Origin of the sequence: Clostridium estertheticum (assembly GCF_011065935.2) — a bacterium.
Taxonomy (GTDB): domain Bacteria; phylum Bacillota; class Clostridia; order Clostridiales; family Clostridiaceae; genus Clostridium_AD; species Clostridium_AD estertheticum_A.
Map to the genome: position 1 here is coordinate 2,451,856 of NZ_JAAMNH020000001.1, position 57,671 is coordinate 2,509,526.

55 protein-coding genes and 2 pseudogenes (2 of these 57 only partly in view) are annotated in these 57,671 nt (G+C 31.8%); 31 read left to right on the top strand and 26 right to left on the bottom strand.

Annotated features, from left to right (window positions below; translation table 11 throughout):
• Together G9F72_RS11425 and G9F72_RS11430 are read left to right on the top strand one after the other, a co-directional pair.
• Window positions 1-226, top strand: partial view of an MBL fold metallo-hydrolase RNA specificity domain-containing protein gene (locus tag G9F72_RS11425; protein ID WP_164957568.1) — the 3' end only. It extends 1,376 nt beyond the left edge of the window; only the last 226 of its 1,602 coding nucleotides appear in the window; the start codon falls outside the window, past its left edge; the stop codon is at window positions 224-226.
• A gap of 226 nt (window positions 227-452) precedes the next feature.
• Complete coding sequence (locus G9F72_RS11430; RefSeq protein WP_164957567.1) at window positions 453-788, top strand: cupin domain-containing protein; 336 nt, start codon at window positions 453-455, stop codon at window positions 786-788.
• 139 nt (window positions 789-927) lie between these two features.
• Here the strand turns inward: G9F72_RS11430 and G9F72_RS11435 are convergent, their stop codons facing one another.
• From G9F72_RS11435 to G9F72_RS11460, 6 genes and pseudogenes are all read right to left on the bottom strand, one after another.
• Window positions 928-1,356, bottom strand: coding sequence for an Rrf2 family transcriptional regulator (locus G9F72_RS11435; RefSeq protein ID WP_164957566.1), 429 nt, complete (start codon window positions 1,354-1,356; stop codon window positions 928-930).
• A 109-nt stretch (window positions 1,357-1,465) separates the two neighbouring features.
• Window positions 1,466-1,720 carry a hypothetical protein gene (locus G9F72_RS11440; RefSeq protein WP_164957565.1) on the bottom strand — a complete coding sequence of 85 codons (255 nt, stop codon included), beginning with the start codon at window positions 1,718-1,720 and terminating at the stop codon, window positions 1,466-1,468.
• A 21-nt stretch (window positions 1,721-1,741) separates the two neighbouring features.
• Window positions 1,742-2,377: an NAD(P)-dependent oxidoreductase gene (locus G9F72_RS11445; protein WP_164957564.1), complete on the bottom strand. Its 636-nt coding sequence runs from the start codon at window positions 2,375-2,377 to the stop codon at window positions 1,742-1,744.
• A 263-nt stretch (window positions 2,378-2,640) separates the two neighbouring features.
• Complete coding sequence (locus G9F72_RS11450) at window positions 2,641-2,943, bottom strand: helix-turn-helix domain-containing protein (RefSeq protein WP_164957563.1); 303 nt, start codon at window positions 2,941-2,943, stop codon at window positions 2,641-2,643.
• 158 nt (window positions 2,944-3,101) lie between these two features.
• Entirely contained in the window at window positions 3,102-3,497 is a 396-nt protein-coding gene (locus G9F72_RS11455; protein WP_164957562.1) for a hypothetical protein, read from the bottom strand.
• A 105-nt stretch (window positions 3,498-3,602) separates the two neighbouring features.
• Window positions 3,603-3,851: pseudogene (locus G9F72_RS11460) on the bottom strand (IS1595 family transposase); the annotation flags it as partial.
• A gap of 205 nt (window positions 3,852-4,056) precedes the next feature.
• Between G9F72_RS11460 and G9F72_RS11465 the strand changes: the two are divergent.
• The 6 genes from G9F72_RS11465 (at window position 4,057) to G9F72_RS11490 (ending at window position 12,771) form a co-directional block, all read left to right on the top strand.
• Entirely contained in the window at window positions 4,057-4,953 is an 897-nt protein-coding gene (locus tag G9F72_RS11465) for a PHP domain-containing protein (RefSeq protein ID WP_164957561.1), read from the top strand.
• Window positions 4,954-5,223: 270 nt separating this feature from the next.
• A complete protein-coding gene (locus tag G9F72_RS11470; RefSeq protein ID WP_164957560.1) occupies window positions 5,224-7,935 on the top strand; it encodes a UPF0182 family protein in 2,712 nt (903 codons plus the stop codon).
• A 168-nt stretch (window positions 7,936-8,103) separates the two neighbouring features.
• Entirely contained in the window at window positions 8,104-8,304 is a 201-nt protein-coding gene (locus tag G9F72_RS11475) for a hypothetical protein (RefSeq protein WP_164957559.1), read from the top strand.
• Between the two features lie 291 nt (window positions 8,305-8,595).
• The gene (locus G9F72_RS11480; RefSeq protein WP_164957558.1) at window positions 8,596-11,178 is read left to right on the top strand and encodes a Ryanodine receptor Ryr; all 2,583 of its coding nucleotides are present in this window, start codon (window positions 8,596-8,598) and stop codon (window positions 11,176-11,178) included.
• A 345-nt stretch (window positions 11,179-11,523) separates the two neighbouring features.
• A complete protein-coding gene (locus G9F72_RS11485; protein WP_164957557.1) occupies window positions 11,524-12,081 on the top strand; it encodes a GNAT family N-acetyltransferase in 558 nt (185 codons plus the stop codon).
• A gap of 111 nt (window positions 12,082-12,192) precedes the next feature.
• A complete protein-coding gene (locus G9F72_RS11490) occupies window positions 12,193-12,771 on the top strand; it encodes a hypothetical protein (protein WP_164957556.1) in 579 nt (192 codons plus the stop codon).
• 201 nt (window positions 12,772-12,972) lie between these two features.
• Here the strand turns inward: G9F72_RS11490 and G9F72_RS11495 are convergent, their stop codons facing one another.
• From G9F72_RS11495 to G9F72_RS11515, 6 genes are all read right to left on the bottom strand, one after another.
• Window positions 12,973-13,908, bottom strand: a complete 936-nt coding sequence (locus G9F72_RS11495) for an RNA ligase family protein (RefSeq protein WP_164957555.1) — start codon at window positions 13,906-13,908, stop codon at window positions 12,973-12,975.
• Window positions 13,908-14,714, bottom strand: coding sequence for a Ku protein (locus G9F72_RS11500; protein WP_164957554.1), 807 nt, complete (start codon window positions 14,712-14,714; stop codon window positions 13,908-13,910). Before G9F72_RS11500 ends, G9F72_RS11495 begins: the two co-directional genes overlap by 1 nt.
• 193 nt (window positions 14,715-14,907) lie before the next feature.
• Window positions 14,908-15,042 (bottom strand): CPC_1213 family protein, encoded by a 135-nt coding sequence (locus G9F72_RS27070; RefSeq protein ID WP_263486885.1) that lies wholly within the window; start codon window positions 15,040-15,042, stop codon window positions 14,908-14,910.
• 173 nt (window positions 15,043-15,215) lie between these two features.
• On the bottom strand, window positions 15,216-16,466 hold the full coding sequence (locus G9F72_RS11505) for an MDR family MFS transporter (protein ID WP_164957553.1): 1,251 nt from the start codon (window positions 16,464-16,466) through the stop codon (window positions 15,216-15,218).
• A 51-nt stretch (window positions 16,467-16,517) separates the two neighbouring features.
• Window positions 16,518-17,366: a PHP domain-containing protein gene (locus tag G9F72_RS11510; protein WP_164957552.1), complete on the bottom strand. Its 849-nt coding sequence runs from the start codon at window positions 17,364-17,366 to the stop codon at window positions 16,518-16,520.
• Window positions 17,367-17,507: 141 nt separating this feature from the next.
• Complete coding sequence (locus G9F72_RS11515) at window positions 17,508-18,149, bottom strand: HD domain-containing protein (RefSeq protein ID WP_164957551.1); 642 nt, start codon at window positions 18,147-18,149, stop codon at window positions 17,508-17,510.
• Between the two features lie 206 nt (window positions 18,150-18,355).
• Here G9F72_RS11515 and G9F72_RS27605 point away from each other — a divergent pair.
• Window positions 18,356-18,580: pseudogene (locus G9F72_RS27605) on the top strand (tetratricopeptide repeat protein); the annotation flags it as partial.
• Window positions 18,581-18,637: 57 nt separating this feature from the next.
• On the top strand, window positions 18,638-19,039 hold the full coding sequence (locus tag G9F72_RS11525; RefSeq protein ID WP_224676091.1) for a tetratricopeptide repeat protein: 402 nt from the start codon (window positions 18,638-18,640) through the stop codon (window positions 19,037-19,039).
• 275 nt (window positions 19,040-19,314) lie between these two features.
• On the opposite strand, the gene G9F72_RS11530 is transcribed toward G9F72_RS11525, so the two are convergent.
• Window positions 19,315-19,929, bottom strand: a complete 615-nt coding sequence (locus G9F72_RS11530) for a superoxide dismutase (protein WP_164957550.1) — start codon at window positions 19,927-19,929, stop codon at window positions 19,315-19,317.
• A gap of 334 nt (window positions 19,930-20,263) precedes the next feature.
• On the opposite strand from G9F72_RS11530, the gene G9F72_RS11535 reads away from it, so the two are divergent.
• From G9F72_RS11535 to G9F72_RS11550, 4 genes are read left to right on the top strand one after another with little or no spacing between them, the layout of a single operon-like run.
• Window positions 20,264-21,169, top strand: a complete 906-nt coding sequence (locus tag G9F72_RS11535; protein WP_164957549.1) for an ABC transporter ATP-binding protein — start codon at window positions 20,264-20,266, stop codon at window positions 21,167-21,169.
• A complete protein-coding gene (locus G9F72_RS11540) occupies window positions 21,169-21,975 on the top strand; it encodes an ABC transporter permease (protein WP_164957548.1) in 807 nt (268 codons plus the stop codon). The genes G9F72_RS11535 and G9F72_RS11540 overlap by 1 nt, the downstream gene beginning before the upstream one ends.
• Window positions 21,959-22,102: a hypothetical protein gene (locus tag G9F72_RS11545; RefSeq protein WP_224676092.1), complete on the top strand. Its 144-nt coding sequence runs from the start codon at window positions 21,959-21,961 to the stop codon at window positions 22,100-22,102. Before G9F72_RS11540 ends, G9F72_RS11545 begins: the two co-directional genes overlap by 17 nt.
• Before the next feature lie 30 nt (window positions 22,103-22,132).
• The gene (locus tag G9F72_RS11550; protein WP_164957547.1) at window positions 22,133-22,537 is read left to right on the top strand and encodes a VOC family protein; all 405 of its coding nucleotides are present in this window, start codon (window positions 22,133-22,135) and stop codon (window positions 22,535-22,537) included.
• Between the two features lie 210 nt (window positions 22,538-22,747).
• On the opposite strand, the gene G9F72_RS11555 is transcribed toward G9F72_RS11550, so the two are convergent.
• Window positions 22,748-23,779: a DUF2804 domain-containing protein gene (locus G9F72_RS11555; RefSeq protein WP_224676093.1), complete on the bottom strand. Its 1,032-nt coding sequence runs from the start codon at window positions 23,777-23,779 to the stop codon at window positions 22,748-22,750.
• 307 nt (window positions 23,780-24,086) lie between these two features.
• Between G9F72_RS11555 and G9F72_RS11560 the strand changes: the two genes are divergently transcribed.
• The 4 genes from G9F72_RS11560 (at window position 24,087) to G9F72_RS11575 (ending at window position 27,273) form a co-directional block, all read left to right on the top strand.
• Complete coding sequence (locus G9F72_RS11560; RefSeq protein WP_164957546.1) at window positions 24,087-25,229, top strand: carbohydrate kinase family protein; 1,143 nt, start codon at window positions 24,087-24,089, stop codon at window positions 25,227-25,229.
• Window positions 25,230-25,440: 211 nt separating this feature from the next.
• The gene (locus tag G9F72_RS11565) at window positions 25,441-26,445 is read left to right on the top strand and encodes a DMT family transporter (RefSeq protein ID WP_164957545.1); all 1,005 of its coding nucleotides are present in this window, start codon (window positions 25,441-25,443) and stop codon (window positions 26,443-26,445) included.
• A 63-nt stretch (window positions 26,446-26,508) separates the two neighbouring features.
• A complete protein-coding gene (locus G9F72_RS11570; protein WP_164957544.1) occupies window positions 26,509-26,685 on the top strand; it encodes an H-type small acid-soluble spore protein in 177 nt (58 codons plus the stop codon).
• 183 nt (window positions 26,686-26,868) lie between these two features.
• Entirely contained in the window at window positions 26,869-27,273 is a 405-nt protein-coding gene (locus G9F72_RS11575) for a nuclear transport factor 2 family protein (RefSeq protein ID WP_164957543.1), read from the top strand.
• Window positions 27,274-27,545: 272 nt separating this feature from the next.
• On the opposite strand, the gene G9F72_RS11580 is transcribed toward G9F72_RS11575, so the two are convergent.
• The 3 genes from G9F72_RS11580 to G9F72_RS11590 form a co-directional block, all read right to left on the bottom strand.
• A complete protein-coding gene (locus G9F72_RS11580) occupies window positions 27,546-28,172 on the bottom strand; it encodes an ankyrin repeat domain-containing protein (protein WP_164957542.1) in 627 nt (208 codons plus the stop codon).
• A gap of 35 nt (window positions 28,173-28,207) precedes the next feature.
• Entirely contained in the window at window positions 28,208-29,356 is a 1,149-nt protein-coding gene (rodA, locus tag G9F72_RS11585; protein WP_164957541.1) for a rod shape-determining protein RodA, read from the bottom strand.
• 182 nt (window positions 29,357-29,538) lie between these two features.
• Window positions 29,539-30,474: a gamma-glutamylcyclotransferase gene (locus tag G9F72_RS11590; protein WP_164957540.1), complete on the bottom strand. Its 936-nt coding sequence runs from the start codon at window positions 30,472-30,474 to the stop codon at window positions 29,539-29,541.
• A 577-nt stretch (window positions 30,475-31,051) separates the two neighbouring features.
• Between G9F72_RS11590 and lysS the strand changes: the two genes are divergently transcribed.
• On the top strand, window positions 31,052-32,572 hold the full coding sequence (gene lysS / locus G9F72_RS11595; RefSeq protein ID WP_164957539.1) for a lysine--tRNA ligase: 1,521 nt from the start codon (window positions 31,052-31,054) through the stop codon (window positions 32,570-32,572).
• A gap of 73 nt (window positions 32,573-32,645) precedes the next feature.
• On the opposite strand, the gene brnQ is transcribed toward lysS, so the two are convergent.
• Entirely contained in the window at window positions 32,646-33,953 is a 1,308-nt protein-coding gene (gene brnQ / locus G9F72_RS11600; RefSeq protein ID WP_164957538.1) for a branched-chain amino acid transport system II carrier protein, read from the bottom strand.
• 475 nt (window positions 33,954-34,428) lie between these two features.
• On the opposite strand from brnQ, the gene G9F72_RS11605 reads away from it, so the two are divergent.
• Complete coding sequence (locus tag G9F72_RS11605) at window positions 34,429-35,418, top strand: lipoate--protein ligase (protein ID WP_164957537.1); 990 nt, start codon at window positions 34,429-34,431, stop codon at window positions 35,416-35,418.
• Window positions 35,419-35,494: 76 nt separating this feature from the next.
• Here G9F72_RS11605 and lpdA read toward each other — a convergent pair whose 3' ends face one another.
• The 6 genes from lpdA to G9F72_RS11635 form a co-directional block, all read right to left on the bottom strand.
• A complete protein-coding gene (gene lpdA, locus G9F72_RS11610) occupies window positions 35,495-36,880 on the bottom strand; it encodes a dihydrolipoyl dehydrogenase (protein WP_164957536.1) in 1,386 nt (461 codons plus the stop codon).
• A gap of 77 nt (window positions 36,881-36,957) precedes the next feature.
• A complete protein-coding gene (locus tag G9F72_RS11615) occupies window positions 36,958-38,280 on the bottom strand; it encodes a dihydrolipoamide acetyltransferase family protein (protein ID WP_164957535.1) in 1,323 nt (440 codons plus the stop codon).
• Between the two features lie 13 nt (window positions 38,281-38,293).
• A complete protein-coding gene (locus G9F72_RS11620; RefSeq protein WP_164957534.1) occupies window positions 38,294-39,271 on the bottom strand; it encodes an alpha-ketoacid dehydrogenase subunit beta in 978 nt (325 codons plus the stop codon).
• A gap of 1 nt (window position 39,272) precedes the next feature.
• Window positions 39,273-40,358, bottom strand: coding sequence for a pyruvate dehydrogenase (acetyl-transferring) E1 component subunit alpha (pdhA, locus tag G9F72_RS11625; RefSeq protein WP_164957533.1), 1,086 nt, complete (start codon window positions 40,356-40,358; stop codon window positions 39,273-39,275).
• A 201-nt stretch (window positions 40,359-40,559) separates the two neighbouring features.
• Window positions 40,560-41,903: a sigma-54-dependent transcriptional regulator gene (locus G9F72_RS11630; RefSeq protein ID WP_164957532.1), complete on the bottom strand. Its 1,344-nt coding sequence runs from the start codon at window positions 41,901-41,903 to the stop codon at window positions 40,560-40,562.
• Window positions 41,904-41,913: 10 nt separating this feature from the next.
• The gene (locus tag G9F72_RS11635; protein ID WP_164957531.1) at window positions 41,914-43,941 is read right to left on the bottom strand and encodes a transporter substrate-binding domain-containing protein; all 2,028 of its coding nucleotides are present in this window, start codon (window positions 43,939-43,941) and stop codon (window positions 41,914-41,916) included.
• A 119-nt stretch (window positions 43,942-44,060) separates the two neighbouring features.
• Here G9F72_RS11635 and G9F72_RS11640 point away from each other — a divergent pair, with 119 nt between their 5' ends.
• Window positions 44,061-44,522 carry a hypothetical protein gene (locus tag G9F72_RS11640; protein WP_164957530.1) on the top strand — a complete coding sequence of 154 codons (462 nt, stop codon included), beginning with the start codon at window positions 44,061-44,063 and terminating at the stop codon, window positions 44,520-44,522.
• A 20-nt stretch (window positions 44,523-44,542) separates the two neighbouring features.
• Here the strand turns inward: G9F72_RS11640 and G9F72_RS11645 are convergent, their stop codons facing one another.
• A complete protein-coding gene (locus G9F72_RS11645; protein ID WP_164957529.1) occupies window positions 44,543-46,183 on the bottom strand; it encodes a sigma-54 interaction domain-containing protein in 1,641 nt (546 codons plus the stop codon).
• 370 nt (window positions 46,184-46,553) lie between these two features.
• On the opposite strand from G9F72_RS11645, the gene G9F72_RS11650 reads away from it, so the two are divergent.
• From G9F72_RS11650 to G9F72_RS11690, 9 genes are all read left to right on the top strand, one after another.
• On the top strand, window positions 46,554-47,765 hold the full coding sequence (locus G9F72_RS11650) for a CaiB/BaiF CoA transferase family protein (RefSeq protein ID WP_164957528.1): 1,212 nt from the start codon (window positions 46,554-46,556) through the stop codon (window positions 47,763-47,765).
• A 97-nt stretch (window positions 47,766-47,862) separates the two neighbouring features.
• Complete coding sequence (locus G9F72_RS11655) at window positions 47,863-48,684, top strand: acyl-CoA dehydratase activase (protein WP_164957527.1); 822 nt, start codon at window positions 47,863-47,865, stop codon at window positions 48,682-48,684.
• A gap of 23 nt (window positions 48,685-48,707) precedes the next feature.
• On the top strand, window positions 48,708-49,928 hold the full coding sequence (locus G9F72_RS11660) for a 2-hydroxyacyl-CoA dehydratase subunit D (RefSeq protein ID WP_164957526.1): 1,221 nt from the start codon (window positions 48,708-48,710) through the stop codon (window positions 49,926-49,928).
• Window positions 49,928-51,058 (top strand): 2-hydroxyacyl-CoA dehydratase subunit D, encoded by a 1,131-nt coding sequence (locus G9F72_RS11665; RefSeq protein WP_164957525.1) that lies wholly within the window; start codon window positions 49,928-49,930, stop codon window positions 51,056-51,058. The genes G9F72_RS11660 and G9F72_RS11665 overlap by 1 nt, the downstream gene beginning before the upstream one ends.
• Window positions 51,059-51,116: 58 nt before the next feature.
• The gene (acdB, locus tag G9F72_RS11670) at window positions 51,117-52,250 is read left to right on the top strand and encodes a putative isocaproyl-CoA dehydrogenase AcdB (protein WP_164957524.1); all 1,134 of its coding nucleotides are present in this window, start codon (window positions 51,117-51,119) and stop codon (window positions 52,248-52,250) included.
• Between the two features lie 38 nt (window positions 52,251-52,288).
• Window positions 52,289-53,074 (top strand): electron transfer flavoprotein subunit beta, encoded by a 786-nt coding sequence (gene etfB, locus G9F72_RS11675; RefSeq protein ID WP_164957523.1) that lies wholly within the window; start codon window positions 52,289-52,291, stop codon window positions 53,072-53,074.
• Window positions 53,075-53,151: 77 nt separating this feature from the next.
• Window positions 53,152-54,183, top strand: coding sequence for an electron transfer flavoprotein subunit alpha/FixB family protein (locus G9F72_RS11680; protein WP_164957522.1), 1,032 nt, complete (start codon window positions 53,152-53,154; stop codon window positions 54,181-54,183).
• Window positions 54,184-54,257: 74 nt separating this feature from the next.
• Entirely contained in the window at window positions 54,258-54,488 is a 231-nt protein-coding gene (locus G9F72_RS11685; protein WP_164957521.1) for a hypothetical protein, read from the top strand.
• Window positions 54,489-54,578: 90 nt separating this feature from the next.
• Entirely contained in the window at window positions 54,579-55,571 is a 993-nt protein-coding gene (locus G9F72_RS11690) for a D-2-hydroxyacid dehydrogenase (protein WP_164957520.1), read from the top strand.
• A gap of 157 nt (window positions 55,572-55,728) precedes the next feature.
• Here G9F72_RS11690 and G9F72_RS11695 read toward each other — a convergent pair whose 3' ends face one another.
• Window positions 55,729-57,351: an N-acyl-D-amino-acid deacylase family protein gene (locus G9F72_RS11695; protein WP_164957519.1), complete on the bottom strand. Its 1,623-nt coding sequence runs from the start codon at window positions 57,349-57,351 to the stop codon at window positions 55,729-55,731.
• Between the two features lie 217 nt (window positions 57,352-57,568).
• Between G9F72_RS11695 and G9F72_RS11700 the strand changes: the two genes are divergently transcribed.
• Window positions 57,569-57,671 carry the 5' end (the start) of an SRPBCC family protein gene (locus tag G9F72_RS11700; protein WP_164957518.1) on the top strand. It continues 338 nt past the right edge of the window, so the window shows 103 of its 441 coding nt (coding positions 1-103); its start codon is at window positions 57,569-57,571; its stop codon lies beyond the right edge, outside the window.

The window sequence follows — 57,671 nt, forward strand, 5'->3', positions numbered from 1 at the left end:
ATTCTATATTAACGAAAAAGCTGATAAAATCGACAAAACTAATAAAACTAAAACTTATAGAGCAGATAAAGCTTATAGGGCTGATAAAGTTTATAAAGCTGATGAAAATCTAAGGAACAAATTGATAAAAGACATTAAATCAATAACTAATATTGAAAGACTAGATAAGGAAAAATTGCTTGATATTATAAAAGATTTTATTTACGATGAAAAGGAATTTAAATAATATTTTAAAATAAAAATCATTCCATAAAAAAATAATAGATATAAACCCAACCCCACCCAGGGGTTGGGTTTATCGTAGTCGTTGAAAATATTGGTAATGGTCCATTTGTAAAAAATAGAACGCTAATTTTTGGTGAGAATTATTATAAAATGTAACGTAAGTTACGGATTTTTAACTCTAATAGAGATATACTATAATTAATAAAAAAATTTAAGGAGGCAACAACGTGAAAAACTTAATTAAAAATATAGAATTCTCAAAAGTGATTAATTTAAAGGATTTAATATCTTATCAAGAGGGCCAGGTTGTAAGTAGAACTATTTCGCAGACAGCGACTGTGAGTATTTCATTATTCTCACTGGATAAAGGAGAAGGTATCAGCACTCACGTAACTCCTGGAGACGCTATGGTTCAAGTATTAGATGGCGAAGCGGAAATTACTATAGATAATAATATTTACAATGTTAAAGCAGGAGAAACAATAATAATGCCATCAAATGTTCCTCATGGACTTGAAGCTCGTGAAAGATTCCAAATGCTTTTGACGGTTATAAAAGGCTAAATAAGAGCGGGATTAAACCAGTTTATGGTACACCTCGAGGACGTAACAAGAACTGGTAGTTATTTTTTGCTAAAAGTATGAAAACAACTAAAAAATCTCAACTTTAAAAATTCATTTTAAAGTTGAGATTTTTATGGTCTTATTGAATCTTCTTATTGATGTCGCCAACAACATCAAGCATAGTAACCTTTCCTAGAGCATTTTCCATTGCCTCTTGTGCACTGAGCAGAGTGACCTCAATAACAGATTGAATGTTTGCACCTATTGGACAATCGGGATTTGGATTTGGATGAATTTGAAACAAACCACCATCTTCAACTACGTTCACCGCGTTGTATACTTCTAATAAACTTATATCTTCAATATGCTTAGTGAGATACGAACCGCCAGTTCCGCGTTTCATATCAACAAGACCTGCGTTCTTAAGCATTCCAAGTATTCTTCTAATTACCACTGCGTTGGTATTCACACTTCCAGCAATCATATCTGAGGTGGGCAATGGATTTGCATAAATGGATAGTATAGATAATATATGGACTGCTACTGGGAATCGACTACTTATTTTCATGACCAAAACCCCTTTTTATCTATTTACTGCTTATGAATCCTAATTAAAATCATTTCAACATTTTCTTAGTTTCATAAGGTATCTACAAATAATACTATCACATAGACAATTATCCTTCCAATAGAATTTTATCAAGCTCCTCAAAATTGCTGTAGCCTTGTGCTATGATTGTTCTTATATTATCTTTTTCAAGAATAACCGTTGGAAAACTCTGTGCTTCCATATCACCCATCCACATACCTCCAGGTATGATTTCAAAGTCATATTTATCCTTATGCTTTTCATGGATTTTAGTAATAACATCACTAAAACCATAGCACCATCCACACATTGTATCCATTACGTAATATATTTTATTTTTCATATGTTTCTATCTCCTAAAATGTTAGTACCCAATAGTAAATCTTTCGCGAGAAAATTTTGGATTTGCAGCTTCGTCAAGAAGAGCCATTGAATAGTCCTCAAAAGAAATTTTGCTTGCGCCTTTGTCATCTACAATTAAATCGTCTTTGCCAAGCTTATATTTTCCAGTTCTGCTGCCAGATTCAAATAGGGCTGAAGGACTTAAAACTGTCCAGTCTAGTTCACTTTCATTTTTATAAATTTCTAAGGCACTAGTGTGTGCTGAGCTAATTGGTTTCCAGTCAGCGGGGAAGCTTTCTGAATCACCTAATTTCAGGCCAGGAGCCACATATAGACTTCCTGCACCACCGATAGCGATAAGTCGAGGTACCAAAGCTTTTTTTGTTGCATTTATTAAATTTTTTGTAACAAGCAATAAACTATCTTCTTCTCCGAGCTTTGGACCAAAGGCACTAATAACAAGGTCATTTCCTTTTATTGCATTTACTAAACTTTTTTCATCAAATGCATCTGCCTCAGTTATTTTTAAGCTGTCATGTTCATTTAAATATTTCGCTTGATTATGAACAATGGCTGTAACCTCATAATTTCTTGCTATGGCCTCTTTTAGAAGCACCTTACCTACATTTCCATTTGCACCTATAATTGCTATTTTCATATATATCATCCTCCATTTTTAATTTTAATCATTAAAATTATATTTAATGATGTAACTGACTTGATTACAATTGTCGTTGTACTCATTATAGTTACAACGAAAAAAATTGTCAAGTGTTTTTTTAGATAAAAAAAACACCCTAGTAGGATTTTTGAAGGGCACTTGCTAATCTGAATGCCATACCTGACTCATTATTCTCTACAAGTGAATAAGTATTGATAAAATAATTCCGATTATTCCACAGGCTACCCATTCAATGATTTTTATATAGCCAGTACTTTTTCATCTATTTCAATAAATTCTATTGAAACAATAGGACATGGTATCAATTTTTCTTTAGATTTATTAAAGGTTTCCATTACATCATCTTTTTTACAGCCAACGATTCTACCCTTATTGTTTACCCCCAAAATCAATCTGCCACCTGATGCATTTGCAAAAGAGGAGATAATTTTACCTAATAAATTTGGTCCGCCGCTATGATGCCTAAATTCTACTCTATCATTATCTCCTTGATTAATAAGATTAACTATTTCCTCTTTTAGATTATCACCTTTATTTGACAAAAACCGCACCCCATTTTAAAATTAGGCTATGTTAGACAATATTGAGGATAAAAGAATATAAAATTGGCTTGTCGTAAATAGACAAGCCAATAAACTTTTCCCTAACTATTAAAGTATCGCAAATTTATGATTGATGAACTATATATGAAAATTATAAACTACATTACATTCACTTTTTTATATTTTTTGTAACTATATATAATAGAAATTATGAGTATTACATTAGATATCAAACTATAAATACCTACTTTTATAACATCACCATGCCATGGATTTAAACTACCGTATGCTGGATTTAGCCATAATACAAAAAATATACTTGATAACATCATTAGTATAAAACATACAGTATATCTATGATTTGTTTTCGATATAAATATAGATGTAATTATACTTATTATAAATAGTGTATTTAAAAGAGTTGATACATTTTTATAGTAAAGTGGTGAACTTGGTCCGTCTGTCATATAAAAAAATGAAGTTATCCATGTTCCTAATAAATAAACTACTATACCAATCCTACCTATAAATTTAAATTTATTCTCATATTTCATATAATCCTCCCCTTTATTACATTCATAATATATTACAAGTGTTTACTAAATTATAGTTTATTTATACACTAATAATAACATAAATTTCAAATATAAGGGATTAAATTATCTAAAAATTGCTTCTCTACCTTTATAAGTAGTAATTCTGGTATCTACAAAGTTAGTTGTACTATGAACTATAATATTTTTGCTTTTTATTATGTCTTTATCATCTTTGAAGCATTGTAACCACTTGAACCAATGGAGATAATTCGCCAAAAATTTAGTCGATACTCCATTAAATTTACCCATCCATTTTTTAAACTGGCTGTGTAAACTATTTACATGATTAATATGATAAATACCATTTTTATAACTGACTTCGCTTAACTAACTCTGTTATACGGAACTCAAAATTAAAAAGGAAACTGGTATCTCAGAGTTTTTTATTTTTTTATACAAGTTTTAAAGGAAAAAAAAGATACTTGTTGAATTAGGTTATTAGAATATTGAAAAATCGTAAGGATACTGGATATTTTACTATAAGTAATTTATTTACTGGATATTGGAGGGCGATAAAATGATAGATTTACATATTCATACAACATCTTCAGATGGTTCAGATGAACCAAAAGTAATACTTACTAAAGCAGAGGAAGCAGGACTAAGCTACATATCAATTACTGATCATGACTCCATTGGTGCATATAAAAAACTTGAAGAAGCAAAAATAGATAACTACTTCAGTGGCAAAATCATCCCTGGATGTGAATTTTCTGTTGCGTATAATGGCACTCCCATTGAAATACTAGCATATGATATAGATCTTAAAACCATTGAGGAAACAGGAATAGTCTCAGAAGAGAAATTTCTTCAAAGAGAAAACCAGTACTTAAATACAATGATGAGTATCTGCAAAAATCTAGGCATTAAATATGACAATACTCTATCTATAGCAGGGGGTAAATACTTTGCAACACAAGTATTATATTTTGATTTAAAGAAATATCCTGAAAATGAAAAACACTTTTCTACTGAAGTATGGAAAGGGGTTAATGGATTTTACAGAACCTGTGTTAATAATGAAAGCAGTCCATTTTACCTAAACCAATTAAAGAATTATCCATCAATACAAGAAATTACTAAAATAATAAAAAAAGCAGGAGGAAAGTCATTTCTTGCTCATCTTTATGTTTATTATGCAGAGGATTATGAAGAATTTCTAAACTCAATGGTATCATTAAATGTTATTGATGGTATTGAATGTTATCATTCCCTTCACACAATGGATAAAACAAACTTCCTTCTTAACTTTTGCAAAAATCACAATCTTTATGTTTCAGGTGGAAGTGACTATCATGGTAAAATCAAACCTAAAGTTATATTGGGTGAGAGTATGCCTGGAGTAAGGATACCCTATGAAATATCAGAAAAATGGCTTTCAACTTGTAGGACATTTGAAGGTGAGATATTTTAATTAAATTTAATAGGTTGTTAAATACAAGAAATACGATATATACAACTTTTTTAAATAAGGTTCAAGAACAGGGGTGTTTATTTTTACATTAATAGAAGGAGAAAATTGTTTTGTGTGGAATTGATTAGAATAGTGTTTAAATATCATTAATATCGAACCTGTATATAAATCTAATAGATTTTAAGTAGAGATTTACTGCTACCATACATCTGGCGTTAAATAATACAAAACACTTAGAAAATTATAAAAAAATAGAAAAGAGGTGGGTTTATGAAAAAAAAGTTTGTTATATCTAGTGTATTTATAATTCTTATTTTATGTTTACTTTTTACGGGTAACATAGTTCAATTTGTTATTAATATTGAGTGGTTTAATCAAGTGGGTTACCTTTCAATATACTTAACAAAGATACTTACTGTGTCTAAGTTTATGATACCTGTTTTTATCATTAGTTATCTTGGTATATGGTTATACTATAGGAGCCTGAGGAAGAGTATCATGCACTTAAAAATAGTGGTAGAGGTAAATGTCAAGAAAAGAGCTATTGAAAATAAAATTTTTATAGCTTGTAATTTAATTATTTCATTTGTATTTTCTTTTACTTTTGCATCTGCATATTGGTTTAAGCTTCTTCAATTCCTAAATGCAGTTAGTTTTAATGTGAAGGACCCTATTTTCAATAAGGATGTATCTTTTTATACTTTCAAACTTCCTTTAATTAAATCACTATATACAGTTATAATGACACTACTAGTATTACTAGTTATTATTAAAGTAGCAGTTTTCTTTGTAATAAAAGCAAAGGATCTTTCGTATGTAGGGAGAATACCAAATCCTTTTGAAGACCTTCGAAAACTAGGCAGGGAACTCATTATATTTTTAGGAAGACAAATTGCAATAATAGCATCACTAATATCACTTTTTCTTTCACTTGGATTTTTGATAAATTCATATTATTTAGTGTATAGCCCTAGGGGTGTTGCATATGGGGCAAGCTATACGGATGTTCACGTAACACTACTATTCTATAAAATATCAATTGTGGCATGTATTATTGCTGCAGTAGTAATATTTATAAGCGTTTTAAGAACAAAGGTTAAGCCTATAATAATTTCAGTTGTCACTTTAGTTTTAATAAGCTTTATAGAAGTAATATCAGCAGTTATAATTCAAAATAGTATTGTAATGCCAAATGAAAAGGAATTTGAAAAACCATATATCCAGAACAATATTGATTTTACTAGGAAAGCCTTTAATTTAGAGAATATCACCACAACATCTACTAATGTAAAAAATGATTTAAAACAAGAGGATATTTCAAATAATAAGGAGACAATAGATAATATTAGAATAAATTCAGCAGCACAGTCACTTGAATTCTATAATCAAGTTCAAATAATAAGATATTACTATAATTTTAGTGATATAGACGTAGATAGATATAAAATAAATGATAAATATAGTCAGGTATTTCTTGCATCAAGAGAAATAGACTCAACGTCCCTTGCTCCAAGTACTTGGCAGAATACTCATATGATTTATACTCATGGTTTTGGTGTTGTAATGAGTAAGGTAAATGAGGTTACAGCAGAAGGGCAGCCTGCTTTTGTAATTAAAGATATGCCTATTGCAAACAGTACAAATATCAAATTAATTAATCCGAGAATCTATTTTGGTGAAAAAACAAATGAGTATGCATTAGTAAATACTAATGTGAGTGAATTTGACTATCCTCAAGGTGGAACAAATAAAGTAACAAATTATGATGGAAAAGCCGGAATTAAAATGGGTTTAGGTAATAAGCTTTTGTTTGCACTAAATAAGGGAGATTTGAATTTCCTACTATCTAGGGATATTAAGAGCACAAGTAAAATCCTTATTAATAGAAATATAGTTGAAAGGTCAAAGCTTATAGCTCCATTTTTAACTTATGACAAAGATCCATATGTTGTTATAAGTGAAGGGAAACTATACTATATACTTGATGCTTACACTACATCCTCTAAGTATCCATACTCACAGCCACAAGATGGAATAAACTATATTAGAAATTCAGTTAAGGTTGTAATTGATGCTTATGATGGAACCACAAATTTCTATGTGGCAGATTCAACTGATCCAATTGTACAAAGCTATGCAAAAATTTTCCCTAAGCTTTTTAAGAATATATCAGAGGTTCCTGCTGACTTAAAAGCACATTTTAGATATCCAGCTGATATATTTAATATTCAAAGTGCAGTGCTGGGAAGATACCATGTAACTGATCCTGGAGTGTTCTATAATGGGGAGGATATTTGGGATGTTTCCAAAAATGCAAACGCTGTTGGTGGTGAGGCTAAAACAACTATTCCACCATATATTGTAGAGAAATTACCGGGCTCAAATAATGAAGAAATGGTTTTGCAACAATATTTCAATATAAAGGGAAAATATAACATGACAGCAATTTTAGGCGCTAGAATGGACGAGGGAAACTACGGTAAATTGTTTCTAAATAAATTTCCAGCAGAAACAACAGTTTACAGTCCATTCCTATTTAAACAAAGGATAAGTCAGGATACTACAATTTCGGCACAACTATCACTATGGAATACTGGTGGATCTGAGGTACAGTATGGAGACACTGTAATTTTACCAGTAAAGAATTCCTTGCTTTATATTGAACCTCTTTATTTAAGGGCTAGTGGAAAAAATAGTATTCCTGAAATGAAAAAAATAATAATCTCTTATGACAATAAGTTACTTATGGTTGATAATATTGAAAGCGGACTCGAACAGATATTTAATTATCAGCCACCAAATACAGTGGTTCCAGGTAAAGCGGAAACTACTGCTCCTTTAAGCCAAGCTAAAGTAAAGCTAATTAAGGAGGCAAATGATTTATATACAAAAGCACTTGATGCTCAAAAAAATTTAGATTGGACAAAATATGGAGAGTATATTAAGCAGCTTGGAAATATACTAAAAGAATTAGATAAATAAAAAAGGAAAAACAGATGCGGTATAGCATCTGTTTTTATTACTTATTCTCAAAAATATTATTTATAATTAAGCCTTTAAAAAAATCATAAGCAATTTGTTAGGCCACTCTTATTTTTTCACTTTACAATAGAACGTACGTTCTGTATAATAATCTTAGAGGTGGTATTTATGTTCGACTATGTGCTAAAAAACTCATTTCAGGATCATAGGATTGTAACTATAATGTACCAAGGACGAAAAGAAATAACGCAGAGAGATATAAGAATAATAAAAGTAATGGATAAAGACATAGAAGCGTACTGCTATTTAAGGCATCAGGTTAGGCATTTTAAGAAAGAAAATATATTAGCTGCTAGATATACAATTTAGAAGGGAATTATTATGAAAGTTATTCTGTATAAAAATAGATAAAGTGATTTGCATAGATAGATAAAAGCTGGCGGGTAATAATATGGTATTGACCTTTAAAAGTCTATGTATTTTTGCATAGGCTTTTATTTTAGAACTATTAAGGGTACTATATAATAAATGTATTCATGAAAATAAATTATTATAATGGAGTTGCTTAAACAACTGGGAAAATTTTAAAACTTGTAGCTTTGAATAGAAAAAAAACAGTATTCATATAGTAAAATAAATACAAATACAGGGGTGATAAACTTGAAAAACGAAAATATTAATATAGTTGTAACAGGCGATATAGCAATAAATTTGTTGCAATGGACAACTGATGACAATAATACAAGAGTGTACGGCTGGCAATCCTATCCACAGGTTCACAGTACAATAAGGCTAGGAGAAGACTTTCTTTTATCAAAACTTGTAGCTTTATCAACAGGGGCGAACATACTTTCACCAAAAATAAAAAAAACAGGTAATAATTCACTTGAAAAAGGCCTTGTTTCTACAGTAGAGTTAGGGCTTTTTCCAGTAACCAATGATGTAAATGATAAAAATAAAGTCTACCGTATAAAGCAGTTTCTTGGATTCACATCACCAGCTTCTGGAATGCCAAAACTATTTTCAGTTATTAAAGATGATGTTAATGCTGATATAGTTATATTAGATGACGAAAATAACGGATTTAACTCTAATGAAGAAGTTTGGCCTTTAGCTTTGAAGTCTCATGAAAAATCACCAATAATTATTTATAAAACAAATAATCTTGGAGATTCCAATAATCTTTGGAATGATCTGGAGAAATACCATCTTGAAAATACTATAGTAGTTATAAATGCAGATGATTTACGTTCAAAAGGAGTTAATATAAGTAAAAGCATCTCATGGGAAAGGACTGCATTGGATTTTGTTTGGCAAATGAATAATAATGTTAATCTTGGCGCTCTTGCTAAATGTAAGCACTTGATAATACCTTTTGGAGTTGAAGGTGCTATTCATTATAAAAATGGAGGAAGATCTGAATCTGAATTGTATTTTCTGACTTATGAATTCGAAGGTGGGTTTATCAAAGGGGATCAAGGTAAAATGTATGGACTTACCTCTTGTTTTGTTGCTGGTCTTGCAAGAACTATTGTTTCAGGAATTCAAAATCATGAAGAGCTTGATAGCTCCATTCGTGAAGGCATTCGTGAAGGGATTGTTGCGGCGCAAAAGTATTTTATGCATGGGTTTGGTTATAATGTTTTTGATAGTCTTTACCCTGATCCAGTAATATTTACTGAAAGTGAAAATGACTTTATTTATAAAGAGCATATACAGGATGTAAATATACGAAATACAAAAAATCCAAACTGCCAGGCCTGCTGGTATATTATTAAAGATAAAAATTCAGTTAATTTAGGAGACACAGCTTATGACATAGTTAAAAACGGTGAAAAAAGTGCGCTTAATTTTATGCCTATAGCACATTTTGCTAATTTAAAAACCGTAGATAGAGCAGAAATCGAAGGATACAGAAGTATTAAAAATCTTATTTCCGAGTATCTTTCTTCTAAAAATACAGTTAGGCCGCTTTCTATTGCTGTATTTGGAACTCCAGGATCTGGGAAATCTTTCGGTGTAACAGAGGTAGCAGCAAGTATTGCTCCAAAGATTATTGAGAAGTTAGATTTTAATTTATCTCAATTTCAGACTCTCACAGATTTGATTGCTGCATTTCATAAAGTAAGGGATCTTTCATTAGAAGGAAAAATGCCTTTAGTATTTTTCGATGAATTTGACAGTGCATTTGAAAAAAAATTAGGTTGGCTGAAATACTTCCTTGCACCAATGCAGGATGGCAAATTCAGAGAAGGAGATGCAATTCATCCAATTGGAAAAGCTATCTTTGTTTTTGCTGGGGGCACAAGCAATACTTTTAATAAATTTTGTGGGGAAGACATAGAGGATGAAAATGAAAAAAAACAATTTACAAGAGAATTTCAGGGCTCTAAAGGCCCGGATTTTGTAAGCCGTTTAAGGGGATATGTCAATATACTTGGACCAAATCAGACAGATAATGAATGGGACCAATTGTTTATTATCCGTAGGGCAATGCTGCTTCGTTCACTTCTGGAACGTAAAGTGCCTCATCTAATAAATGGGCTTGGTGAAGCTCAAATAGATAATGGGGTGTTAAGGGCTCTACTCAAAGTTCCAAGATATAAACACGAATCAAGATCTATGGAAGCAATATTGGAGATGAGCATGTTAAATGATGCTAAAAAATGGGAGCAATCTCATTTGCCGTCAAAAGAACAGCTAAAATTGCATGTAGATGAAGATCAATTTTCACGTCTTTTAATGCAGGAAGAATTTTTTAGTGAAAAAATTGAAAAGCTTGCTAAAGAGCTTCTAGCTAAACATATATACGTTTATGAAAATGCTGATGGCAGAAATACAAAAACCTGTGAATTTCTCACTGAAGAGGAAAAGACTTATATTCGTCATCAAGTAAGGCATATTCCTATAGCTTTGCATAAAGTTAATTATGAGGTTATTTCTGTTAAAGAAAAACCTGAAGTTGTAAAGTTTACAGAAAAGGAACTGAATATTCTAGGTGAATATGAGCATAAACGTAGCTCCCTTGAAAAAAAGGAATTAGGATGGGTATATGGGACTACATTAGATAAAAATAAAAAAACATATCCTTATCTTGTATATTGGGAAAAATTACCTTATGAGTATAGGAGCAAAATCATTGAAAATGTTAAATCCTGGCCGGAAATTTTAGCAAATTCCAATTTTAAAATAGAACGGTTAAAGTTTCTATGCAATTGTGAGACTCTGCTTTTACTTGAATAAAATACATTATTAAAGATAAGTGCAATTGAAGTGCTTTTACTGAAATATCATTAAAATTAGCATATAAAATCACACTAATATATTAAGCTACTAATCTAATATTTAAGTAAAAAAACACAGGTATTTCACCTGTGTTTTCTTAATCACCTCTGGATTTATTTTAATATGAGCCGATGTTAGATGTAAGCAATTATGTTGCAAATAAATTAAATGAATTATGTTATAATTTCTAATAATTGAAATTTATGTTATAATTAGTATAAAATTATTACAACATAATTGTATTATATGATAAACAAAAGTAAAATTATGCTAAGCAAAAATTAAGTATTAGGAGGGGATAAAATGTTAGTTCATAAAGGTACAACAATAATTGAAACCAACAGGTTAATTCTTCGTCCTTATGTCATGGACGATGCAACAGATATGTTTATTAATTGGGCGAATGATTCTGAAGTTACAAAGCATCTATCTTGGCAAGCCCATTCTAATATAGATGTTACTAAATATCTTATGGGAATGTGGGTAGATAAGTACTCCTCAAATGAAACATACCATTGGGGTGTTGTATGTAAAGAGAATGGAAATCAAGTTATTGGGACTATTGGTGCTGTTAGAATAAAAGAAGATTTAGAACAAGCGGAAATAGGCTATTGCATTTCAAAAAAATATTGGAATAAGGGTATTGCGCCAGAAGCATTAGTAGCAGTAATTGATTATTTGTTTAGTTGTGGTTTTATGAGGATATCTGGTTATCATGATGTACTCAATCCGGCTTCTGGAAAAGTGATGCAAAAATGCGGCATGCAATTTGAAGGTGTTTTTAGAAATGCAGAAAAAAACAATCTAGGTGAATTTTGCAGTATTGCTCAATATGCAATTTTAAAATCAGACCCAAGATAATTAGTATATAATTGTAAAATATTGTTCAATATCAAATAAAGTTTATATATTAAAGAATGAAAAAATATTTTCTTAACTATAACTACATAAAATAAAGGGGGGGGGATAATCATGAAAAAAATAATAAAATTATTTAGTATTCTGTTTTTAATTACATTAATTTTAGTTGGATGTAGTGGGTCTGATGAAAGTAACTCAAAAAAAGTTGCCGAAAAATTTGTTAGAAATCTGTATACAGTAGATGCAAAAAAAGTTGCTGAGTTTAATAAGCTTCTTGCAACACCAATAGGCGGTATGATTGGTGAAGGTGTTCCCAAAGGAAGTAAAATAGGACCTAGTGAGGAATATATCAAAATCATGCAATCCTTTGACAAAAATATACAACCTTTAATGACCAAAGAAGGGTATGAAGGTATTGTGGCGAACAAATTCAACCTTTTAATTGCGCATATCTGTGATAAGGGTAATTATACCTCACAGGTTACAGAGTTTATTTTAGGTAAAAATGTGTATGGAGAAAAAGAAGATAAAGTAAGATATTATTATGAGGTTAAATTGAAGTTTATCTCTTCTGATGGGAAGAGCGAACAAGCGGATGTATCAAAAGGAGCTATAGAACTTTTAAAAGAAAATGGTCAATGGAAAGTAGGGCTGTATACTATAACTCAATTCCCCAAATTATATCATTAGCTTATTATTAAAAATTTTTTAAATAAATGATTTTCTTAAAATGTGAATTAATATAATATTGTAAAATGAAGGACGGGTAAATTTACCTCCTTCATTTTTTTACGTATTATTCCTCACATACCTAATATAAGCATCTTATATGAAATATATTATATCTTTATAATCAAAAACTTTATCCATAATACCAAACCTTTGTGCAGATTATTTTACAATGCAATCTTTAGGTGTTTTATCATCCCTCAGACCTTTAAATACAGGTTGTCGCAAGGAACCATTTGCTGTTTTCATCATATATTTTACAACGCATACAAGGCTAGGTTCTATCCATACTGCATTATCGTTTCCAGAGGGGAAATCATTAAAAGGGTGTGTATTTATTTCAGGTGTGGATTTTATTAATTGAAAGTCTCCGGTGGATATTCCCAGCGTAACATGCCCTTTATATACCAATTCTTTACTTGAATATTGACCAAGGATAACGCTTACGATGCCTCCACCCTTTAGAATATATCCACATACTACAAAGTCATCATCCTTAAGGTTTTTAATTTTAATCCAGTCTTTGGTGCGTTTGTCTAAATAATATTTACTATCTTTTCTCTTTGCCACGATGCCTTCTAATTCGTTTTGCTTTGCCAGCTCATAAAATTCAATCCCTCGATCTTCAATATAACGTGAAATAGAAATGCGATTGTTTTCCTTAATGTTTTTTTCAAGCAACTTTCGCCGCTGCATCAAGGGTAAATCTTTAACAGCATGATCATCATAGTATAAAATATCAAATGCGGTAAAACTAGCTGGTAATTTAGCTGCTGCAAGTTGGATTTTAAAGGTGTTTGACATCAGAGATCTCCGCTGAATTTCAAAAAAGTCTGGCTTGCCATCCTTAGTAACTATCAATTCACCATCTAAAATGCAACGGTGTTTAACCTGTTTGTGTATGTTTGACAGTTCTGGTACTTTTACAAGCATTTTAATATTTCGCTTATTGCGAAGTTCTGTGGAATTTTTATCTAAATAAGCGATGCAGCGCTCGCCATCAAGCTTTAACTCATAGATATAATCATTACTATCAAATGCTTCTTGCATTTCCCCTATCAACATAGGTTTAATATTTTTACTATCAAATAAATCCATTATGCACCTTTTGATGTTCTTTTGCGTTTAGGGTTTGAAGTATCCTTGACTTTATTTTGATCTATACTAGCCTTTAATGCATCCATAAGATTAATTATATTGCTTGGAGCTTCAGTCTTTGAAGCAACAATTTCCTTGCCAGCTATTTTAGTTTCCAGTAACTCACGTAGCTTCATTTGATACTCATCCTTATATTCGGAGGGGTTAAATGGAGTAACCATTGAGTTAATCAGTGCATTTGCCATGGTAAGTTCAGCTTCGGACAATTCTGGCTTATTGTATGATTTGGGAAGATCTTTAATTTCATCTTCATAAAACATCTTTGAAATTAATATTCCATCTGCGCGTGGTATTATAGCAAGTAAAGTCTCTCTTGTACCCATGACAGTTTTGCCAATTGCAATCTTTTGCTCAGACATAAGTGCTGCGCGCAGAAGTTCAAAAGCTTTATCACCACCAGCCTCGGGGATTGCTTGATATGTTTTATCATAAAAAATAGGTGATATTTGATTCAACTGCGCAAAGTGTAGTATCTGTATGGATTTTTCTTTTTCAGTCTTGATTTTTTCCAACTCATCATCGGTTACAACAACGTAATGATCTTTGTCGTATTCATATCCTTTAATAAGATCTTTTGTTATAATTTCCTTGCCGCAATGACCGCAAGTTTTCTTGTATTTTATTCTCGCATTATCCTCTTTATGGAGTTGATTAAAATGTATGTCATTATCTTGAGTAGCAGTATACATAGATATTGGAATAGCAACAAGGCCAAAGGAAATAACTGTTTTATGGGCTATAGCCATTTATAACACCTCACTTTTTAATAGTATAACCAAAACGTAATCCTTTTATAAATTTTAAGATTTTAACTTTCTTTGTGCGGAATTAGTAGCAAAATAAGTATATTTGCTAGTATTGTAAGTTGATGGAAATACAAAACAAAAGGTTCTGAGTGCTCAGAACCTTTTGTTTTTGTAGCTTAAAACTCTCTTTTATTTATTCTAGTCCTTTTTTCTCCATATGTTCAAAAACTATTTTTGCACTTTCTTCATGCCCATGCTTAATATTTTTTTTCTTGAAGTTGTTATCTTCCTTTTTATTATTTTTAGTTGTCTTCATTTTATTATCCATTTACATTTCTCCTATCGTCAATATTTTATTTATTATATATTTCATATTTTATTATTTTCTATTAATGCTTGTGTTTTTATACCTTTTTTTTTATATTACAAGTACAATTTGTTTTGCTAATAGATAAGATTTATATTAGCAATTACTATTTTATTTCTTAATTTTCCATTTAATTATGATGTTTTATTTTGGACTACTTCAATTTCTATCTTATCTACAGTATATAATCTATACATCATTAAAGAAGCAATTAAAGCCAAAATAGCCACTAGAATCCATAAATTTCTGATATTAGTGTGCTTTACGTAAAAACCTGCCATCATAGGTCCAATCATAAATCCTAGCTTTCTTATTATAGGGAATACGGAATTAAATCGTCCTCTATGGGTAATAGGGGTCTGACTAGCAATATATACGCTTGTATTAGTTGCTACAAGTATTTCTCCTACAGTCCATGTAGCCGCTGATATAATAAACAAATAATATGCATCTATAAAAAACATCATTCCAAATCCAACCGCATACAATAACCCTCCGATAGCTATGCATAATGATGCTTTAATATTTTTAGTTGCAGATGTAATAAATATTGTTAGTATGCTGCACATTACTGCATTTACTGTCATAAGACTTCCAAATATTGTGGGTCCGTTTTTTTTGAAAATATCACCAATTTGTATTGACAGTCCAAAGGTGAACTGTGAAAATACTATAAAATATATAACTATGATAAAGGAAAACATTAACAAGGTAGGTCTTTTTAAAAGAGCTCTTACTAAGCTACCATTTTCAGCACTTTCATTGGTCTTAACTTTTGACTTTTCAATTTCTTCTTTAGTTGGTTTACTCTCAGGTACAAATATCCATACCAGTGCTATAGACATGAAAGTTGTAATAGCATCGCCTAAAAAGAACCACATTAAATAATTTTCATATAGAAACCCAGCTAAAAGGGGGCCTATTGAAAATCCAATATTCATTGCCATGTAATTCAGAGAAAATGCTGCATTTCTCTGATCTCCCTCAGTTAGATCCGTAGTTATTGTACTGTATACTGGATGTGAAAATCCTCCAACAAAACTTGACACCATTAAGATGCTGGTAATAATAATGGGATTATTTATAAATGCACAAATCCCATAGCCTATTCCTGCTGCAATTCCAAACACTACAAGTACCTTTTTTCTTCCTATGCTATCTATAAGCTTGCCACCTATCATGGTACCTATCATGCCGAGTCCAGCATTTACTGCAACTATAACTCCAACGAGGCTAACACTAATTCCAATTCTATAGGTCAAAAACATTGTTAAAAATGGTCCTACGAAATTCCCCATATTGTTAACTATAGAAGCGATAAATATTACATATATGCTCATCGGTAACCCTTTGTATGGCTTAAAACAATTACTTATTCTTTTCATTTTTACCCCTACCTATCTTGTTGAATTATTTATTTACAAGCGCAACTCACTTTACTTATTAAGCATGTACATAAACTTACAATAATCATTTTGGTTTATACCACAGTCACCAATACTAGCACCATATATACCTAATTGTCCATGCCAATCTGTTCCACCAGTAACAACAAGGTTAAAGTAATTTGCCATTTCTTTATACTTCATGATATCGTTAACATCTTGAGTAGGATGATATAATTCAATACCCTTCAAACCTACTTCAACTAACTTTAAGATATGAGAATCATCATTAATTAACTTTGGATGTGCTAGAACTGGTATTCCTTTTGATTCTAGAATAATATCTATAGCTGATTCAGGAGTAAATCCTTCTATATCTTCGTATACACCACTATTAATTCCAAAATTAGCTAAATAAAAATCTCTATACTTGCTCCAGTCATTATAAATACCATCAAGCATCATTGCTTCATAGACGTGATTACAATTAATCCACGCATACTCACCAAAATACTTTAGTACTTCATTCCAATTGTAATCAATACTTCCTCTAACAATATTGTTTTCTAAAATAGATTTTGTATTCTCAGTTCTAGCCAGTGATATCTTATTTGAGTAATTAGTCAACTTACTATTATTAATATCTATACCATAACCTAAAATATGAATTCTGGTTCTATTTATTGATGTTGAAATCTCTATGCCATTTATAACCTCTATTTCATATCCTTTTGAAGCTTCTTGAAGTGCAGCAACGCCTTCAATAGTATCATGGTCTACAAGAGATATACATTGTACCTTATTTAATTTCGATAATTTCAAAATTTCTTCTACTGTATTCGTACCATCCGAAAAACACGAATGAATATGTAAATCAGAATAAATATTAATCCCCTCCAATCATAGCATCTCCAGTAAAAACTTAGTGTAGTATTTAAAAGATGTATAATATATTAAGACTACTACAGATTTCCTAAATTTAGTTCCTACGATAAGAATATTTCGAATTAAAATTATATCTTCTTGATAGAAAATTTATTTTCATAATTCAAAAGTATTCTCAATAACGCCTGGTAATATGCTGTATATAGATTTGCCTATTTTTTCATTAAAATATTGTTTAAGTTCCATGAAGGCTTTCCATTTGGGAACATTATATTCATTTACTCCATGTCGCAGTGCAACATCAATCAATCTTTTTTCTATAAGTGAGAAACCATTATGTAATGCTAAAGCATCACACAACTGTATTAATTTATCATAATCATTATATTCCACTTTATTAAAATAGTCTTCAACAAACTTATATTCTTGAACGTTGCAGGTTTTATTTACAACTTCTTCAATATCATAAATACTTTTAGTTGGGCAAGAATGAGTTATACAAATTTTTGCTAATAAATCATATCCAAGTTTTTTAGAATAGTTATAGCCACCCAACAGGTGTCCTATAGTTGTTATTCCGTTTGGTAGACCACCTCTCCTCCCAATATCATGAAGCAAACCTAATACATATGCCACTTCAGAATTTAACTCTTTGCAATTTTCAGCTATTAGCTTAGCTGCCTCCGCAGTAAAAACTGAATGTTGTACCCAGGGTCCTGGAAATAAAATCTCTGCTTCATTTAATAATAGTTTGGCTTCTTTTATGGTTGGTACTCTTTGGTCATAACATTTTTTCATATATGTACATCTCCTTTTTGTTGAAATTGTTACGTAATTATCTATAATTTCCACTTAACTAATGATAATTGCAGTATGTGTTCGTTACTTCTCTTACTAGTGGAATATGTTTATTTTTCATGAAATACCCATATTTAGTTATCTATTATAAGTTTATAGAATTTACATGAAAATATCAAATCATTTATATTGAAAAAAATTTATTAATATACTATAAACTAAACGAAACTCCTTGGCTTAATTATAATTTAGGATTTTCATACTGTTTTAACAATGAACCATTAAAGGGAACATATTATCTAGAAAAAGCACTAGATAGCTATGAAAGAAACGGAAGGTACATTAATGCACTATGGTGCCATAATTATATAGGAATATGTTATACAGAATTAAAAATATATGAAAAAGCAGAGAGGCATTTTAAAGCAGCATTAACAGGAGCCACGCATTTCAATATCAATAAAATTTTAGGACATTTATATATCAGTTTGTCTTATTTATATTTTTGCAAAGAAAAGTATGAAGAAAGCATAGTTTGGACTAAAAAGGCTTTAGAAACAGATGGTGATCCTCTTTTATCTGCGTCTAATTATGTAGAGGCATGTATTAAGTTAAAGAGAATTGAGGAATGTAAAGAGGTATTTAATAAGTATTTAACCAAAGAATATGAATGCTCGATTTACTATAATTTACTACAATTTTTCTACTTAAGTATTTATCACTTAGAAGAAATTGTGTTTTACGAAGAGGTTACAAAAAAAATATTACCTTACTATGAAAGCATAAATTACTTTAACCTTTGTAAACCTATAAAACTAAAATTAATAGAGCACCTTGAGAATAAAAGAAAATACAAGGAAGCTAATAAAATCTATAAAGAACTTGTATGATAGAATAGCTACCACAGGTGAATGTAAAGCAGCAACATATGATAAGCCAAAGGGATTCAGAACAACTCTTGCATCATTATATGTGGCTACGCACATAATTTACTTGGAGAGGTAACTAATGATTATAAGATGATTACAGGAGAAGAAAGAGAAGATTTATGCAGCTATATAAAAGGAGAATACATCCAACATTATAGTACAAACTAGTAATTCATGTTTCATAATAAAAAACAAGGCTGCGTGACATTCAATCACTTACAGCCTTGTTTTTGGTTTTACTTTATGGCATTTAGATATAGATCTGATACATAGTCCCAATTAACTACGTTCCACCACTCAGAAATATAGTCAGGACGTCTGTTTTGAAATTTCAAATAATATGCATGTTCCCAAACATCTAATCCTAAGATAGGTATCAATCCGTCGCTAATTGGATTATCTTGATTTGCAGTTGAAATAACTTCAAGTTCTTTATTTTTATTTATTGCAAGCCAAGCCCAACCACTTCCGAATCTAGTTGTTGCTGCTTTTGCAAATTCACCTTTAAAAGCTTCGAAGTTTCCAAATTTTTCATCAATAGCTTTGATTAATTCTAATTTTGGGGTGCCCGCTTTAACTGGTGACATAACACTCCAAAACATACTGTGATTAAGGTGACCTCCACCATTATTTCTAACAGCCACTCTTATATCTAATGGAATCTCCTCTAGATTTTTTATTAACCATTCTAAGCCTTTATCATAAAGCTCTGGATATTTATCTAAAGCAGCATTTAAGTTATTCACATAAGCTTGATGATGCTTACTGTGATGTATTTCCATTGTTTTAGCATCTATATAAGGCTCAAGTGAACCGTATTCATAAGATAGTTTTGGTAATTCAAATTTCATAATTAATTCCTCCTAATAGTAAAGTTTATTATGATATTATAATAATACAAATGATATCTATTGTCAAGTGATATTAATTATTAATAATGCTTTAGAACTTGAAAATGTAATACTAAGGGTAAGTGGGCCATTTTTTAACAATAACAACTGTGATTAAAAAGGTAATTATGCTAAAATATAGTAAATGGTTTTTATGTTTATTGATTTTTTAAATGATTCTAATAAAAAGATTAAGACATTGCTGTTTATTGTGATAAATCATACTAAATGATTTAAATAATTACTGTATGAATAGCATATTATTTATTAAGTAAGTGTGAAAAGGGGGATAAAAATGAAACCAATTTTGTTAGTAGATAAGTTTTCAAAAAGCTATGGGAAATTTAAGGCTATAGATAATATAAGCTTTGAAGTATCCTCTGGTGAGATATTTGCGTTACTCGGACCTAATGGAGCAGGTAAAACAAGCACCTTGGAATGTATTGAAGGAATTAGAAAAATTAGTGATGGTAAAATCTTAATTAACGGAATAAATCCAGAAAAAGAATATAAGAAAATAGCTAAAATATTAGGAGTTCAATTACAATCATCGGCGTTACCTGAAATCATAACGGTTGAAGAAGCAATTAAAATGTTTTCATTATATCTTGGAAATAAGATAAGGTTTGATTTAATTGAAAGATTTGATTTAATTAGTAAACGTAAAACCCAATTCAGAAACCTTTCTACAGGACAACAAAGGAAATTGGTACTTGCAATTGCTTTATCAAATAATCCTAAACTCCTAATTCTTGATGAACCTACGGCTGGGCTTGATGTACATACAAGGGTTGAACTTCACAATGTTATGAGGGAAGAAAAAGAAAAAGGAACAGCCATATTACTTGCTTCACATGATATGAATGAAGTTGAAGAGTTAGCTGACAGGGTATCAATCTTATCTAAAGGCAGGATAGTTGCAGAAGGTACGCCTAATGACATTATTACCTCAGGTAATAAAGATGTAAAAATTCTTGTAAAAACAAGAGATAATTCATTAATAAAACTAAACTTAACACAAGTTATAGTAAAAAAAGAAAATGAGGACTATGTAATTTTTAAATGTCAGGATATTGAGAAAGCTCTAACAGATATTTTAACTTATATCAAAACTAACAATGATAAGTTGGTGGATATTATCGTTGAAAAGGCTACTTTAGAGGAGAGATTTATGGATATTACAAGACTGGAGGGGAAATAATGAGGGCGGTATTAAATCATTTAGAATTTGAATTTAAAAGTGTAATAAGAGATAAATCTTTACTGCTGATGAATTATTTATTTCCATTGGCATTTTATTTTATGATGTCAATAATTATGCCAAGCATTAACAAGAGTTTTAATAAGACTATGATACCTGGAATGATAGTGTTTACCATAATGGTTAGTACTCTATTAGGGATGCCTAACCCAATAGTTTCATCCAGGGAAAAAGGGATTTACAGGAGCTATAAGATATATGGAGTAGGCTCTAAAGCGGCATTACTAATACCCATTATTACAACTGCTATTCATATTACAATAGTTTCAATTATTATAATCTTAACAAGTGCAAACATATTTCATGCGTCAATGCCACAAAATTATTTAGGCTTTGTTCTATCATATCTGATTATATTATTTTCATTTTTAGGTTTAGGAACATTATTGGGTGTATGCTCACCAAATAGCAGAATAACAGTGCTTTTAGCTCAATTTGTATTTTTACCTTCAATGATGCTTGGGGGTATTATGATGCCTACAGATATACTTTCTAAAAACATACAAAAAATATCAAATATTTTTCCGTCAACACATTCAATGAATTTATTTAATACTATGGCATTTAACGCAAATAATTTTGGTATCCCAACTGTTTCAATGTTGACACTAATTTGTGGAGGTACATTGTCTTTTATTCTTGCAACTTATTTATTTACATGGGATGACACAAATGAAAAAGCAAGTAAAAAAATCATTGGGATTATAGCAATATTACCATATTTAATTAGTGCTTTTTTCTTATAAAATAGGAATGCAAAGAGCTGCAATGATTAATATAGATAAAGTTCTAATTACCTGTGATGATGACAATATTGCCTCCAAAAAAAATATTGAAAATAACGGAGGAATATTTGAATCTAAGATATTTTAGGAAGAAAATAAAAAGCAAGGAGGATTTATTATGAGCATAAAAATGATGCACCATGTCTGTATTCAAACAGAAAAATATGAAGAATCACTTCAATTTTACACTGGAATTTTAGGATTTGAATTAGTTACAGAAACAGCAAATTTCCATGAACGAGATTTTAATACATGGTTAAGACTGGGAACATTTATGATTGAATTACAGACAGGTAAAAATGGCGATAAATTAAAGAATTGGAGTTCATTAAATGAAGGAATAGTCCATATATGTTTTTTAGTGGATAATGTTAAAGAAGAATTTGATAGGATAAAAAAATTAGGTTATATTAATTTCAAGATTAAAAATGGAGAAGAAATATATAAGGTAGAGGACGGATATTTATTTAAAATTAAAGCACCCGAAGGTACTGAAATTGAAATAAGAGATACGCAAATATAAAAACATATAAGTCAATGTAAAAATAAAGGCTAAGCTCTTGTTTTTAAAAAAAACTTCCTGTTAATTTAATTGGTGGATTTCTTATCTTTATATCTATTAGGCTAAGGGGGAGATATGATTACAGTACTTTATGAAAAAAACAGTAGAATCAAAAGGTAAACTTAGATTCTACTGTTTAACCAATCTTATTTTTGTAAGACTAGTCTGTAATCACCACTGGCCATAATGTTCTTCAGAACATCCTAGAATAGAATCTATAAGGATACATTCCCCTGTATCTGTTTCAATACTACCTGAAAAATGGCCAATCATTTGATGTACTTCTGATTTTAAAATAATAAGATTTGATTTTGCAATTCTTTCATAAAATGGTACAAATTTAAGGTTTATTTTGTTAGTAATAGATGTTTTAATACTCCAGGGCTTCATAAAATCCTTGTTATCATATTCAAAGATTATATCCTCACTGAGTTTTGTTATTTTACCATCAACAACAATACAATTCTCTGTCATGCCGGTTCCATCTGTCCACTTCGCACCTAAATTTAGCCCTATGCTTCTATCTTTTATGATTCCTGATGCATTGGCCCAGTTCCAGGTTACTTTATAAGGCCATATGCCCCTTCCAAAATCAAGACAAGCAAATGTATTTTCAGGATTAAAAGAATATATTCTATCTCCAACCTTCAGCATTCCGTCCACAGGAAGACATTCATGTTTAGAAGTAAATTGGAATGATTTTTTATTCCATGGGACTACAACATTCAATGTTTCATGACCTTCAGGGTAAATTACTTTGAAATTAGCTTCCATTGAACTCCCCATAAAATCACTACATTTTGCAACAATTAGAGTGCTTTTTTCGCCACTTATAAAATGCAATTCTAATTTAGAATTCTTAAATGACACAGTTTCATGTACTGTTTTAGGCATTGAATAACCTCTACCAAAAGGAGTCATAATTGTTTTTTCGATAAACTTGTGGGTTTTAAAGTCTAAAAAGTATACAAAAGCCATACCCACATAATCAATATTTGATATGGTAACTGAGAAAAGACATTCATTATTTGTTATACACCAATAATTCCACTTCTTCTTTCGAAGCCATTTACCTTTAAGATTGCAGTTAAATACTGGGTTTCTAGACCAACCAATGCTCTTGTTATCTAAGTTTCCATCATTACTACACAAATTTACAGCTTCAAGAATTTCCTTCTCCTTGTAAAGTGCTATATTTGCCAAATCTCATCACTCCTTTTGAATAATTTAACATATATATATATAATTGTAACACTTATCAGGACAACTTAATAGTTAAAGTATGATTAAACCTAAAATCATATATTAGGTGATAATATACAATACCTGTTTATTTTTGGGAGCACTAGCGGTGGAATTAACCGCACTTGGCCCGCCACGTGGAATGCTATAAAAATTTAAAAGTAGATTAAATAGAATGTGATATCGTTGGGATAAAAAGGGTTTAGTGGACAACTTCTCTTTGTTATTGTATGATTAAAGAAAAATGACATATATTGGAGGAAAATTTATGATAATGGAATTTAAAAATAAGATTAATGAGCTATTGCTTGATTTAGAGAGTAAAAGGCCGGATAATGAAAAAGTCTTAATTGGTTTGGATGGTTTTGTTGATAAAATTGTTCATGTGGTAGGAAAAAGAAAAAGTGTAACAGAATTTGATAGAATAAAAACGATTAAAGAATTTGGAGAAAGAATAGTAAAAGCTGCTGGACTTAGTACTAATTTTGAAATGGTAGTATTGCAGGAAAAACTTGGTGGTAACGGCCCAATATTAAGCAATGCGTTCTTAACCTATGGACTCGGCCTAACTTATATTGGAGCCCTTGGATATCCTCAAGTAGACAATGTGTTTCAACATATGAAAGAAAATGGTGAGGTATATTCCATAGCGAGTCCAGGTACTACTGATGCTCTAGAATTTGAAGATGGAAAACTAATGATTGGTAAACTTGATTCCCTTAATGATGTAAATTGGGAAAATATAAAAAAAATTATTGGTATACCTAAGCTTAGGGAGCTTATAAATGATTCAAGCCTTTTTGGACTTGAAAACTGGACTATGCTTCCACATATGAGTAATATATGGAGGGGCATAATAGAGGAGGTTCTCCCTAATATTAATAATAGTAAAGGAAAAAGATTCATGTTCTTTGATTTGGCGGATCCAGAGAAAAGAACTAACGAGGATATTATTGAAGCACTGCAGCTTATAGAAAGATTTAATGTATACTTCAATGTAATACTTGGACTTAATTTAAAAGAAGCTGTTGAAATAGCAGATGTTTTAGGAGTACAAGGATATAAATGCGATAATACTGATAAGATTGACTTAAAAACATTAACTGAGCAAATATCAAAAAAAATAAATATATATTGTCTTGTTATACACCCAACAATAGAAGCAACAGCAGTAGTTGGAGAGAACTACTATCATGTTGATGGCCCTTATACAGCAAGTCCAATACTAACAACAGGTGCTGGGGATAACTTCAATGCAGGCTTTTGCCTTGGACAAATTCTTAATCTAAGTCCAGAACAATCCTTAATTTTAGGAGTTGCAACATCAGGTTATTATGTTAGAAATGCGAAAAGTCCAAGCTTCGATGTTGTAAAAGAATTCTTAAATAACTGGCGTGATGATAATATATAATAAAATCCATGGACAAAACTGAAACTAAGAGTAACACACTGGTCAGTGCTTTAGAATTGACAGTAAAGAAGATTAATAAATTTAGAGGATGCCCCAAAACTAAAATTTATGGGCACCCTCTTCTTTTTAATGTATGCATAAGATTGTAACAGTTTGTTAGTGCAGAAGGTAAGATAAAAGCATATAATAAAGTAAGATGGGGGGATTTAATATGCAGCAAATAAAAGGATATTTAATGATTGCGCTAGCAGGAAGTTTATGGGGCACTGTAGGATTGTTTGGAAAGATATTTTTTGGTTATAGTTTTGATCCAAAACTTGTGGTGTTCTGTAGACTATTTGTAGGATTTCTTATAATGTTTATCTTTATTTCTTTTAAAGATAAAAAATTATTAAAATTTGATAAAAGGGGATTAAAGTATACTGCTTTAATTGGTTTTTTTTCACAAGCACTTTTCAATGTGCTATATTTTGAAACAATTAAAAGGACTACTATAGCTACAGCCGTTATTTTATTATATACAGCACCTGTTTTTTTAATCATTATGGGAAGGATATTCTATAAAGAATTACTAACCCCTATTAAAATTTCTGCACTTTTTTTATGTATTATTGGTTCATTTTTAACTGTTACCGGAGGATCGCTGGATACTTTAAACATCAACTCATTAGGTGTTCTAACTGGAATAGGAGCAGGTTTCACTTATGCTTTAGTTACTATTATAAGTAAAGCAATCATAGATGATTATCACCCATTGACCATTATTTTATATAGCTTTCTATTTGGTTGGATATTCTTAGTGCCATTTTCTCACCCCTTAAATTTGTTGTATGTAAAATACAGTTTACCTATAGTGGTAAGTATCCTAGGTTTAGGATTAATCCCAACAGTACTTGCATATATTTTGTATATCACTGGATTGTCTTATGGAGTTGAAGCATCAAAAGCAGGTATCATATGTTCCATTGAAATAGTGGTTTCTGTTATTATTTCATATTTATTTTTTAAAGAAGTGATTTTAGGGGTTAAACTATTGGGGATTATAATGGCCTTAGGCTCTATTTTTATCATTAAGTTAGATAAGAATGCAATACCTATTATTAATAAACAGCAAAATGTAAATGAAAAGTTAAACTATATAGGTGAAGAGCTGGAAGATTTAATTGTACTAAATAATACTACATTATTATATTCAGGTGATGAAAAGTGTGAATAATGTATTTTAGTAGTATAAAATATTAATAATTTCTAATGCTATAGTTATAAGGAGTTGATAAGTTTGGACAAAAAAAGATTAGCGGAAATACTTGAATCTCATGGTATTATAAATGTCACATATAAAGATAATCCTGTATGGCTCGAAAGTATTGGTACTGATAAAGATGAAGTTATTCAAGTAAAGGATTTAAAAACAGATAGACTTATACAAGTAGATATTAAGGACTTAAAAGAATAATTTAAAGCTTGAGCTTAGTAAACCATCGTTTTAACTACTGGAATATATTTCGGTGGTTTTTTTTGTAGTTAATTGCAACATCATATGAAATAGTGGCTCCACATTTATTATTCAATTATTCTTGTGTTATAATAATTTTAATTTAGTATAAAAAATAGATTAAGAAATAGAGGAGAAAAAAGCATGGAGCATATAAATGTAAATATTATTGATAAATTCTTCCTGGCATATAGTAGAAATGATTTAAATGGTATTAAACAAGTATTATCTGAAAACGTAAAATGGGTATTTCCGGGGCAAAACCCCTTAAGTGGGACAAAAGTAGGCATTGAAGAGGTTATTTCATTTTTTGATAAGATGGGAGGCATCATGGGAAAATCTAATGTTAAAGTCGAAAAGATGGTTATTGGAGCAAACGATAATTATGTTTTGGAGTGTCAGCACATTCGGACTAATAGAGAGGAAGGAACTAATTTTGACCAGGATATGTGTGTACTTTGGATATTTAAAGATGATAAAATAATAGAGGGTAAGCACTTCATATCAGAGCAGTTTGAAGCAGACTCCTTTTTCAACAAAGTATTTTAACAATATTAATTCTATTGTTAATAATTTATTTTGCCAAAGAAGAATTGATAAAGAACACCTTACAGGTAAAGATAATTTGACATTAAGTTTTATTCAGCTTATGAGTAGTAAAGAAAGCCCCAGAAAGATATCTTTGGGGCTTTTTTTACCTGTTTTTAAAGAAAGTTATTGTTTCGGTGTAAAAGGGTGACCAGATGCCAACGAAAGGAAAATCTTTGAAAGAAACTTAGTTTTCCTCATAAGATTAAACTTTTTTAATAAATATGTGAATATTATCTAGTAGCATTGTATTTTATTAAAATAGCTTTAATTTTTTTATTTTCACAATAATCCAAGGGAGTCATTCCTGTAGAATTTGTTGAATTTATGTTAAAGCCTAGACTTATGAGAACTTTTAAAAAATCTTCAAAATGTTCATCAAAACAGTTAATATAATCATCGTGAAGAAGTGTATTTTTATATTTATCCTTTATATTGATATCCGCTCCAAATTTTACAAGAAGATTCAGAAGCTCAACAGAATAATTAAAGCTGCAGTAAAATACTGGGGTCTTACCGGATATATTGATTGCATTAACTTCAGCTCCTTTATCCAGTATCATAGTTATTACGTCTATCTGAGGTTTTATCCTTGAACAAAGTTTATGAAGAGGAGTTTCTAAGAATTCACTGTGATGACTGTTAATATCAGCACCATTATTTATTAAAAGCTCAATTGTTTTAAAATAGTTATTTTTACTATTATTAATAGCATAATGAAGTATACTTTCCACTTTAAAGTCAGAATTTAAATCCTTAGCCACCTTCAAATAATTTTTTATTTCATCTATGTTGCCCTCTTCAATAAATCTATAAATTGATTTAGGTTCTGCAGAGAATATATTACTGAATATTTTCATGTTTGTTACCTCCTGTTAATTAAAAAATTAATCACCTAAAAGTTGAATTTCTTTCTCCTCATGCCTACGTTTAAAACAAGACCAATGCATATGAAAGTTGTAATTATTGAACTTCCTCCATAACTCATAAAAGGAAGAGTAAGTCCTGTAATAGGCATAATGCCTATATTCATACCTATATTCTGCAAAATAGAAAACAAAAACATAGATATAATACCTGCAGTTAACATTGTACCAAATATATCCTTAGAATCTTTAGCAATTTTAACCAACTTATAAATTAATAATCCATACAAAGTTAGAAGAAAAATTGCACCGACTAAACCCCACTCTTCTCCCACAACTGAAAAAATGCAATCTGTGCTGGATTCAGGGGTGCTTCCAACAGCCGCCCAGGAGCCTTTTAAAAACCCAGTACCCAAAATTCCACCCTTGCCTATCCCAATTTGAGACATGGTCAGTTGAAGACCAGTACCTAGAGGATCTAAATCTGGATATAAAAAAGATATCAATCTATTCTTTTGATAAATTCTAATTAGCCCTGAATTCCAAACTAATGCTATAGTAGCAGACACTCCTATTAAGCCACCAACAATAGTCTTGGAATTTAGCCCCGCAATAAAAAACATGCCTAGAAGGATAAAGAAAAAAAACATAGTCATTCCCATATCAGGCTGCTTTAATAAAAAAACAACTGGGATAATAGCATAAACGCAAAGCTTAAGAAAGTTTTTTATATTATTTATATTTCCGTCCATTTCATCTAATTGTTTAGCAATCATAATTATTAATGCAATCTTTACAAATTCCGAGGGTTGAAATTGAGGTAATGGTCCTATTTTTAGCCAAGACTCTGCTCCATTAACTTTGACTGGCATTATTGCATTAAGTATAAGTAGGAATATGCCGAACCAATATATTATACTTGCATAACTTTGGATAACTTTGTAATCTATAAGAAGTATTAAATACATTACAGACAACCCTATCATAAGCCATAACAAATGCATCTTAAGAAAATGAAAATTTATAGTGGTAGTAACAATATTATTTCCTCTATAAAGATATTGCGTAGCACTTAAAATATTTAACGAACCAAATAACATAATAATTATGCAAATAATTATTATGCCAAAATCTAGTTGTTTAAATAACTTTTTATTAATTCTAAATTTCTTAATCATGTTAGCCTCCATTTATCTCTTGTACTTAGCAGTATATCATATAATTTGAGATTTAAGGCAGATATTTCATGTAATTTGTATTAATATGCAAGTAAAATCATTAAAGGATTTACATTATATGATTAAAAAAAGCTGTTTAAATAGCAAAGAGGTGACTACCCCCGTCACCTCTTTGTTGAAATCTATTTCTTTTCTAATCCACATTCAACTAAATACTTCATTACCTCAAAGTCACTCATATCAGGATATGTTTCTTTTATACCCATTCTGATTACTCCAAGATAATTGTCAGAAGGGTCGTGATATGGTCTTTTATTTTTATTAGTAATGGTAACAATTTCAATACCATTGTACTCTCCTAATGAAATAGTCTGATTATACCAATTTTCTTCATGTCCCTCTTGCTTTGAAATATCTTCAAATTGTTCTTCAGTAACAAGGTACATTCTACCTAAGGCGCTTCCACTACCCTGAGTATCTAAAAATGAAATTCCACCAATTCCCCAAGGAGAACTTTCATTACCATAATACATTTTATAAGGAATAGTTACTGGCCTTGTATCCTTTGGTAGTGATTTATTTCTACAACCGCCATAAGTCACTCCGTTAAATTTACACTTTCCACCTTTAATATAAATTATCAATCTTTCATAAATCAGGTTAGATCCATAGCTTGCATACCAGACATAATCGTTTCTTTTTAAAGCTCCCCTAGGTTGGTTGTCAGAGCTAACTTTAATATTTTTTGAAACATCCTTATTATACACATAGACATAAGCTTCTTGAACCTCTTCATTATCATTAATTACTCTAATTAATTTTCTCGTAAATAAATTAGCTTTTTCCTCAGATATATCTAGTTTTTCTAATATATCATTATCGACAATGTACATCTCGCCTCTAATCTTATCAATCTCATTTTGAATTATTAGTGGATAACTACCGAAATCATATAATTGAAAGCCATCAGCTGTAAAATACCCTGCAAATCTGGCTCCGGATAGGAACTTTTCATGCTTGCTATTTCCCTTCAAAAGCGTACCATAAACAAAAAGCCTTATTATTTTATTACCTTCATATTGAACATTTTCTTCTGGGGTTTGAATTTTATCTACCATAATAGTATCCCTCCTTAAATTATTGTCTTCTACGTGTTAATAAAAGTATAACACGTTAATTGACTAAATTGCTAGAAAAGTCTAAAATTATTACTATAAATAATAGTGCTTATAAAAACAACAGAGGGACGTAATCAAAAACGGTATACTAAGACATTATCATAAACGAATCATATAAGCGAAGTAACGGTAATTGATGTAGGTGATTTTTTTACAGAGAACTCCTATTAGCTGAGAAGGAGGAAGAATTATTTGTCGAAAAAGGCCTCTGAGTTTCACATTGAGCCTAATTTTTAGGGGTAGACTGTGCCGGGAGCTCCCGTTATAGAGCTATAGTATAAGCATTATTAACGATATTTTTAAAGTCGTTAATGAAGCCACTTCAGTGGTTTTTTATGCCGTACTTTATAAGTTCAATATGGTGACATGTTGATAAACTGGGGTGGTACCACGAAATTATGTACTCTCGTCCCCAAGACTATATAGTCTTGGGGGTGAGGGTTTTTTTATTTTGTCTAGATTTTATTATGTTAGGCTTGGAGTGAATTAAATATTAATAAAAAAAGGTGGTATTATTATGTTTAGAGATTATGTTAATATTGAAAATTTAAAAACTATTATGTCAGATGCAAATGAATTTGTTGTTGAGAGAGTTAAAAAATTAAATGATCTGATGGAACAAGGTGTAAATCCATATCCATACAGTTTCAAAAATATAACACATTCGAAATTTATCATAGATAATTTTGGAAATATAAATGAAGAGCAATCATTTACTGTAGCGGGAAGAGTAATGCTTATGCGGAGGATGGGGAAAGTAATATTTTTAACCCTAAGAGACCAAGGTGGAGACATTCAAGCATATTTTAATAAAAAAGCTTTAGGCGAGGAAAAATTCGAATTTTTAAAACTAATTGATATTGGAGATATAATTGGAGTAGAGGGTACTATTTTTAGGACAAAAACAGGAGAAATCACAATAAGATCCAATAATGTGACAATGCTTTCAAAATCCATAAGACCACTACCAGAGAAATTTCATGGTATTCAAGATGTTGACTTAAAACAAAGACACCGTTCACTGGATATGATTATGAATAATGATGTAAAAGAAAGATTTATTAAACGTTCAAGGGCAATGTCAGCTATTCGTGAATTTCTAGATCAGCAAGAGTTTATTGAAGTAGAAACGCCAATTTTAGATACTAAATATGGCGGTGGAGAAGCAAAGCCTTTTGTTACCTTTGTAAATGCAATAGATTCTGAAGTATATATGAATGTATCTCCAGAGCTTTATTTAAAAAGACTTATGGTTGGGGGAATTGAAAGAGTTTATACACTTGGGAGGTCCTTTAGAAATGAAGGAATTGACAGAACACATTATCCAGAGTTTACGCTATTTGAATGTTATATGGCTTATGCAGATTATAAGGATATGATGGAACTTATGGAAAACCTTTATGATTATGTTTTCAATAAAATAAACGGCTGCACAAAGGTTTGTTGTGATGGTGTGGAAATAGATTTTAAGGCACCTTGGAGAAGAGCTACTATGTGTGATTTAGTAAAAGAAGAAACAGGAATAGACGTAGAGCACATGTCAAGAGAAGAAATCGCTAAAAGTATAAATGAAAAAGGCTTATTAGTAGAAAAGGAGCAGGAAGGTCTAGATTTAGAAGAAGTATCTAAAGGAGAACTTATTATAGAGTTATTCGAAGGATACATTGAAGGCAATCTCATACAACCTACCTTTGTAATTGACTATCCTGCTGAATCTTCACCACTTTGCAAAGCGCATAGAAATAATCCTGAACTTATTGAAAGATTTGAACCCTTTGCTTATGGAGTTGAGCTCGGAAATGCTTACTCGGAGCTTAATAATCCACTAAGGCAGAGAGTGCTTTTACATGAGCAAGCAAATAAGCTTAGGGCTGGGCTTGAAACAGCAAGTCCAATGGATGAAGAATTTGCAGTGGCCATTGATACTGGTATGCCACCAGCAGGAGGACTAGGAATAGGTATAGATAGAATGATTATGTTCTTAACTGGGGCTTATTCAATTAAAGATGTTATTGCATTTCCTTTGGTGAAAAGATAATAAAATATATAAAAGGGGATGTCTCAAAATGATTAATTTAATCATTTTGAGACATCCCCTTGAATTGCTATATTTAAGCTACTTCTGATTCTAAATCTTCATTTACAGCATCTTCTTTTGCTTTTATTGAAAGGTTGCAAATTACAAAAGCTAGCACAGTAGGTATAAGCCATGCGAATCCTGAACTGGCTAGAGGAATAAATTTAAGAAATCCAATGCTATTTGGATATATACCATTTATAGTATCTAAAATACTTATAAATAGCGCTGTGTATGTAGTTATAGCAACAACCGTATTACTTTTCACTTTATCACCAAGCAATGTAATAACTATAAGAACAATTACAATTGGATATAAAATTTGTAAAACAGGACCTGCCAATGTAATTATAGAATCAACGTTTTTTGTAGCTATTAATCCACTTACTACAGCCATAATAACAGCAGAAGTTTTGTAAGATACTTTATTCTTTGTAACATTAGCAAAGAATTCTGCTCCACTTGCAAGTAATCCTATAGCAGTTGTTAAGCATGCCAGAGCAACACATAAACCAAGAACAACTGCACCGATACTGCCTAGGTCTAACTTAACAAGTTCTGTAACTAGCTTAGTTCTAGCTATATCTGCTGGAAACAAAGTACTTGTTTGTGTTCCAAGATACATAAGTCCACCATATACAAAGGCTAAACCCGCTACTGACACTAAAGCTGATTTTATAGTCATCTTCATTATATCCTTTGCATTTTCATAACCTTTTGATCTAACAGAGGAAATAATTATTCCTGCAAATATAACAGAAGCCATAGCATCCATTGTTTGATAACCTTCTATTAAAGCTTTTGATAATCCACCTTTGTAAGATGTATTTACAATTGGTCCGATGGGATCAATTATTCCTTTAAATATAATTATAGCCAGCATTAACAAAAGCGCGGGTGTAAGTATTTTACCTATATTATCAATTATTGAAGAAGGTTTAAGCACAAATGCAAGTGTTACTGCAAAATACAATATAACTGCTATGTTTTGTGAAACAGATGGAAATATAGGATGTATTCCAAGCTCGAAAGTTGTTGCAGCGGTTCTTGGAATTGCAAATAACGGTCCTATAACAAGAATTAAAGCTATGCCGGTTATTATAGCAAATTTTTTACCAACTCTATTGGCCATTTTGTCGTAAGTACCATTAATTTTGGCACAGGCAATTACTCCAGCTAGTGGAAGACCAACTCCTGTAATGAGAAAGCCTATTATGGATGCAAAAAATGCGCTTCCTGCAGCTTTTCCGAGGAATGGTGGAAAAATCAGGTTTCCAGCACCGAAAAACATTGCAAATAGTGCAAAACCTATAACAATTGAATGTTTTGTTGAATTTTTCATTAAAGTATACCTCCAGATGAATAAATTTTTGTAATACTTAAATCATCAATAAATGACTTAACAGCGTCCAAATTATAAATTTCTTTAATTTCTTTTTTCATAGTTGGCCTCCTCATTATCCTTAAAAATAGCATTTTTGAAAATATGATTAGTTCCTATGCTATTGTATGTAGCAATTACTATGCCGAAATTTTCTGACTTTCATATTTTTCTGAAAAAAGTTTAAAATTCTGGTAACAACTTGTACTTATCAATGTTTATCAGGGTTATTTTTTGAAATGCAGTTGTAAATATTTATATTTGATTTCTATCTTAATAATAAAAGTGGGCAATTTTTTTCCACCTAGTATGGAAAAAAATTGCCCACTTTTATTTTTGTATCATATGTTGGATTATGTTTTAGATTAATAAGATTTTTTTACTATTTGTGTTATAATAATCAATAAAATATCTAATCTATGAAGGAGAAAATAAAATGATTTATATAAAAAATGATTCAAATAATCCATATTTTAATTTAGCTTTAGAAGAATACTTTTTAAAGGCCTTTAAGGGAGAAGAATATTTCATTCTTTGGCAAAATGAACCTGCCATAATAATTGGAAGAAATCAAAATACCATAGAAGAAATTAATAAGGATTATGTAGAAGAAAATAATATAAAAGTAGTTAGGCGTCTTTCAGGTGGAGGGGCTGTGTACCACGATTTAGGGAACTTGAATTTCACTTTTATTGTAAAAGCAAACAAAGCTAATATAAATAATTTCAAAAAATTTACAGATTCCATAGTGGATAGTTTAGAAAAAATAGGTGTAAAGGCAGAATTTACTGGGAGAAATGACATTACCATAGAAGGGAAAAAGTTTTCTGGAAACTCTCAATATTATTTTAAAGACAGACTTTTACACCATGGTACAATTTTATTTAATTCTGATCTTTCTGTGGTGCAAAATGCACTGCAAGTAAAAGCTTCGAAAATAGAATCAAAGGGTATTAAATCTGTGAGAAGTAGAGTAACTAACGTGTATCCTTATTTGACGGAAAAAGTTTCTGTTAAGGAATTTAAAGAGATTCTTCTTCATTCTATTTTTGAATATAAGGATGTTCCTTATAAAGAATATGTATTAGAACAAAATGATATAGATAAAATCCAGTCTATAGCAGATGAAAAATACGCAACTTGGGACTGGACCTACGGAGAGTCACCGGAGTTTAATATGGAGAAGAGCAAAAGATACCCTTTTGGGCAATTAAATATTAAACTAGATATAAAAGACGGCAAGATAAAAGTCATGGGTATATATGGAGATTTTTTTGCTAATAAAGATTTATCAAGGCTGGAAGAAGGGCTCCTAGGAGTTAACTTTAAAGAAGAAAGCGTAAGAGAGGCAATCCAAGGGGTGGAGTTGCAAGAGTATATTCAAGGTATAACAAATGAGGATTTTATAGACTGTATGTTTTACTAATAATAGGTAGGAGTTTTTTTAATGGAACATCCATAGATTTGTGTAAATCAAATCTATGGATGTTTTTTATATAAAATTAAGCCCTGAAAATGTGGATTGGTTTGTCTATTGCACCATGAGCTGCTTCCATTATAGCCTCTGATAAAGTAGGATGTGGATGTATTGCTTTTGCTACATCATGCACAGTACCTTCTAGTTGCATGGTGGTTACCGCTTCTGCAATCATATCTGTAGCATGGGAGGCTAAAATATGAACTCCCAGGACTTCTCCATACTTTTTATCAGCAACGATTTTAATAAAGCCATCTGTTTCACCTTCAGCAAGAGCTTTTCCGTTTGCTATTAAAGGAAATTTGCTGATTATGACTTCATGACCCCTTGCAACTGCTTCCTCTTCTGTAAGCCCTGCAACACCTATTTCAGGGAAACTGTAAATACAGGAAGGGATTTTATCATAATCAAGTTTTGAATTTTTGCCTAGAATATTTTCTACAGCAACAATACCTTCTGCTGAGGCCACATGGGCGAGCATAAATTTACCGTTTACATCTCCAACGGCATAGACACCTTGTACATTGGTTTCAAGTTTATCATTGGTTTTTATTGAATTTTTATCTAAAGTAAGATTTAATTTTTCTAACCCCACGATATTAGCTTTCCTACCCATACTGAGAAGAATGGTATCTGCCTTCAGGGTTTTTATTTCTTCTTTTATTTTTACGGTAAGCTGATTTTTATGAAAATTTTCGAAATTTACTCCATAAATAATATCAATTCCTTTTTTTATGAGAATCTTTTCCATGGTAGTTCGTATTTCAGTATCGATGCTTCTTAAAATGGTTCCTGACCTTTGAAGAATGGTTACATGACTTCCAAGTGCATTAAATAGAACCGCAAACTCAATGCCTATAACGCCTCCACCAATTACAATAAGTTCATCAGGTACTTCTTTTATGGATAGAAGTCCTTTACTGGTTACAGTGTACCCAGCATCCATAGACTCTTTTAATCCGGGGATGTTTGGAATCATGGAAGAGGACCCAGTTGCAATAATTAAATTTTTTGTTCCTAAGGTTTCTCCATTTACTTGTAGTGTGTTTTTATCTATTACATCACCATTTCCAAAATATACATCTACACCATTTTCTTTTAATAAGGTTTTTACACCACCTGTAAGTTGCTTTACTACAGCGTTTTTTCTATTTTGCATTGCATCCCAATCTATGGACACTGTGTTTTTATCCTCTATGTGAACACCGAATTTTTCTGCATGAAGTATATCTTGATATACATGTGCACTTTTTAAAAGAGTTTTGGTAGGAATACATCCCCAGTTTAGGCATACTCCACCAAGCTCTGCCTTTTCTACCAAAGCAGTTTTTGCTCCTAGTTGAGCGGCTTTAATTGCAGCAACGTATCCACCGGGACCTCCACCCAAAATAATAATGTCGTAGGTTTTCAATTTAATTCCACCTTTCTTAATAAAGTTGTTTTATAAAAAAAGGATACAATGCTAGCAGCAGGGTATCCTTTTTGTGGTTAGCTTAACACTAAAAGCATTGGATCATCTAAGTAAGCTCTTAATCTGCCTAGGAATCTTCCAGCATCTCCACCATCAATTACTCTATGGTCAATACAAATGGTAATAGTAAGAATATCTCGGATCACAATTTCATTATCAATAACCACTGGTTTTTTTGTTATTTTACCAACTCCGAGTATAGCAACTTCTGGATGTTTAATTACTGGAATTCCTGAAGTTGCTCCTATTGCACCGTAGTTTGTAATAGTGAAGGTTCCATTTTGCAATGTATCCAAGGTAAGGGCTTTATTTTTTGCTTTTTCTGCAAGGAGAGAAAGCTCCCTTGACATTGGCAAAATACCTTTTTTATCAGAATCTTTTATTACGGGAACCAGTAAGCCATCAGGTGTGTCCACAGCTACACCAATGTTATAGTATTTCTTTAATACAAGCTCTTCTGTTTTATCATCATAACTTGCATTAAACATAGGATAATCTTTAAGTGCAAGGGTTACTGCTTTTATAATAAAAGGCATATAGGTTAGGTGAACGCCTTGTGCTATTGCCATGGTTTTTGATTGTTCCCTAAAGGCTACAAGTTTCGATACATCTATTTCATCTGTTGCAGAAGCATGAGGAATAACCGATTTTGAAAGCACCATGTTTTTTGCAATGGTCTTTCTAAGCATAGTAAGTGGAACTCTCTCAACTTCTCCTGCAAATTTAAGTTCTGGAATTATTATAGGTTGCGCCGCAGTAGGAGAGACTGGAACTTCAGCTGAAAGACTAGAAGTAGCTTTATTTGTGTCAATCTCTTTACTAGCAAGATAAATATCTGCCTTCATAACCCGCCCAATTGGTCCTGTGCCTTTAATTTTATGGATATCAATGCCTAAATCTTTAGCCAGCTTTCTTGCAACGGGTGTTGCAAGGATTTTCATAGTAGGATCGTCTTCACATGCTACCTTTTCTTCATGGCTAATGGCAATTATTTGTGAGGAAACTTCTAATTCACCTACAACTCCAGCAGTTTCTCCTTCATCTATAGCTTTTGATTTTTTACCTATAGTTTCATTTAGAGAATCATTGCTTTTTTCGGTATCATCTGAAGTTTGAATTTCTACAACTACATCTCCAACATAAATGATTTCACCTTCTTTAGCTTTTGTACTAGTGACGATGCCACCAACTGGAGAGGGTATTTCTGCATTTACTTTGTCTGTTTCTACAAGGAATAAAGAATCTCCTTCCACAATAGAATCTCCAGAATTTACAAACCATTTTAATATTTTTCCTTCTGTAATTCCTTCCCCAATATCCGGGAATTTAAATTTAAACATAATACACCTCCAGTTAAAAATTAACAACCTCTCTTATTTTATGAGCAATGCGATCTGGCCGAATAATAAAATGATCTTCTCCCTTTGGAAGGGGAACAGTAGTATCAAAGCCAGCAAGTCTAGTTGGAGGTGCTTCTAAATGTAAAAATGCACCTTCATTTACGGTAGCAATTAGTTCAGCACCGGGTCCAAAGGATTTAAATGCTTCATGAACAACTAAAAAACGTCCAGTTTTCTTTACTGATTTAAGTATTGTTTCCTTGTCAAAGGGTGCGATAGTTCTTAAATCAATAAGCTCCACGGAAATTCCGTCCTTTTCAACTTCTTCAATTGCATTTTGAACTTCACGAACCATTGCGCCCCAAGCTACTACAGTAATACGACTTCCTTCTTTTACAACCTTTGCTTTGCCAATAGGAATTATATAATCCTCCTCTGGAACTTCTTGCTTGAAGGCTCTATAAATTCTTTTTGGTTCTAAAAATATAACAGGGTCAGGGCTTCGAATAGCAGCCAGTAGCAACCCTTTTGTATCGTATGGAGTTGATGGAATAACTACTTGAAGTCCTGGAATATGAGAAAAAATTGATTCTATACTTTCAGAGTGATGCTCTAAGGCACGAATTCCACCACCATAAGGCATACGAATCACCATCGGAAGGGTATAAGTTCCTCTTGACCTGTTCCTCATTCTAGCCACATGCCCAATGATTTGGTTTAAAGCTGGAAGTACAAAACCATCAAATTGCATTTCTACCACAGGTTTTAATCCATTAATAGCCATACCTACAGCGCTGCCAACTATCGCAGCCTCTGACAGTGGAGTATCAAAACATCTATCTATTCCATATTTTTTTTGGAGTCCAACAGTTGCTCTAAAAACGCCACCTTCAACACCAACGTCTTCTCCATAGGTTACAACAGTTTTATCTCTTGCCATTTCTTGATCTAATGCGTAATTTACTGCACCAATTATATTTAAAATAGGCATACTATTTTCCTCCTTCCTTTAAAAATTCATTATATTCTTCATATTGCTCCACTAAATTTGGAGTCATTTTTTCATACTGATATTTAAAAATATCCTCTAAAGGTACTATGCCAGAGGCTTCTACTTTTTTAAAAGTTTCATTTACGAAGGCTTCATAGCTTTCAGTTTCTTTTAAATCTTCACCTTCAGACCACAGTTCTTTTTCTATTAGGTATTTTTTCATTCTTATAATAGGGTCTTTTTTCTTCCACTCTTCTACTTCTTCATCTTTCCTATATAAAGTAGGATCATCAGAAGTTGTATGAGCTCCAATTCTATAGGTATAAGCTTCAATTAAGGTTGGGCCACCGCCATTTCGTGCTCTATCTACAGCTTCTTTTGTAGCTGCATACATTGCTAGAACATCATTTCCATCCACTAAAATGTTTGGCATGCCATATGCGATACCTTTTTGGGCTAAAGTTTCTGATCTAGTTTGAGATGCCCTACCTACGGAAATGGCAAATTGGTTATTTAATATGACAAATATCACTGGTGATGAAAATACTGAAGCAAAATTTAATGCTTCATGGAATTCTCCTTGAGAAGTTCCACCATCACCTACGTACGCTATTGTTACATGATCTTCTCCTTTGATTTTAGAAGCCATGGCTAGCCCAGTAGCATGATTTAACTGAGAGGCGATGGGCACAGAAATTGGAAGCATTTTTACATTAGGTGGAAATTTACTTCCGGCTTCGTTTCCATACCAGTATAAATAAATTTGTTCTAAAGATACTCCTTTATAGAGCCAAGCTCCCATTTCTCTAAAAGCGGGAACTAACCAATCTCTTTCTTCCGTAGCTGCAATAGAACCAACCTGGGCAGCCTCTTCACCATGGTTTGGAGCAAAGGTTAACATTCTACCTTGTCTTTGATATTGCAAAGCCTTTCCGTCTGCAATACGACTATGAAGCATTGTCTTATATAATATGATTAATTTTTCTTTTTCTAATTTAGGAAGCAAATCTTCATTTATAACTACACCGTATTTATCTAGTACGGAGAAGATTTCTTTATTTAATGAATTATATTTTTCAGTAAGCATAATGAACCTCCTTAAGCTATTTATATATTATATACAGAATATCATTTTAATGTGTGAATTGCAAGATTATTAAGTAATAATTATTATTGAATGATAAAATATTTTTAAGGATTAATCTATTTTTTAATAGACTGCTAAATTTCAATAAAAATAAAAGCAGGCAATTTTTTTCCACATTAGTTGGAAAAAAATTGCTCGCTTTTATTTTTGTATCTCATATTCATTGACTTTATTTTGTAGTTGTCTTCGAGTGATACCCAATACTTTTGCTGTTTTTGTCATGCTAAAGTTATTTTTGACCAGTACGGTTTCTATGTATTTTTTTTCTATTGCAGATCTAAAGGCTTTTAATGTTTGATCTCCTTCATAGTCTGTAGCTGGAATCTCATGTATTAGCAAATCATCTTTTGATATAATACCATTTTCACTAAATACTACCAGCCTTTCGATTATGTTTTTAAATTCTCGTACATTGCCTGGATAGTCATACTGGGTTAGATATTCCCAAACCTCAGGCTCTATGGTGTGTATTTCTTTATTCATTTGCTTTGAAGCCATTGCTATGAAGTTACTAGCCAAACTATATATGTCTTCTTTATGTTCCCTTAAAGGGGGTATTTCTATTATGATGGTGTTTATTCTATAGTAAAAATCTTCTCTAAATAGACCTTGGTCTATTAATTTTACTATAGATTTGTTGGTGGCTGTTATAAGTCTAAAGTCTACTGGGGTACTTATGTTGCTACCTATTTTTTCTATTGCTCTGTCTTCGATGACTCTTAGTAGTTTGACTTGTGTTGATAAGGGCATGTCAGCTATTTCATCTAGAAATAGTGTTCCCATGCTAGCTGATTCAAATCTACCAATTCTTTCTTCGGTGGCACCAGTGAAAGCCCCCTTGCTATGTCCAAATAGTTCGGATTCCAATACACTTTCAGATAGAGAATGACAGTTAACTGCTACAAATGGTTTGTTTTCGCGCTCACTCTGAGTATGAATGAAGTTTGCAAATACTTCTTTTCCTACTCCTGACTCTCCAAGTAAAATGACGTTGACGTTGGTTTTGGCCACTTTTCTAGTCATATCAATAATTTTTTTAAATTCGCTATTTTCTGATTCGAGAACTAATTTCTCTCTTTTATCATAGGTTTTAGAGTTTAGTTCTGATTTTTTGTACTCTTTATATGCTTTTTCTATTTCCTCTATGAGTTCAACAGGATCATTTCCTTTTACAAAATAAGATACTGCTCCTTTTTTCATCGCTTCTACTGCGTTAGGTACAGTGGCATAGGCAGTCATAAGTATGACTTTGATATCATCGTCGTATGCTATTATTTTTTCTAAAAGCTCTATGCCATTCATTCCATCCATCATTAAATCCGTCACTACCATCTGATATTTATTGTGCTTAATTTTCTCTATAGCATCTTCTGCTGAGAGTACTGTTTCTAATATATAACCTTCTATTTCAAGTATTTTAGCTAGTCCTTTTGAGTATGCTCCTTCATCATCTACTATTAATATTTGATAATTTTTACTATTCATTCACTATCTCCTATTTCAATATTAGTATGGGGTCATTTATCTTTGTTGGAAGTGTAATGATAAACTTTGAGCCTTCACCAATTTTACTTTCCACTCTAATTGTTCCTTCCATCTTTTGTACTTCGTTATATACAATAAACAATCCAAGGCCAGTGCCCCCACTTACTTGCTTAGTAGTGTAGAATGGATCAAATAAGTACATTTGTGTATTTGCATCCATGCCTATTCCTGTGTCAGATACTTCTATGATTATATTTTCATAGCTTTTGAACGCTTGTACCTGAAGTATACCTCCTTGCTGCATAGCATTCGTTGCATTTGAAAAAAGGTTTAGTAGGATATGTTTCAGTGATTCACTATATAGCTCTACTTCTAAATCTCTTTCCACGTATAGCTTAAAATCTATATGTTTTTGCTTTAAGGCTTTTTGATTAAGTTCATAAAGATTTGCTATGAAATCTTTGACTTCTATATTGTGTATTTTGTTATCAGAAAGCCTTGAAAAGTTTAAAAGATTATCTATGATTTTATTGGCTCTAGTTACTGAAGTTTCTATTGTATCTATTGCCTCTTTTTTATCCTCTTCTTTTTCCATACGTCTAAGTAAATATGTATAGTTTCTAATGATTCCAAGAGGCGTCCTTATTTCGTGTGCAATGCCTGCAGCAAGCTGACCAACAGCCGCCATTTTACTTGATTGCAACATCTTTTGCTGCGCAAATTTTAAATCAGTGATATCTTCCATCATTATAAGTACGCGCTCTCTAGTGTTTGGTACTTTATCCAGTAGATAAGTTCTCACTTTAAATGTTCTATTTTGATATTCTACTGCTTTTTCTACTGAAGTTCTAGTTTCAAATATGTCTTTAATGAGGCAAACGTCACAGTTGCTTCCTAGTATTCCGTTGATATTTTTGCAGTGCATATGTTTTACCACATCTACAGAGGATCCTATATACTCACAAAATGCTGTATTGGATTCAGCAACAAAGCAGTCCTCGTTTACCACCACCATTAAATGAGTGGTAAGTCCATTGAAAGTAGTCTCTAATTCGTTTTTTGAAATACTGAGTGCATTTGTTTGTTTTTTGACCTCTATTTTTAGTTCTCTGTTCCAATAGTAAAAAAATAGAGCAAATATCATTGCTAGGACTATAGCATATTTAACATAAAGCATATATATCTCAGCGTTATTATTTTTCATGATTAAAGGTGATATGCCAAACCATTTTCCATATATTCTTTCCATGGTGTTATCTTTTTGCAGCTGATATATTGCTTTGTTAAGTATGGTTACTAATCTTTCATTGCCTTTTTTCACTCCTATTAGGGCTGGCCTCTCGTACAAGTATTCATTTAATATTGAATATTCGCGGCTCAGTCCTTCTTGAGTTAAATAATAGTTTATTACTGATTCATCTCCAAGGACCGCATCTACGTCGCTCTTTTCCAGGCGGCTAATAGCGTCTCTTAAATTTTTAGTTTCAACTCCATGTACATCAGTATAATTTTCAGCTAAATGCTCAAATATATAGTCACCTTTTATTGCGGCTATAGTTTTCCCTTTTATATCCCCAGGTGTTTTGATATTAGTATTATTTTTTTTTATTAATATAGCACCTCTTTGATAGTATATAGGATCAGTAAATATAAAGCTTCGAGAGCGATCCTTGGAAGCGTGCATATCGCAAAAATCTATATCTCCACGTTCCAGTGCTGTAAGGGCATCATTCCAAACCATAGGTTTCATTTTTATTTTGACTCCTAGTTCTATAGAAAGCGCATTGAAATAATCTATTACGAGTCCCTCATACTGTCCACTATCTGAATTTAAATATCTTAGCGGTGGGGTATTTTGATCTGATCCGTAAATCAAGTCTCCATATTCTTTCAAATACTCTTTATCAGAGGCATTTAGCCGTTGGTCTTTAGAAAAAAATTCCACTATGTTCATGTTGTGTTCTATTTTGAAATAACTATTTGCAAATATAAGTGCAGTTATTATAATTAAAAATCCTAATATATATTTTTTCTTCATTGTTTTTTTCACCCTGTATTATTATAACATGCAAATAGAATATTTTTTGTTAATTTTGAATACTATGAGTATTAAGTAATAATTATTTGGAAAAAAATATGAGAATACGGAGGAAAACTATGAAGAAAAAATTACTAATAGGTGGTGCTATCGCAATCATATTAATTATCATAAGTGTTATAGCATTTAATAACATAAGTATCTATAAAGAAAAGGAAGAAACTAGAATTATTTATATCATGGATTCTTATGTAAAAAACAATAAAAATTATGTGGTTATAGATTTTATAGAATGGTTAGGACCAGGCGATTGGAGAAAGATAAAAGAAATTGAAGGGTTTAAGGGAAATGAGGAGGAGTGTAAAGATCAATTTTTGTTAGATGATTATTATATATATAATGAAAAGAAAGAAAATATAGTTATGGAAGTTGATAAACAAGCTGAAATAGTAAGACTACCAGTTAGTGGAGAGCCTAGTCCATACAATGGTTCATTTGGAGAATTTTCTATTCATCATCCTCATGAAATTACAATTAAAAAAGGCATTATAACCAAGATAGAGCAAAGGTATATTCCTTGAAACTCCAATGCTCATATATTTTACAATTTTATAGAACCACTTTTGATTTTTCGGTGTATTGTGCAAGGGTTAACTCCGAGTTCTTTAGAAGCATTCACAACGGAGCCATGTTTTTCTATGGCTTTGGGGATCATTATTTGGTCCACTATACCATATACAATATTTAGATTACTATGGCCATTTATTATAACACTAGGCATATCATTTAAAGAATCGTAAACCTCACTTAAGCTCATGAATATGCTAAGGTCATCCTCACTGATAACATCATTAGCTGCAAGGACAATTAACCTTTCTATCATATTTTTAAGTTCTCTTATGTTTCCCGGCCAATCATACTTAGAAAGTATTTTTATTGCTATTGGTGAAAATCTTAAACATCTATTATATTTTTTGTTATAAAAATCAAGGAAATACTTAATTAAAGGAATAATATCCTCTTTTCTATCTTTGATAGACGGAATTTTAATTGGTATAACATTAAGGCGATAATATAAATCTTGTCTGAATTTTTTACTGTTATGAAGTTCCGCTTCAGATACATTTGTAGCACTGATATATCTTATATTTAACCTTATAGGTGTTGTCCCACCTATTCTTGTGAATTCATTTTCCTGTATTACCCTGAGGATTTTTGTTTGCATTGGCAATGGTAATTCCCCAATTTCATCAAGAAAAATGGTACCTCCATTGGCTTCTTCTAAAAGGCCTTTTTTACCACCTCTTTTAGCGCCTGTAAAGGTTCCCTCTTCATAGCCGAAAAATTCAGATTCCAAAAGTTCTGTGGGTATTGCACTACAGTTTATTGTAATAAAAGGTTTTTCTCGCCTGGGACTATAGTTATAAATCATCCTGGCAATAATTTCTTTACCAACACCTGATTCTCCAGTAATAAATATGGATGAGTCATAAGCAGCTGCTCTTATGACCATTTTTTTGATGTTATCAATAACATTACTTTGACTAATATATTCTATAGTTTCAGGCTGTTTAATATCCAGATTTGTGCTTGTTTGTAATTTTATTAATCGGGTAATATCGCGACCAGTAAGTACACCACCCTTTAAATCACCATTATTATGGAAAAAAGGCATAGCTGTGTAGGCAAGGATTTTTCCACTTGGATATTTAACATTTCTATAAATTTTCTCTTTAATTTTTAGCATATCAATAATAATAGGATCTTTTACCAAACCTCTTTGTGATATGTCATAAATGCTTTGACCAAGTGCTTCACAGCGATTAAAGGGCAAAAGAACATCGCAAAGGTCATTCATTTTTTCAATTATACCCTGTTCATTGAAAATAACAATTACCTCATCAATATCATTTATAACATTCTCTACAGTTTTATTATTAATAACAGAGCTATCAAACATATACATAATATTAAGTGAATTACCTTCCGCAGTTAGAATATGTATGCTAACAGGACAAGGGATGCCGTTCATTAAAATACAGCGGTGGCTAGTTTCCTTTTCTAAAATATCTTCATACTTGAAATCTATATCAAGGTCTTGTATATTCTTTAGAATTTTGATTTTTGTATACTCTAAAATACTGTTCATTATGGTATTAGTATATAATACTTGTCCAGTATCATTACATACAATTATCGGATTATATATTTTGTTTAACATATCTTCTGAAATAGTATTCATATAACACCATGCCTTTCAAAATAAAATAAAGCCTTGAAATTACAAAATTAATTGTTAATATAATAACGTTATAATATCATATTTTTCTCGATAAAGATAGAAAATAATGCATATTTTAAATGTAAAAAATTGAATACGCATAAAAATAATGCATAATGCAACAAAAAATTGCATTATGCAAGAGATTTTAATAAATTCTCGTGTAAAAGCTTGTTAAAAAATAGACTTAGTGTGGTTTCCTAAACAAGTGATATTTGGCATGACTTTTGCTTTAACATATAGTGTGTAAAAGGTTACAATCTTTAAAGGTTTATAATACTTAAATATATATAATGCCTAAATATAAAAAAATATTGAAAGGATGATTAAAATGGATGATAACAAATGGCTATTAAAAGGAATTAAAGTTGTTGAATTTGCAACATTTATCGCTGCACCATGTGCTGCTAGAATGCTTGCTGATTGGGGTGCAGATGTTATTAAGGTAGAGCCTATTTCTGGAGAAAACATGAGGGGTATTGGCTGTGTATACTCATCTCCTTGCCAGGATGATGAAAATCCTTGGTTTGAAAATGAAAACTTCAATAAAAAAAGTATTTGCGTTAATGTAAAATCTACAGAAGGTATGGAAGTATTTCATAAACTACTTGCCGAGGCAGATATTTTTGTTACAAATGTTAGAGTGCAAGCTCTTGCAAAACTTGGATTATCTTATGAACAGCTTAAGGTAAAATATCCTGGTTTAATATTTGTTCAAGCTTTAGGCTATGGAGAAGAAGGTCCACTAAAAGATAAACCTGGATTTGACTACACCTCATATTTTGCAAGAGGTGGTGTTATGTCTTCACTTATGGAAAAAGGTACTACTCCAACAAATGTTGCTGCAGGATTTGGTGATCACTATGTAGGTATTGCTCTTGCAGCAGGTGCATGCGCAGCTCTTGTAAAAAAAGCTAAAACAGGCACGGGAGAAAAGATAACAGTAAGTCTTTACCATATGGGTATTTATGGACTTGGTTCTATGATTATGTCTGATCAGTACGGAAATAAAATGCCAATGTCTAGACTTAGTCCAAACTCTCCTGTTTGCAATTCATACCAATGTAAGGATGAAAAATGGATTCAATTAGCATTAATACAATATGATCAATGGATTGAAAGATTCTTTAAGGCTATTAGTAGACAAGATTTAATGAATGATGATAGATATAATACCCGTAATGGAATGGTGGAAAATGTTGAGTCAATGGTTACTATTGTTGCAGAGGCAATGCTTAAAAAAACTCTTGATGAATGGGAAAAAGTTCTTATTGAATGTGATATTCCATTTGAAAGGGTTCAGTCTTGTGCAGATATTGCAGTGGATGAACAGGCTTGGGCAAACGACTATTTAGTAAAGAAAATATATGATTCAGGTAATGAAGGTATTTTAATCAATTCACCTGTTAAATTTGGAGAAATGGGTATTAGGGAAATGACTCCTGCTCCAAGACTTGAAGAAAATACAGATGAAATCTTAAGTTCAATTGGATATAGCATAGAAGAAATTAAGACTTTAAAATCAGGCAAACTAGTTAGATAGTTTTAGTGAAATTGTAAGTAAGGCATATTACTCGAAATGATAGCATATAAATTTGCAATTTATTTAAAGGTGCCTAAATAGGAAAGGACAGGATAGTATGTATACAATGGGACTCGACATAGGCTCTACAGCAACCAAGGGTGTAATTATTGAAAGTGGTGTAAAAATCGTGGCTACTGCAACTATATCCTCAGGTACAGGTACTACAGGACCTGCAAGGGCATTGAAAGAATTATTTGGGAAGCTGGATATTACACGTTCTGATATTGAAAAGATAGTAGTAACTGGGTATGGAAGAATGAAATATTCTGATGCTGATAAGCAAATTAGCGAGCTGAGTTGTCATACAAAGGGAGTTAACTTCTTAGTTCCTAGTGCTAAAACTATTATAGACATTGGTGGTCAAGATGCAAAAGCATTAAAGCTTAATGAAAGTGGTAAGTTAGTTAATTTTGTTATGAACGATAAGTGCGCTGCTGGCACAGGAAGATTTTTAGATGTTATGGCAAGAGCACTTGAAGTTAATGTTTCAGATTTAGGTGACTTGTCTGCTAAATCTACAAAGGAAATTCCTATAAGTAGTACATGTACTGTTTTTGCAGAATCAGAGGTAATTTCTCATTTATCCAATGAAGTAGCAATTGAAGATATTATTGCTGGTATTCATGCTTCAGTAGCTAAAAGGGTTTCTAGTCTTGCAAAAAGAGTAGGTATCCAGGAAAGTGTTGTAATGGTAGGTGGGGTGGCAAGAAATAGAGGGGTTGTTAGAGCTATGGAAGCAGCCCTTGGACTTGAAATTATTGTGCCAGATTTAGCACAACTTACTGGAGCATTAGGAGCAGCTTTGTATGCATTCGATGAACTTGAAAGTAAAGAACTTAAAAATAATGAACTTGAAAGCAATGAAATTGAAAACTAATCAAAGGTTTGAGGAGGAGAAAAATGAGCGATAAATTATCATCAAAAGAAGTAATAAGCAATTTATTAGCAAAGCAGTACGAAAATGCATTTGAGGCTAAAGCAAAGGGTGAACCTGTAGGTTGGTCCACATCTGTATTTCCTCAAGAGCTTGCGGAGTGTTTTGGGCTTAGTGTATGCTATCCTGAAAATCAAGCAGCAGGAATAGCTGCAAAAAGAGAATCACTGAAATTATGTGGTATTGCAGAGGACACAGGATACTCTAATGACATATGTGCTTACGCAAGAACTAATTTTGGATTTCTTGAAAATGGCGGTTGTGAAAGCTTAGATATGCCTCGTCCTGACTTTCTATTATGTTGTAACAACATTTGTAATCAAGTTGTTAAATGGTATGAAAATATCTCTAAGGAATTAAATATACCACTTATTTTGATTGACACTACATTTAACAATGAATATGAAGTTAGTCAGGAAAGAATAGATTATTTAAAAGGTCAATTTGATGAAGCTATTAAACAGTTAGAAGTGATTTCTGGAAAGAAATTTGACCCTAAAAAATTTGAAGAGGTCATGAAGATTTCTACTAAAAACGGTAAGCTTTGGAAGTATTCAATGAGTTTACCTTCAGCAAAGCCATCTCCTATGAATGGGTTTGATTTATTCAACTATATGGCAGTTATTGTTTGTGCAAGAGGTAAACAGGAAACAACTGATGCTTTTGAACTATTAATTGCAGAATTAGAAGAGAGAATTAAAAATAAGGAAACAACCTTTAGGGGAGAAGAAAAATTTAGAATCATGATGGAAGGCATACCTTGCTGGCCATATATTGGATTTAAAATGAAAACATTATCAAAATATGGTGTTAATATGACGGGGAGTGTTTACCCTGATGCCTGGGCTTTAGAGTACGAAGTCAACGATCTAGATGGAATGGCAAGAGCCTATAGTAGTATGTTTAATAATGTAAATTTAGATAGAATGACTAAATTCAGAATAGATTCTCTAAAATCAGGTGACTGCGATGGTGCTTTCTACCATATGAACAGAAGCTGTAAACTGATGAGTCTTATGCAATATGAAATGCAAAGGAAGGTATACGAAGCTACGGGTTTACCTTATGCGGGTTTTGATGGAGATCAAGCAGATCCAAGGAATTTTACAGAGGCTCAATTTGAAACAAGAATACAAGGTTTAGTTGAAGTAATGGAAGAAAGAAAAATAACTGGAGGTAATGACTAATGAATACTTTTGAAACTGTTTTATCACAGATGAAAGATGTTATTAACAATCCAGGAGCAGTGGTGAAATCATATAGAGAAAAAGGTATCAAAATAGTTGGATGTTTCCCTGTTTACTGCCCTGAAGAGATCATTCATGCTGCTGGAATGTTTCCAATGGGTATTTGGGGAGGCTCCACAGAGATTGAATTAAGTAAACAGTATCTTCCAGCATTCGCTTGTTCAATTATGCAGTCTTGCCTTGAATATGGATTAAAGGGAGATTACAATGATTTATCAGCGGTTATTATACCTGGTATGTGTGACACATTAATATGTATGGGCCAGAATTGGAAGGTAGCTGTTCCACAGGTTGAATATATTTCCCTGGTTCATCCTCAGAATAGAAAAATTGAAGCTGGCGTTGTGTATTTAAAAAGTGAATACAATAATATCAAAAAAAGGTTAGAAGAAATTAGTGGTTGCATCGTTACAGAAGAAAAATTAAATGAAAGTATTGAGATTTATAATAAGTATAGAAAAACCATGAGAGAATTTGTAGAAGTAGCTGCAAAGTATCCCAATATTATTACTCCAATAATTAGAAATACAGTCATTAAGAGTGCTTTCTTCATGGAAAAATCGGAGCATACAAAATTAGTGAAAGTTCTTATTTCTGAAGTAGAGAAAATGCCTGCTGAGAAATGGTTAGGAAAAACAGTATTGTTATCAGGTATATTAGCTGACTCAGAAGAGTTACTAAGTATTCTCGCTGAAAATAACATTGCAGTAGCTGCAGATGATTTAGCACAGGAAACAAGACAATTTAGATTTGACGTTCCAGAAGGATCGGATGGAATAGATAGATTAGCAAGATTTTGGTCCATTTTTGAGGGCTGCTCCTTGGCATATGACCCTGAGAAAAAACGTGGAGCTATTATAACCCAGCAAATAAAGGAAAAGAATATTGACGGTGTTATTTTCTGCATGATGAAATTCTGTGATCCAGAGGAATATGATTATCCACTAATGAAGAAAGAAGTGGAAGCAGCGGGAATTCCTACTTTATATCTTGAGATAGATCAACAAGTTCAAAATAATGAACAAGCTAGAACTCGTGTGCAAACTTTTGCTGAAATGCTAAGCTTATAATTTGAAAATGACTATATAAAAATAATGCTATATCAAAGTTGAAATGGAGGATATTATTATGTTATTTAAAAAAGAACATATACTTTTACAAAAGGCAGTTAGAGATTTTGTAAAAAAAGAATTAGACACACTGCCAGCGGAGATGGATAAGACTGGTGTGATGCCAAGGGAATTAATGGATAAACTAGCAAAGTATAAATTTTCAAGTACAATAGTTCCAAAAGAATATGGTGGAGCCGGTGCAGATTATGTTTCATATGCAATAGTTATGGAAGAAATCAGTAGAAAATGTTGTTCAACAGGTACATTTGTTACTGCTGGATCTTCTCTTGTTGCATTACCTATTATGAATTTTGGTACAGATGCTCAAAAAGAAAAATACTTAAAACCTTTAGCTTTAGGCGAGCAAATTGGCGCCTTTGCTTTAACTGAACCTGGGGCAGGTTCTGATGCAGGTGCGCAGCAAGCAGAGGCTGTGTTAGATGGAGATAACTATATTTTAAATGGTAGAAAGTGCTTTATTACTAATGCTCCCATTTGTGATTTTGCCATAGTAATTGCTATGACTGATAAATCTAAAGGCGTACGTGGTACTTCAGCATTTATAGTAGAAAGTAGTTGGGCAGGATTCTCTCATGGTGCTCATGAGGACAAGATGGGTATTAGAGGTACAGAAACTTCTGATTTAGTTTTCCAAAATGTTGTGGTTCCAAAGGAGAATTTAATAGGCAAAGAGGGTATGGGATTTAAAATTGCTATGAATACTCTTGAGGCTGGTAGAATCGGTGTTGCGGCGCAAGCTCTTGGAGTTGCTCAAGGTGCTTTAGATGAAGCTATAAAATATACTAAGCAAAGAATTCAATTTGGTAAACCACTATCTAAGTTCCAAAATACTCAGTTTACCATAGCTGACATGGAAACTAAGGTATGTGCAGCTAGATTATTAGTTTATGATACTGCAGAAAAGAAAGATGCTCATATGAAAATTGAAAAAGAAGGATCTATGGCAAAATACTATGCAGCAGAGGTGGCTAATGAGGTTGCTTATAAATCGCTACAACTTCATGGTGGATATGGTTATATAAAGGATTACCCAATTGAAAGAATGTACAGAGATGCTAGGATTTTATCTATTTATGAAGGTACATCACAAGTACAGCAAATGGTAATCGCAGCCAGTGTTTTAAGATAGAAATAATATAAAAATTTTTATACTTGGAGGTATATATTTTGAAAATATTAGTTTGTGTAAAACAAGTACCAGATACTACAGAAGTTAAAATTGATAAAGAGAAAGGAACCCTTATTCGCGAGGGTGTTCCAAGTATTTTAAATCCAGATGATGCTAATGCATTAGAGGAAGCTCTTAAAATAAAAGATAAATATAAAGATGTTACAGTAACTGTGGTTTCCATGGGACCACCTCAGGCAGATTATATGCTAAGAGAATGTTTAGCTATGGGTGCAGATGATGCGTTTCTTTTAAGTGATAGAGCCTTTGGTGGTTCTGACACCTGGTCAACATCTAATGCAATAGTAGCAGGTATCAATAAAATCGGACAATTTGATATTATTTTTGCAGGAAGACAAGCAATAGATGGAGATACAGCTCAGGTAGGACCTCAGATTGCTGAAAAACTGCATATGCCACAAATTACATATGTTCAGAACCTTGAAATTAAAGGTAATGAATTAGAAGTACAAAGGCAACTAGAAGATGGATATGAAATCATTAAAGTAGATATGCCGGTATTATTAACAGCGGTTAAGGAGTTAAATGAACCTAGATATATGTCAGTAGACAAAATATTTGATGCATATAAAAATGAAATTGTGGTTTTAGGCTTTAACGATATTGACATTGATTCAAGTCACGTAGGATTAAAAGCTTCACCTACTAAAGTATTTAAATCATTTACCCCACAACCTAAGGGAAAGGGCGTAATGCTTGAGGGGACATCTAAGAACAAGGTTGAACAATTAGTAGTGGCTTTAAAACAAAAACACATTATATAAGTTGATTTGCAATAAATAGGTTGCATAATACTGAATTTATGGAAAAACAAAATACATTATATTAGTTGGAGGTAAACATGGATATGGATTTAAGTTTATATAAAAATATATGGGTATTTGCAGAGCAAAGACAAGGTAAAATTTCTCCGGTTGTAGTTGAGCTTTTGGGAGAAGGTAAAAAGCTTGCGAAGGAAATTGGGGTTGAATTATGTGCTGTGTTACTGGGAAAAGATATAAATGGACTTGCTAAGGAATTAATTTCTTATGGTGCGCAAAAGGTATACCTTGCGGATAGTGCTCTTTTAGAAAACTATACAACAGATGCTTACACAAAAGTTATTTGCGATGCTGTAAATCAATTTAAACCAGAAATAATGCTACTTGGAGCAACTCATATTGGTAGAGATTTAGCTCCTAGGATGTCATCTAGATTAGACACGGGACTAACAGCAGACTGTACAAAACTTGAAATTGACCCAGAGGATAAAAAAATCATGCAGACTCGTCCTGCTTTTGGAGGTAACATTATGGCCACTATTATTTGCCCAAATAATAGGCCACAAATGTCTACTGTAAGACCAGGTGTTATGGACAAAGCTCTAAAGGATGAATCAAAAGTTGGGGAAATTATTAATTTAGACTTTAAATTGTCAGAGAAGGATATAAGAACAAGGGTAATTAAAACTGTAAAAACAAATAAGGATATGGTTTCTTTAGTGGATGCTAATGTCATTGTTTCCGGTGGCCTTGGTCTTGGAAATGAAAAGGGCTTTGAAATGCTCAAAAAGCTTGCAGATAAATTTGGTGGAGTAGTTGGTGCTTCTCGTGCAGCTGTTGATGCAGGATGGATTGATCATTCCCATCAAGTAGGTCAAACTGGTACAACTGTGAAGCCTACTGTTTATATTGCTTGTGGTATTTCTGGTGCCATTCAACATGTTGTTGGCATGCAGGAAGCAGATGTAGTAATTGCTATCAATAAAAATCCATCAGCTCTGATTTTTGGAGTAGCTGACTATGGTATTGTTGGAGATGTATATGATATAGTTCCAATGCTCACTGAAGACTTAGATAACGTTGATGAATTAGTAAAAATGATAAATGCATAAATAAAAGGCCATAAGTATTGTGAGTATTAATTGGTGAAAATCTCAAATTAATATAATAATATTTCCTAGGTAGAATGGATACTGAGGCTGCACGAGAAGAAAGAGAAACTAAGAGAAGTGCATTAGTTTCTCTTGGGTATGTAATATTTGCATGGTGTGTAGCTCAGTTTGGACTTATACCACTTATTTCAAAAGGGTATGGAACAATAGGATATATTTCAATATTTGTTATCATATTACCACTACTTATAAAAGGTATTATAGGATGGAAACCAGTGAACAAAGATAAAAATGTTGCATTATAATAAACGGATTAGAAGTTAATATAAAAGCAGACATAATCATCGCCTAGAATCCCTGTATGCTTATTTTTACTATAAAAGGAGGAAATAAAAATGAAGTTAATTATGTTCAGTGCAAGAGAAGATGAAGTTAGTGCTGCTAGGGTCTGGGGTAAAAAGCGTGAAGTGGAAGTTGAAAATATTTCAGAACCTTTATCATTAGCAAACATTCATTTAGTAAAAGGTTTTGATGGAGTTTGTCTTTGTCAAACAAAAAAGATGGAAGATGGAATTTATGAAGGATTAAAAGATAAAGGAATAAAACAAATTGCATCACGTACAGCTGGAGTTGATATGTTCGATATGGTGGAAGCAACAAAGCATGGATTATTTATTACAAACGTGCCTGTATATTCGCCTAATGCAATTGCTGAATATGCTGTGGCTGCATCACTTAATATTGTGCGCCATGTGAACCATATTAAAGTAGCCATGAAAGATCAAGATTATCGTTGGAGAAAAGAGATTATATCTAAAGAAATAAGATCCATGACTATTGCAATTATTGGAACGGGTAAAATTGGATGCATAACAGCGCAAATATTTAAAGGTTTTGGTGCAAAAGTTATAGGATATGATTTATACCCTTGCGAAGAAGCTAAAGGGTGTATGGAATATGTAGATACTCTTGAAGAGGCTGTTACACAAGCAGATTTAATTTCATTGCATATACCGGCTACAAAGGATAATTTTCATTTGTTTAACAAAGAAATTTTTGATAAGATGAAAGACGGTGTGTTTTTCGTTAATACAGCTAGAGGGACAATTGTTGATACAAAAGCGTTAATAGAAGCTTTAAATAGTGGTAAAATTGCGGCTGCAGCTTTAGATACCTATGAAAATGAATTTAATTATTTTACAAAAGATTTTACGGGTAAGGAAGTTGAGGATGAGATGTTAAAAGAGCTTACTCACCGTGATGATGTATTACTAACACCACACATAGCATTTTATACTGAAACAGCAGTTAAAAACTTAGTTGAAGGTGGATTAGATGGGGCTTACGATATTCTTAAAAATGGTACTAGTAATTATATTGTAAACTAACTTTATTTATAGCCCAGGTTGTTTAAAAACCCAGTATGATTTATTATTATACTGGATTTTTTACATACAATTATGAGGTAGCATTTTAATTTAGATTTAGAGGAATATTTTTTGAAAACTTTTAAGGGAGAAGAATTGGGCATAACCCTTAGAATTTTTAAATGACGGACAAGATAGGAGAGCTTTTATAAACTTTTCCATAGAAACTCTTACATACCACACCATCTCTTACTGCAAGCTCGCCATTTAATACAACAAATTTAATTCCAACAGGTTTTTTAGTTGGTTTAAAGTAATTCTCAAAACCTTCAATTTCCTTTAAATCAAATAAAACTATATCAGCAGTCTTACCTACAGCTATTTCTCCCATATCTTTAAGGCCTAAAGTTTTTGCAGGCAGATATGATATCTTATATATAGCATTCTCAAGAGAAAGAGCCTTTTTATCTCTCACAAATTTACCAATAAAAAGAGGATAGTTCCCATAAAGCCTTGGATGTGGATTTCCTGCTGGTATGCTATCTGATCCTACCATTTGCAGTGGATGATTTATTAGTTTAATAGTATCCTCCTCGGAAAACACATTTAGAGTTACTATTGCTACCCCAAACTTTTCTTTAATAAGCAGCTGCAGTGCAAAATCTAAAGGATCAATACCTAAATCTTTAGCAATGGTGCCTACAGTTTTTCCAACGTATTTTAAATTTTCCACTTCTTTTACTGAAGTTATAAGTATGCCATCCCAACCTGTAATTAAGCTATAATTGTCCCAGCCACTATAGTGAGTTTTGATACTTCTAAGCTCTTCTTTAAGTTTTAGGACCATTTTTTTATCTTGAAGCCTTTTAACCATTTCGCCGCTCCCGCCAGCAGTAATCCAAGGTGGTAAAAGCTGAGTCATAAGAGTGCTTCCAGATAAATATAAATGCTCATCAAAGGTTATTTTAATTCCTTTTGCTACTGCATTATCTACATAACTTATAAGTTTTTCAGCATCTGAGCCCAAATCCTTGGAGTTATAAGAGCGCATATGAGAAATGTGAAGCCTTACTTTAGATTGCTTGGCTATATAAATTATTTCTTCTAGAGCATTTGTGATAGTATCATCATGATTTCTAAGATGAACCATAACAATTCCATCATACTTTGCTATAACCGTACATATAGCTATTAACTCTTCTTTTGTGCTGAAAATTGCAGGTATATATTGAAGCCCTATAGACATGCCAAAAGCACCAGCTTTCATAGCATTCTCTGCAATTTCACACATGGCATTAATCTCCTCTTTAGTTGGTATTCTACTATCAAAGTTCATAACACTTGTCTTAATTGCTCCATGGGAAATTAAAATGGAGAAGTTGTTTTTTAGTCTTTTTGAAGCTATTTTATGTATATAGTCGTCTAGATTAGAAAAACTCCACTTAAATGAAGGATCTCCAACTACTCCTCTTATATAGTTTTTCCATATGCTATTTTCGTCTTCAATACAAGGGACGACGCCTAAGCCACATTGTCCTACGAGCTCTGTGGTTACACCTTGCATTAGTTTTAAATTTTGAATATTTTCATCCATAAAAGGTACTAAATCATTATGGCTGTGTACATCAATAAACCCCGGGCAAACTATAAGTCCATTAGCATCAATAATTTCTAAGGCTTCTTCATCAATATTACATTCGATTTTTACAACTTTTTCATCTTTTATTCCTAAACTTCCTTGATAAGAAGGATTGCCTGTACCATCTAATATACGACCATTTTTTATTATTATATCTAACATTTCAATTCATCCCCTTATTTTAAATATAGTACTTTACTGATTATTATGCAATAAAAAACTGTAGTAACTTCACAGAATAAAACAGTGGTTTTGGCCAGCAGATAAACAATCTTTTGAAGAAAAAAATAGGTAGGATATATAAAAAGATGTCAAGAACTTTTAGAGTAATTAGGTTATAATAGTAGGAAAAACATTTAACTAAAAAGGAGAGAAAATTATGACAAAAGAAAAGCTGCTTAATAATTCAACAATAACCGTAGAAACAATAGTTAATGCCACCGTGGAAATAGTATGGAAATATTGGACAGAACCACAACATA

Excerpts from the sequence above, each read along its gene's own strand:
- G9F72_RS11435 (WP_164957566.1), bottom strand. The coding sequence starts at position 1,356 with ATGAAAATAAGTAGTCGATTCCCAGTAGCAGTCCATATATTATCTATA.
- G9F72_RS11440 (WP_164957565.1), bottom strand. The coding sequence starts at position 1,720 with ATGAAAAATAAAATATATTACGTAATGGATACAATGTGTGGATGGTGC.
- G9F72_RS11445 (WP_164957564.1), bottom strand. The coding sequence starts at position 2,377 with ATGAAAATAGCAATTATAGGTGCAAATGGAAATGTAGGTAAGGTGCTT.
- G9F72_RS11455 (WP_164957562.1), bottom strand. The coding sequence starts at position 3,497 with ATGAAATATGAGAATAAATTTAAATTTATAGGTAGGATTGGTATAGTA.
- G9F72_RS11465 (WP_164957561.1), top strand. The coding sequence starts at position 4,057 with ATGATAGATTTACATATTCATACAACATCTTCAGATGGTTCAGATGAA.
- G9F72_RS11470 (WP_164957560.1), top strand. The coding sequence starts at position 5,224 with ATGAAAAAAAAGTTTGTTATATCTAGTGTATTTATAATTCTTATTTTA.
- G9F72_RS11475 (WP_164957559.1), top strand. The coding sequence starts at position 8,104 with ATGTTCGACTATGTGCTAAAAAACTCATTTCAGGATCATAGGATTGTA.
- G9F72_RS11485 (WP_164957557.1), top strand. The coding sequence starts at position 11,524 with ATGTTAGTTCATAAAGGTACAACAATAATTGAAACCAACAGGTTAATT.
- G9F72_RS11490 (WP_164957556.1), top strand. The coding sequence starts at position 12,193 with ATGAAAAAAATAATAAAATTATTTAGTATTCTGTTTTTAATTACATTA.
- G9F72_RS11495 (WP_164957555.1), bottom strand. The coding sequence starts at position 13,908 with ATGGATTTATTTGATAGTAAAAATATTAAACCTATGTTGATAGGGGAA.
- G9F72_RS11500 (WP_164957554.1), bottom strand. The coding sequence starts at position 14,714 with ATGGCTATAGCCCATAAAACAGTTATTTCCTTTGGCCTTGTTGCTATT.
- G9F72_RS27070 (WP_263486885.1), bottom strand. The coding sequence starts at position 15,042 with ATGGATAATAAAATGAAGACAACTAAAAATAATAAAAAGGAAGATAAC.
- G9F72_RS11505 (WP_164957553.1), bottom strand. The coding sequence starts at position 16,466 with ATGAAAAGAATAAGTAATTGTTTTAAGCCATACAAAGGGTTACCGATG.
- G9F72_RS11515 (WP_164957551.1), bottom strand. The coding sequence starts at position 18,149 with ATGAAAAAATGTTATGACCAAAGAGTACCAACCATAAAAGAAGCCAAA.
- G9F72_RS11530 (WP_164957550.1), bottom strand. The coding sequence starts at position 19,929 with ATGAAATTTGAATTACCAAAACTATCTTATGAATACGGTTCACTTGAG.
- G9F72_RS11535 (WP_164957549.1), top strand. The coding sequence starts at position 20,264 with ATGAAACCAATTTTGTTAGTAGATAAGTTTTCAAAAAGCTATGGGAAA.
- G9F72_RS11540 (WP_164957548.1), top strand. The coding sequence starts at position 21,169 with ATGAGGGCGGTATTAAATCATTTAGAATTTGAATTTAAAAGTGTAATA.
- G9F72_RS11550 (WP_164957547.1), top strand. The coding sequence starts at position 22,133 with ATGAGCATAAAAATGATGCACCATGTCTGTATTCAAACAGAAAAATAT.
- G9F72_RS11560 (WP_164957546.1), top strand. The coding sequence starts at position 24,087 with ATGATAATGGAATTTAAAAATAAGATTAATGAGCTATTGCTTGATTTA.
- G9F72_RS11565 (WP_164957545.1), top strand. The coding sequence starts at position 25,441 with ATGCAGCAAATAAAAGGATATTTAATGATTGCGCTAGCAGGAAGTTTA.
- G9F72_RS11575 (WP_164957543.1), top strand. The coding sequence starts at position 26,869 with ATGGAGCATATAAATGTAAATATTATTGATAAATTCTTCCTGGCATAT.
- G9F72_RS11580 (WP_164957542.1), bottom strand. The coding sequence starts at position 28,172 with ATGAAAATATTCAGTAATATATTCTCTGCAGAACCTAAATCAATTTAT.
- rodA (WP_164957541.1), bottom strand. The coding sequence starts at position 29,356 with ATGATTAAGAAATTTAGAATTAATAAAAAGTTATTTAAACAACTAGAT.
- G9F72_RS11590 (WP_164957540.1), bottom strand. The coding sequence starts at position 30,474 with ATGGTAGATAAAATTCAAACCCCAGAAGAAAATGTTCAATATGAAGGT.
- lysS (WP_164957539.1), top strand. The coding sequence starts at position 31,052 with ATGTTTAGAGATTATGTTAATATTGAAAATTTAAAAACTATTATGTCA.
- brnQ (WP_164957538.1), bottom strand. The coding sequence starts at position 33,953 with ATGAAAAATTCAACAAAACATTCAATTGTTATAGGTTTTGCACTATTT.
- G9F72_RS11605 (WP_164957537.1), top strand. The coding sequence starts at position 34,429 with ATGATTTATATAAAAAATGATTCAAATAATCCATATTTTAATTTAGCT.
- G9F72_RS11615 (WP_164957535.1), bottom strand. The coding sequence starts at position 38,280 with ATGTTTAAATTTAAATTCCCGGATATTGGGGAAGGAATTACAGAAGGA.
- G9F72_RS11620 (WP_164957534.1), bottom strand. The coding sequence starts at position 39,271 with ATGCCTATTTTAAATATAATTGGTGCAGTAAATTACGCATTAGATCAA.
- pdhA (WP_164957533.1), bottom strand. The coding sequence starts at position 40,358 with ATGCTTACTGAAAAATATAATTCATTAAATAAAGAAATCTTCTCCGTA.
- G9F72_RS11630 (WP_164957532.1), bottom strand. The coding sequence starts at position 41,903 with ATGAATAGTAAAAATTATCAAATATTAATAGTAGATGATGAAGGAGCA.
- G9F72_RS11635 (WP_164957531.1), bottom strand. The coding sequence starts at position 43,941 with ATGAAGAAAAAATATATATTAGGATTTTTAATTATAATAACTGCACTT.
- G9F72_RS11640 (WP_164957530.1), top strand. The coding sequence starts at position 44,061 with ATGAAGAAAAAATTACTAATAGGTGGTGCTATCGCAATCATATTAATT.
- G9F72_RS11645 (WP_164957529.1), bottom strand. The coding sequence starts at position 46,183 with ATGAATACTATTTCAGAAGATATGTTAAACAAAATATATAATCCGATA.
- G9F72_RS11650 (WP_164957528.1), top strand. The coding sequence starts at position 46,554 with ATGGATGATAACAAATGGCTATTAAAAGGAATTAAAGTTGTTGAATTT.
- G9F72_RS11655 (WP_164957527.1), top strand. The coding sequence starts at position 47,863 with ATGTATACAATGGGACTCGACATAGGCTCTACAGCAACCAAGGGTGTA.
- G9F72_RS11660 (WP_164957526.1), top strand. The coding sequence starts at position 48,708 with ATGAGCGATAAATTATCATCAAAAGAAGTAATAAGCAATTTATTAGCA.
- G9F72_RS11665 (WP_164957525.1), top strand. The coding sequence starts at position 49,928 with ATGAATACTTTTGAAACTGTTTTATCACAGATGAAAGATGTTATTAAC.
- acdB (WP_164957524.1), top strand. The coding sequence starts at position 51,117 with ATGTTATTTAAAAAAGAACATATACTTTTACAAAAGGCAGTTAGAGAT.
- G9F72_RS11680 (WP_164957522.1), top strand. The coding sequence starts at position 53,152 with ATGGATATGGATTTAAGTTTATATAAAAATATATGGGTATTTGCAGAG.
- G9F72_RS11685 (WP_164957521.1), top strand. The coding sequence starts at position 54,258 with ATGGATACTGAGGCTGCACGAGAAGAAAGAGAAACTAAGAGAAGTGCA.
- G9F72_RS11690 (WP_164957520.1), top strand. The coding sequence starts at position 54,579 with ATGAAGTTAATTATGTTCAGTGCAAGAGAAGATGAAGTTAGTGCTGCT.
- G9F72_RS11695 (WP_164957519.1), bottom strand. The coding sequence starts at position 57,351 with ATGTTAGATATAATAATAAAAAATGGTCGTATATTAGATGGTACAGGC.